The 57,273-nt window shown below is 71.3% G+C and carries 54 protein-coding genes (1 of these 54 only partly in view); 29 read left to right on the top strand and 25 right to left on the bottom strand.

From position 1 onward, the window contains the following. The 3 genes from AB0M46_RS26340 to AB0M46_RS26330 all read right to left on the bottom strand — a co-directional run. On the bottom strand, positions 1 to 359 hold the 5' portion of the coding sequence (locus tag AB0M46_RS26340) for a hypothetical protein (RefSeq protein WP_363339995.1). 154 nt of this gene lie to the left of the window's left edge; only the first 359 of its 513 coding nucleotides appear in the window; it begins with the start codon at positions 357 to 359; its stop codon lies beyond the left edge, outside the window. A 99-nt stretch (positions 360 to 458) separates the two neighbouring features. Next, positions 459 to 1,097 (bottom strand): HAD family phosphatase, encoded by a 639-nt coding sequence (locus tag AB0M46_RS26335; RefSeq protein ID WP_363340042.1) that lies wholly within the window; start codon positions 1,095 to 1,097, stop codon positions 459 to 461. A 78-nt stretch (positions 1,098 to 1,175) separates the two neighbouring features. Continuing rightward, a complete protein-coding gene (locus tag AB0M46_RS26330; protein ID WP_363339993.1) occupies positions 1,176 to 2,135 on the bottom strand; it encodes a 2-dehydropantoate 2-reductase N-terminal domain-containing protein in 960 nt (319 codons plus the stop codon). A 97-nt stretch (positions 2,136 to 2,232) separates the two neighbouring features. On the opposite strand from AB0M46_RS26330, the gene AB0M46_RS26325 reads away from it, so the two are divergent. Further along, positions 2,233 to 3,447 carry a pyridoxal phosphate-dependent aminotransferase gene (locus AB0M46_RS26325; RefSeq protein ID WP_363339991.1) on the top strand — a complete coding sequence of 405 codons (1,215 nt, stop codon included), beginning with the start codon at positions 2,233 to 2,235 and terminating at the stop codon, positions 3,445 to 3,447. Positions 3,448 to 3,532: 85 nt separating this feature from the next. On the opposite strand, the gene AB0M46_RS26320 is transcribed toward AB0M46_RS26325, so the two are convergent. Continuing rightward, a complete protein-coding gene (locus AB0M46_RS26320; protein WP_363339989.1) occupies positions 3,533 to 4,414 on the bottom strand; it encodes a PAC2 family protein in 882 nt (293 codons plus the stop codon). 149 nt (positions 4,415 to 4,563) lie between these two features. Between AB0M46_RS26320 and AB0M46_RS26315 the strand changes: the two genes are divergently transcribed. The 5 genes from AB0M46_RS26315 (at position 4,564) to AB0M46_RS26295 (ending at position 12,782) form a co-directional block, all read left to right on the top strand. After that, positions 4,564 to 6,276 (top strand): hypothetical protein, encoded by a 1,713-nt coding sequence (locus AB0M46_RS26315; protein WP_363339987.1) that lies wholly within the window; start codon positions 4,564 to 4,566, stop codon positions 6,274 to 6,276. A gap of 10 nt (positions 6,277 to 6,286) precedes the next feature. After that, positions 6,287 to 9,799: a methionine synthase gene (gene metH, locus AB0M46_RS26310; protein ID WP_363339985.1), complete on the top strand. Its 3,513-nt coding sequence runs from the start codon at positions 6,287 to 6,289 to the stop codon at positions 9,797 to 9,799. A 306-nt stretch (positions 9,800 to 10,105) separates the two neighbouring features. After that, a complete protein-coding gene (locus tag AB0M46_RS26305) occupies positions 10,106 to 11,278 on the top strand; it encodes a toll/interleukin-1 receptor domain-containing protein (protein ID WP_363339982.1) in 1,173 nt (390 codons plus the stop codon). Further along, the gene (locus AB0M46_RS26300; RefSeq protein WP_363339980.1) at positions 11,275 to 11,727 is read left to right on the top strand and encodes a recombinase family protein; all 453 of its coding nucleotides are present in this window, start codon (positions 11,275 to 11,277) and stop codon (positions 11,725 to 11,727) included. The genes AB0M46_RS26305 and AB0M46_RS26300 overlap by 4 nt, the downstream gene beginning before the upstream one ends. Continuing rightward, on the top strand, positions 11,715 to 12,782 hold the full coding sequence (locus AB0M46_RS26295) for a MerR family transcriptional regulator (RefSeq protein WP_363339978.1): 1,068 nt from the start codon (positions 11,715 to 11,717) through the stop codon (positions 12,780 to 12,782). The genes AB0M46_RS26300 and AB0M46_RS26295 overlap by 13 nt, the downstream gene beginning before the upstream one ends. Before the next feature lie 375 nt (positions 12,783 to 13,157). Here the strand turns inward: AB0M46_RS26295 and AB0M46_RS26290 are convergent, their stop codons facing one another. From AB0M46_RS26290 to AB0M46_RS26245, 10 genes are all read right to left on the bottom strand, one after another. Then, the gene (locus AB0M46_RS26290) at positions 13,158 to 13,625 is read right to left on the bottom strand and encodes a hypothetical protein (RefSeq protein WP_363339976.1); all 468 of its coding nucleotides are present in this window, start codon (positions 13,623 to 13,625) and stop codon (positions 13,158 to 13,160) included. After that, positions 13,622 to 14,119 (bottom strand): RNA polymerase sigma factor, encoded by a 498-nt coding sequence (locus tag AB0M46_RS26285; RefSeq protein WP_363339974.1) that lies wholly within the window; start codon positions 14,117 to 14,119, stop codon positions 13,622 to 13,624. The genes AB0M46_RS26290 and AB0M46_RS26285 overlap by 4 nt, the downstream gene beginning before the upstream one ends. Continuing rightward, the gene (locus tag AB0M46_RS26280) at positions 14,116 to 14,970 is read right to left on the bottom strand and encodes an alpha/beta hydrolase (protein ID WP_363339972.1); all 855 of its coding nucleotides are present in this window, start codon (positions 14,968 to 14,970) and stop codon (positions 14,116 to 14,118) included. Before AB0M46_RS26280 ends, AB0M46_RS26285 begins: the two co-directional genes overlap by 4 nt. A 161-nt stretch (positions 14,971 to 15,131) precedes the next feature. Further along, positions 15,132 to 17,681 carry an ABC transporter permease gene (locus tag AB0M46_RS26275; RefSeq protein WP_363339970.1) on the bottom strand — a complete coding sequence of 850 codons (2,550 nt, stop codon included), beginning with the start codon at positions 17,679 to 17,681 and terminating at the stop codon, positions 15,132 to 15,134. A 5-nt stretch (positions 17,682 to 17,686) separates the two neighbouring features. Continuing rightward, positions 17,687 to 18,442 (bottom strand): ABC transporter ATP-binding protein, encoded by a 756-nt coding sequence (locus tag AB0M46_RS26270; protein WP_363339968.1) that lies wholly within the window; start codon positions 18,440 to 18,442, stop codon positions 17,687 to 17,689. Positions 18,443 to 18,668: 226 nt separating this feature from the next. Beyond that, entirely contained in the window at positions 18,669 to 21,218 is a 2,550-nt protein-coding gene (locus tag AB0M46_RS26265) for an FtsX-like permease family protein (protein ID WP_363339966.1), read from the bottom strand. A gap of 5 nt (positions 21,219 to 21,223) precedes the next feature. Beyond that, a complete protein-coding gene (locus AB0M46_RS26260) occupies positions 21,224 to 22,030 on the bottom strand; it encodes an ABC transporter ATP-binding protein (protein WP_363339964.1) in 807 nt (268 codons plus the stop codon). A 90-nt stretch (positions 22,031 to 22,120) separates the two neighbouring features. Then, complete coding sequence (locus AB0M46_RS26255) at positions 22,121 to 22,795, bottom strand: response regulator transcription factor (RefSeq protein WP_363339961.1); 675 nt, start codon at positions 22,793 to 22,795, stop codon at positions 22,121 to 22,123. Further along, a complete protein-coding gene (locus AB0M46_RS26250) occupies positions 22,792 to 24,000 on the bottom strand; it encodes a sensor histidine kinase (RefSeq protein WP_363339959.1) in 1,209 nt (402 codons plus the stop codon). Before AB0M46_RS26250 ends, AB0M46_RS26255 begins: the two co-directional genes overlap by 4 nt. A gap of 166 nt (positions 24,001 to 24,166) precedes the next feature. Further along, positions 24,167 to 24,775: a dihydrofolate reductase family protein gene (locus AB0M46_RS26245; RefSeq protein ID WP_363339957.1), complete on the bottom strand. Its 609-nt coding sequence runs from the start codon at positions 24,773 to 24,775 to the stop codon at positions 24,167 to 24,169. A 90-nt stretch (positions 24,776 to 24,865) separates the two neighbouring features. Between AB0M46_RS26245 and AB0M46_RS26240 the strand changes: the two genes are divergently transcribed. After that, positions 24,866 to 25,318, top strand: coding sequence for a helix-turn-helix domain-containing protein (locus tag AB0M46_RS26240; RefSeq protein WP_363339955.1), 453 nt, complete (start codon positions 24,866 to 24,868; stop codon positions 25,316 to 25,318). Positions 25,319 to 26,584: 1,266 nt separating this feature from the next. Here the strand turns inward: AB0M46_RS26240 and AB0M46_RS26235 are convergent. Next, positions 26,585 to 26,956: a hypothetical protein gene (locus AB0M46_RS26235; protein WP_363339953.1), complete on the bottom strand. Its 372-nt coding sequence runs from the start codon at positions 26,954 to 26,956 to the stop codon at positions 26,585 to 26,587. 286 nt (positions 26,957 to 27,242) lie between these two features. Continuing rightward, the gene (locus AB0M46_RS26230; RefSeq protein ID WP_363339951.1) at positions 27,243 to 28,088 is read right to left on the bottom strand and encodes a RecB family exonuclease; all 846 of its coding nucleotides are present in this window, start codon (positions 28,086 to 28,088) and stop codon (positions 27,243 to 27,245) included. 70 nt (positions 28,089 to 28,158) lie between these two features. Here AB0M46_RS26230 and AB0M46_RS26225 point away from each other — a divergent pair, with 70 nt between their 5' ends. From AB0M46_RS26225 to AB0M46_RS26215, 3 genes are read left to right on the top strand one after another with little or no spacing between them, the layout of a single operon-like run. Next, positions 28,159 to 29,364 (top strand): site-2 protease family protein, encoded by a 1,206-nt coding sequence (locus AB0M46_RS26225; RefSeq protein ID WP_363339949.1) that lies wholly within the window; start codon positions 28,159 to 28,161, stop codon positions 29,362 to 29,364. Beyond that, positions 29,361 to 30,308 (top strand): tRNA (adenine-N1)-methyltransferase, encoded by a 948-nt coding sequence (locus AB0M46_RS26220; protein ID WP_363339947.1) that lies wholly within the window; start codon positions 29,361 to 29,363, stop codon positions 30,306 to 30,308. Before AB0M46_RS26225 ends, AB0M46_RS26220 begins: the two co-directional genes overlap by 4 nt. Continuing rightward, a complete protein-coding gene (locus AB0M46_RS26215) occupies positions 30,286 to 30,855 on the top strand; it encodes a hypothetical protein (RefSeq protein WP_344616915.1) in 570 nt (189 codons plus the stop codon). The genes AB0M46_RS26220 and AB0M46_RS26215 overlap by 23 nt, the downstream gene beginning before the upstream one ends. 1 nt (position 30,856) lies before the next feature. Here AB0M46_RS26215 and AB0M46_RS26210 read toward each other — a convergent pair whose 3' ends face one another. After that, on the bottom strand, positions 30,857 to 31,144 hold the full coding sequence (locus AB0M46_RS26210; RefSeq protein WP_363340040.1) for a ferredoxin: 288 nt from the start codon (positions 31,142 to 31,144) through the stop codon (positions 30,857 to 30,859). 210 nt (positions 31,145 to 31,354) lie between these two features. Here AB0M46_RS26210 and arc point away from each other — a divergent pair, with 210 nt between their 5' ends. The 5 genes from arc (at position 31,355) to prcA (ending at position 36,888) form a co-directional block, all read left to right on the top strand. Continuing rightward, positions 31,355 to 33,121, top strand: a complete 1,767-nt coding sequence (arc, locus tag AB0M46_RS26205; protein WP_363339945.1) for a proteasome ATPase — start codon at positions 31,355 to 31,357, stop codon at positions 33,119 to 33,121. 145 nt (positions 33,122 to 33,266) lie between these two features. Next, on the top strand, positions 33,267 to 34,784 hold the full coding sequence (gene dop, locus AB0M46_RS26200) for a depupylase/deamidase Dop (RefSeq protein ID WP_363339943.1): 1,518 nt from the start codon (positions 33,267 to 33,269) through the stop codon (positions 34,782 to 34,784). 47 nt (positions 34,785 to 34,831) lie between these two features. Further along, positions 34,832 to 35,047, top strand: a complete 216-nt coding sequence (locus tag AB0M46_RS26195; RefSeq protein WP_363339941.1) for a ubiquitin-like protein Pup — start codon at positions 34,832 to 34,834, stop codon at positions 35,045 to 35,047. Positions 35,048 to 35,198: 151 nt separating this feature from the next. Then, positions 35,199 to 36,038, top strand: a complete 840-nt coding sequence (gene prcB, locus AB0M46_RS26190; protein ID WP_363339938.1) for a proteasome subunit beta — start codon at positions 35,199 to 35,201, stop codon at positions 36,036 to 36,038. 43 nt (positions 36,039 to 36,081) lie between these two features. Further along, positions 36,082 to 36,888 (top strand): proteasome subunit alpha, encoded by an 807-nt coding sequence (prcA, locus tag AB0M46_RS26185; RefSeq protein ID WP_363339936.1) that lies wholly within the window; start codon positions 36,082 to 36,084, stop codon positions 36,886 to 36,888. Positions 36,889 to 36,937: 49 nt separating this feature from the next. On the opposite strand, the gene AB0M46_RS26180 is transcribed toward prcA, so the two are convergent. From AB0M46_RS26180 to rfbB, 4 genes are read right to left on the bottom strand one after another with little or no spacing between them, the layout of a single operon-like run. Then, positions 36,938 to 37,639: a glycosyltransferase family 2 protein gene (locus AB0M46_RS26180; protein WP_363339934.1), complete on the bottom strand. Its 702-nt coding sequence runs from the start codon at positions 37,637 to 37,639 to the stop codon at positions 36,938 to 36,940. Then, complete coding sequence (locus AB0M46_RS26175; protein ID WP_363339932.1) at positions 37,626 to 38,036, bottom strand: DUF2304 domain-containing protein; 411 nt, start codon at positions 38,034 to 38,036, stop codon at positions 37,626 to 37,628. Before AB0M46_RS26175 ends, AB0M46_RS26180 begins: the two co-directional genes overlap by 14 nt. Further along, positions 38,033 to 38,905 carry a dTDP-4-dehydrorhamnose reductase gene (rfbD, locus tag AB0M46_RS26170; RefSeq protein ID WP_363339930.1) on the bottom strand — a complete coding sequence of 291 codons (873 nt, stop codon included), beginning with the start codon at positions 38,903 to 38,905 and terminating at the stop codon, positions 38,033 to 38,035. Before rfbD ends, AB0M46_RS26175 begins: the two co-directional genes overlap by 4 nt. 2 nt (positions 38,906 to 38,907) lie before the next feature. Further along, the gene (gene rfbB, locus AB0M46_RS26165) at positions 38,908 to 39,900 is read right to left on the bottom strand and encodes a dTDP-glucose 4,6-dehydratase (protein ID WP_363339928.1); all 993 of its coding nucleotides are present in this window, start codon (positions 39,898 to 39,900) and stop codon (positions 38,908 to 38,910) included. A gap of 73 nt (positions 39,901 to 39,973) precedes the next feature. Here rfbB and rfbA point away from each other — a divergent pair, with 73 nt between their 5' ends. The 5 genes from rfbA (at position 39,974) to AB0M46_RS26140 (ending at position 43,894) form a co-directional block, all read left to right on the top strand. Beyond that, complete coding sequence (gene rfbA / locus AB0M46_RS26160) at positions 39,974 to 40,843, top strand: glucose-1-phosphate thymidylyltransferase RfbA (RefSeq protein WP_363339926.1); 870 nt, start codon at positions 39,974 to 39,976, stop codon at positions 40,841 to 40,843. Between the two features lie 221 nt (positions 40,844 to 41,064). Further along, positions 41,065 to 41,664: a dTDP-4-dehydrorhamnose 3,5-epimerase gene (gene rfbC, locus AB0M46_RS26155; protein WP_363339924.1), complete on the top strand. Its 600-nt coding sequence runs from the start codon at positions 41,065 to 41,067 to the stop codon at positions 41,662 to 41,664. A gap of 35 nt (positions 41,665 to 41,699) precedes the next feature. Continuing rightward, positions 41,700 to 43,058 (top strand): Pup--protein ligase, encoded by a 1,359-nt coding sequence (pafA, locus tag AB0M46_RS26150; RefSeq protein WP_363339922.1) that lies wholly within the window; start codon positions 41,700 to 41,702, stop codon positions 43,056 to 43,058. A gap of 36 nt (positions 43,059 to 43,094) precedes the next feature. Continuing rightward, positions 43,095 to 43,316 (top strand): hypothetical protein, encoded by a 222-nt coding sequence (locus AB0M46_RS26145; protein ID WP_363339920.1) that lies wholly within the window; start codon positions 43,095 to 43,097, stop codon positions 43,314 to 43,316. After that, positions 43,313 to 43,894, top strand: coding sequence for a hypothetical protein (locus AB0M46_RS26140; RefSeq protein ID WP_363339918.1), 582 nt, complete (start codon positions 43,313 to 43,315; stop codon positions 43,892 to 43,894). The genes AB0M46_RS26145 and AB0M46_RS26140 overlap by 4 nt, the downstream gene beginning before the upstream one ends. Before the next feature lie 261 nt (positions 43,895 to 44,155). Here AB0M46_RS26140 and AB0M46_RS26135 read toward each other — a convergent pair whose 3' ends face one another. After that, positions 44,156 to 45,238, bottom strand: a complete 1,083-nt coding sequence (locus AB0M46_RS26135) for a DUF3866 family protein (protein WP_363339916.1) — start codon at positions 45,236 to 45,238, stop codon at positions 44,156 to 44,158. Between the two features lie 104 nt (positions 45,239 to 45,342). On the opposite strand from AB0M46_RS26135, the gene AB0M46_RS26130 reads away from it, so the two are divergent. The 6 genes from AB0M46_RS26130 (at position 45,343) to AB0M46_RS26105 (ending at position 50,123) form a co-directional block, all read left to right on the top strand. Beyond that, the gene (locus AB0M46_RS26130; RefSeq protein ID WP_363339914.1) at positions 45,343 to 46,332 is read left to right on the top strand and encodes a WYL domain-containing protein; all 990 of its coding nucleotides are present in this window, start codon (positions 45,343 to 45,345) and stop codon (positions 46,330 to 46,332) included. Positions 46,333 to 46,453: 121 nt separating this feature from the next. Beyond that, complete coding sequence (locus AB0M46_RS26125; RefSeq protein ID WP_363339912.1) at positions 46,454 to 47,401, top strand: WYL domain-containing protein; 948 nt, start codon at positions 46,454 to 46,456, stop codon at positions 47,399 to 47,401. A 10-nt stretch (positions 47,402 to 47,411) separates the two neighbouring features. Beyond that, complete coding sequence (locus AB0M46_RS26120) at positions 47,412 to 47,687, top strand: hypothetical protein (protein WP_363339910.1); 276 nt, start codon at positions 47,412 to 47,414, stop codon at positions 47,685 to 47,687. A 191-nt stretch (positions 47,688 to 47,878) separates the two neighbouring features. Next, positions 47,879 to 48,145 (top strand): Sec-independent protein translocase subunit TatA, encoded by a 267-nt coding sequence (gene tatA / locus AB0M46_RS26115; RefSeq protein WP_344616934.1) that lies wholly within the window; start codon positions 47,879 to 47,881, stop codon positions 48,143 to 48,145. Positions 48,146 to 48,225: 80 nt separating this feature from the next. Next, on the top strand, positions 48,226 to 49,164 hold the full coding sequence (gene tatC / locus AB0M46_RS26110; RefSeq protein ID WP_363339908.1) for a twin-arginine translocase subunit TatC: 939 nt from the start codon (positions 48,226 to 48,228) through the stop codon (positions 49,162 to 49,164). A 68-nt stretch (positions 49,165 to 49,232) separates the two neighbouring features. Then, positions 49,233 to 50,123, top strand: coding sequence for a diacylglycerol kinase (locus tag AB0M46_RS26105; protein ID WP_363339905.1), 891 nt, complete (start codon positions 49,233 to 49,235; stop codon positions 50,121 to 50,123). On the opposite strand, the gene AB0M46_RS26100 is transcribed toward AB0M46_RS26105, so the two are convergent. Then, the gene (locus AB0M46_RS26100) at positions 50,086 to 51,276 is read right to left on the bottom strand and encodes an MFS transporter (RefSeq protein WP_363339903.1); all 1,191 of its coding nucleotides are present in this window, start codon (positions 51,274 to 51,276) and stop codon (positions 50,086 to 50,088) included. The genes AB0M46_RS26105 and AB0M46_RS26100 overlap by 38 nt on opposite strands. Positions 51,277 to 51,354: 78 nt before the next feature. Here AB0M46_RS26100 and AB0M46_RS26095 point away from each other — a divergent pair, with 78 nt between their 5' ends. Then, a complete protein-coding gene (locus AB0M46_RS26095; RefSeq protein WP_363339901.1) occupies positions 51,355 to 52,074 on the top strand; it encodes a helix-turn-helix transcriptional regulator in 720 nt (239 codons plus the stop codon). A 59-nt stretch (positions 52,075 to 52,133) separates the two neighbouring features. Here the strand turns inward: AB0M46_RS26095 and AB0M46_RS26090 are convergent, their stop codons facing one another. Beyond that, positions 52,134 to 52,508, bottom strand: coding sequence for an Hsp20 family protein (locus AB0M46_RS26090; protein WP_363339899.1), 375 nt, complete (start codon positions 52,506 to 52,508; stop codon positions 52,134 to 52,136). Positions 52,509 to 52,638: 130 nt separating this feature from the next. Then, complete coding sequence (locus AB0M46_RS26085) at positions 52,639 to 53,346, bottom strand: HAD-IA family hydrolase (protein WP_363339897.1); 708 nt, start codon at positions 53,344 to 53,346, stop codon at positions 52,639 to 52,641. A gap of 54 nt (positions 53,347 to 53,400) precedes the next feature. Between AB0M46_RS26085 and AB0M46_RS26080 the strand changes: the two genes are divergently transcribed. After that, positions 53,401 to 56,169 carry a DEAD/DEAH box helicase gene (locus AB0M46_RS26080; RefSeq protein WP_363339894.1) on the top strand — a complete coding sequence of 923 codons (2,769 nt, stop codon included), beginning with the start codon at positions 53,401 to 53,403 and terminating at the stop codon, positions 56,167 to 56,169. Between the two features lie 100 nt (positions 56,170 to 56,269). Further along, a complete protein-coding gene (locus AB0M46_RS26075; RefSeq protein WP_363339892.1) occupies positions 56,270 to 57,193 on the top strand; it encodes an MHYT domain-containing protein in 924 nt (307 codons plus the stop codon). Positions 57,194 to 57,273 lie beyond the last annotated feature (80 nt).

The raw sequence follows: 57,273 nt of genomic DNA, 5'->3' as shown, positions 1-57,273 counted from the left end.
GCGACGAGCTCCGCATTGATGCGCAGGGTCCAAGGGCCGTCGTACTCCTGGTCTGCCGGATCGAAGTTGATCGGTTCATCGCGGCCGAACTCGCTCGGATCCCGGCCGTCGATCTCACCGGCGAACTCCTCGACCTCCAGTATCCAGCCCTTGCAATCCACGTATGGCCATTGGCTGCCGTCGGGCCCTTCGTCAAGATCCATCGCTTCCAGCTCCTGCTGGGTCGCCGCGAAGTAATGCATCCAGATGCCCACGCGGGGCAACCTATCGCGTGGCGCGTGCGGACGCTCGCCGGCTTCGCGCCGCTCGATCAGTGCGGTCGCGCCGGCAGGGCTCACCGTCCGACGGGTGCCCTTCACCGTCCGCAGTACCGGCACCGGGTCGGGCGCGGGTGACGCCGGCGACGGGCTGGGAGAGGGTCGAGCGGCGCTACTGCGCTGTGCTCCCGGCCGCTGTCCCTAGCCGACGAGTTTGCGCAGGTAGTCGACGTCGACGTCGAGCAGGGAGCCGATCAGGGTCACGCCCTCGGGGTCGAGCTCGATCTCGCAGGGCACGGCCAGGACCGCGCAGCCGGCGGCGCGGGCGCTGCGGATGCCGTTGGGGGAGTCCTCGACCGCCACGCAGCGCGTCGCGTCGGCGCCGAGCAGGCGGGCCGCGGTCAGGTACGGCATCGGGTGCGGCTTGGTCTCGTCCACCTCGTCGCCGGCCACGACGGCGTCGAAGTTGGCGGCGCCGATGGTCAGCAGGGCCACGTCGACGAGGTGCCGGTGGGTGGCGGTGACGAGGGCCAGCGGTACCCCCTCGGCGCGCAGGGCGGCGAGCAGCTCCTTGGCCCCGGGCCGCCACGGCACGCCGCCGCGCAGCAGCTCCTTGACCCGCTCCTCCAGCCACACGACGCTCTCGTCCATCGCCGCGGGGGTCAGCGGCAGGCCGAGGTCGCCGTGCAGGATGCGCATGGAGTCGGACATGTTGGTGCCGATCATCGCCCGGCGGGCCTGGGCCGACAGCGTGCGGTCGTAGTGGGCGGAGAGCTCGTTCAGCCCGACCTCCCAGACCTTCTCGCTGTCCACGAGGGTCCCGTCCATGTCGAAGAGCACCGCCTGCATCGCCACGGCACCGATCCTGCCAAGCGCGGGTTCCGGATCGGGTGCACCGAGGGTGGACCGTGCGCTAACTCACGCCGAGCCGACCCGGGCCAGGAACTCGGCCGGGGTCATGGAGCCGGGGCCGGTGCCCGCGTGCGCGGCCGCCACGACCAGCCGGCGGGCCGTCTCGTTGGCCGGGGTCGGCACCCCGTGCAGGCGGCCGAGCAGCACGATCTCGCCGTTGAGGTAGTCGGCCTCGACGCTGCCGGTGCGGCGGGCCAGGCTCTGCCAGGTCGAGCCGCCGCCGCGCTCCTCGCCGGCCACGGGGCGCAGCTGCAGGATGTCGCCGCGGCGTTCGGCGTCCTCCTCGGCGGAGGCGAAGGCGATGCCGGCGGCGCGCAGGACCGCCTCGCCCTCGGCGCGCACCGGGGCCACCGCCTCGTCGAGGCCGTCGGCCCGGCCGCACAGGGCCTCGACGGCGTTGGCGAGGTTCATGAGCAGCTTGGTGTACTTGCGGCGCATGATGTCGGGCCGGGGCTCGCTGTGGAAGCCGGCCTTCACGAGCCGGGCCGAGATCTCGGTGGCGAGGGCGTCGGTGCCGGTCGGGTACCGGCCGATGTCGAGGATGCCGGGGACCGGGGCGCACTGGGCGACGACGACGCCGGGGGACAGGTGCGTCGCGGGGAGCATGACGCACACGCCGTACACCTCGGCGTTGTACCGCAGCGCGGACCGCTCGTTGGCGACGCCGTTCTGCAGGCAGACCACGGGCAGGTCGCGCGGTAGCTGTTCGAGGACGCCGACGGTGTCGTAGCTCTTCACGGCGAGGACCGCGACGTCGCCGGGCCGCCAGCCGGCCTCGGCCGGGGTGGCGAACGCCGGAATGCGGTGCACGGAGTCGCCGGACGCCTCGCGCAGCAGCAGGCCGTCGCGGCGGATCGCCGCCAGGTGCGGGCCGCGGGCCACGACCGCCACGTCGGTGCCGGAGCCGGCGAGCCGCCCCGCGACGACCCCGCCGACCGCACCCGCCCCAATGATCACGAATCGCACGCCGTCGACCGTACCGCCCGGGCCCGGCCGGCGTCGGGAGCCACATGGTGGGAAGTGGTTACCGCAGACAGGGATACCGGCCCGTAATGTGCCTGGCATGCAGGTGACTCAGTCCGCGAAGCTGGCCAACGTCTGTTACGACATCCGCGGACCGGTGATGGCCGCCGCCAAGCGCATGGAGGCCGACGGCCACCACATCCTGAAGCTCAACATCGGCAACCCGGCGCCGTTCGGCTTCGAGGCGCCGGAGGAGATCCTGCAGGACGTCATCCTCAACCTGCCGGCCGCGCACGGCTACGGCGACTCGAAGGGCCTGCTGTCCGCCCGGCGGGCCGTGGTGCAGTACTACCAGCAGAAGAACGTGCACGGCGTCGACATCGAGGACGTGTACCTCGGCAACGGCGTCTCCGAGCTCATCGTCATGTCGCTGCAGGCGCTGCTGGACAACGGCGACGAGGTGCTGATCCCCTCGCCGGACTACCCGCTGTGGACGGCGTCGGTGTCGCTGTGCGGCGGGCGGCCCGTGCACTACCTGTGCGACGAGAGCAACGAGTGGATGCCCGACGTCGAGGACATCGCCGCGAAGGTGACGCCGCGGACGAAGGCCATCGTCGTGATCAACCCGAACAACCCGACCGGCGCCGTGTACTCCACCGAGCTGCTCGAGCGCATCGCCGAGGTGGCCCGCCGGCACAACCTGCTGATCTTCTCCGACGAGATCTACGACAAGATCCTCTACGACGGCGCCGAGCACACCTCGACCGCCGCGCTCGCCCCCGACCTGCTCACGATCACGTTCAACGGCCTGTCCAAGGCCTACCGGGTGGCCGGGTTCCGCACCGGCTGGATGGTCCTGGCCGGCCCGAAGGGGCACGCCACCAGCTACATCGAGGGCCTGGACATCCTGGCGAACATGCGGCTGTGCCCGAACGTGCCGACGCAGCACGCGGTGCAGACGGCCCTGGGCGGCTACCAGAGCATCGACGACCTGATCCTGCCCGGCGGGCGGCTGCTGGAGCAGCGGGACGTGGCCTGGAAGATGCTCAACGAGATCCCGGGCGTGTCGTGCGTGAAGCCGCAGGGGGCGCTGTACATGTTCCCGCGCCTCGACCCGGACGTGCACCCGATCAAGGACGACCTGCGCTTCGCCCTCGACCTGCTCAAGGCGGAGAAGGTGCTGATCGTGCAGGGTACGGGCTTCAACTGGCACCAGCCGGACCACTTCCGGATCGTGACGCTGCCGAGGGTCGCCGACCTGGAGGACGCGGTGACCCGCCTGGGCCGGTTCCTGTCCACCTACGTTCAGGACTAAATGTCCCTTTTAGTGCATGATGGCCCCGGTCCGTGCAACTTGCGGACCGGGGCCATCAGCGACAAGGGGCCCTGGGGCCGCCCTGCTACCAGGCGCCCGTCGCCGAGGGGCCGGCCTGGCCGCCGCGCCGCCGCAGGTACTTCTCGAACTCCTGCGCGATCTCGTCCCCCGACAGCGGCTGCAGCCCCGCGTCGCCGGCGCGTTCCTCCAGCTCACGCACGTATTCGGCCAGCTCCGCGTCCTGCTCGGCGGCTTGCTTGAGCCGCTCCTCCCACTCCGCCGACTGCTTGGCCAGGTCGCCGGTCGGCACCGGGATGTCGAGGATCTCCTCGACCCGGTGCAGCAGCGCCAGGGTCGCCTTCGGGCAGGGCGGGTTGTTCGCGTAGTGCGGCACGTGCACCCAGAACGACGCGGCCTCCAGGTCGGCCCGCACGCAGGCGTCCTGCAGGACGCCGACGATGCCGGTCGGGCCCTCGTAGCGGGTCGGGATCAGGCCCAGCCGCTCCGCTGCCTCCGCCGACGCGCTGGCCGGGGCCGAGCCGCTGACCGGCAGCGCCCGGGTGTACGGCACGTCGGCGAGCAGCGCCCCCAGCAGCACGATCCGGTTCACCTCGAGGCTGTGGCACACCTCGAGGACCTCGTCGCAGAAGGTGCGCCAGCGCATGCTGGGCTCGATGCCACGGATGAGCACGATGTCGCGCCCCGAGTCCGGCGGGCTGGCCACCGCGAAGCGGGTCGTCGGCCACTCGATGCGCCGGGTCTCGCCGTCCGACATCGTCACGGTCGGGCGGTTGACCTGGAAGTCGTAGAAGTCCTCCGGGTCGAGCGAGGCGATCGTCTCCGCGCCCCACTCCTGCTCGAGATGCTCGACGACAGCGGTCGACGCGTCGGCAGCGTCGTTCCACCCTTCGAACGCGGCAATCGCGACAGGGGAGCGCAACACGGGCAGGCCGTCGAACTCGGTCACGGGACCCAGCCTACGTTGAGCGCCGCGAGATGGCTTGTCGGCCGCGCGGGTAACCGACCAGACGGGGGTGAATACTCTAGGCGGCGAATGCCGGGTGATGTGCCACGCCCCATTACGGCACGCTCATGATCTCTCGGTAGCATCCTGGAATGCGAAACGGACGCAGGTCCTGGCTCGTGGCCTTCACGGCTTTCTTCCTGGTCTTCGGGGCGTGGTGTTTCGCCGCTCCGTTCGATGGCCCGGCGGACGAGGTCCAGCACACCATCCGGGCAGCGGGGGTCGCCTCGTTCGATCCGGGGCAGATCTTCGCCCGGCCGGCCGTGGTCCCCGACGCGTTCGGGCGCCCGGGCATGGGGGCCTACCAGCAGGTGCCGGTCGGCATGGACGTCCACGCGTTCTCGTTCTGCTTCGGTAACGAACCGCGGCAGTCCGCCGACTGCGCCGAGGGCCTGAGCGGCGGGCCGATCGGCGAGGTCAGCACCAGCGCCGGCCGCTACAACCCGCTGTACTACTTCTTCGTCGGTCCGCCGCTGCGCTGGTTCCCGAACTGGGGCGGCCTGATCGCGGCCCGGCTGATCAGCTCGGCGCTGTGCGCGGCCCTGCTCGCCTCGGCGTTCGTCTCGCTGCTGCGCTGGTCGCGCTACGGGCTCACCGCCGCGGCACTACTGTGCGTAGCCACCCCGATGCTGGCGCATCTGGCCGGTGGCGTGAACCCGAACTCGGTCGAGATCGCCGCCGGCATCGCGTTCTTCTCCGCCGGCATACCGCTGCTGCTGGAGCCGCCCGACCCGGTGCGCAAGCGCAACCTCGTCACGCTGCTGGGCATCAGCGCGGTGCTGCTGCTGACCCTGCGCTCGGCCGGCCCGGCCTGGTTCGCGTTCGCCTTCTTCGCCCTCGTGGTGCCGGTGCGCTGGAAGTGGCTGAAGGAGTACTGGACGGCGCTGCGGCGGGTGCGGTACTGGACCGGCGGTGTGATCCTCGCCGCGGTGCTGTCCGCCGCCTGGATCGTCGGCATGAAGACCGGCGAGCTGGTGCCGCCGATCCCCGGGATGTGGCACTGGCGCTTCGGCGAGGCGGTCGCGCTCTACATCAACAGCTGGTCGATCTACCTCGAGGGCATGATCGGCGTCGCCGGCTGGTTCGACGTGAGCATGTGGAAGCCGTTCTACATGGTCTGGACCATGCTCGTGGGCGGGCTCGTGTTCTTCGGCGCCATCTTCGGCAACTGGACCCTGCGGTGGCGGTATCTCGTCATCCTGCTCGGCGGCATCGTGCTGCCCGGCTTCCTGCAGGTCAGCCAGGCCAACCAGACCGGCTTCATCACCGCCGGCCGCTACATGCTGCCGCTGCTGGCCGGCCTGCCGCTGCTGGGCGCCTGGACCCTGGAGCAGCGGCTGCTCGACGCCGACAAGGTCCGCTCGCTGGCCCGCACGTTCGTGGTCACGTTGCTGCCGATCCACATGGTGCTGCTGGTGTGGGCGATGGTGCGCTGGCAGCGCGGCCTGCCGGGCAGCGCCGGGGTGGGCTATTTCAACCCCCTCGCCGGCAACTGGCACCCGCCGACCACCTCCTTCCCGCCGCTGGTGCTCATGACGATCGGCCTGCTCTACACCGGCTGGGTGTTCTGGCGGGTGCCGCACGCGGGCGTGCCCGTGGCCCCGGTCCTCGTCGCCGAGGAGGCGCCGGCCGCCGCGCCGGCCGGCAAAAGCGCCGAGCTGACGGAAGAGGTCGCGCCGGAGGCATCGCACGACGTCGAGGTACCGGTGGCGGCGGGCGACGTTCCCATCCAGCGGGAGATCCGTTCCGATACGTGGCGGGAATCGCGTGTGCCGGGTGCTGAAGCCGCACCCGGCTCCCGTTAACCTTCGGGGTATGGCGGAACTGCTGAAGACGCTCGCGGATCGGGTGCTCCTCGCCGACGGCGCGATGGGCACCATGCTCCAGGCGGCCGAGCTCACCCTCGACGACTTCGAGGGGCACGAGGGCTGTAACGAGGTGCTCAACGTGACCCGCCCGGACGTGGTCCGGGGCGTGCACGAGGAGTACTTCGCGGCAGGTTCCGACGCCGTGGAGACCAACACCTTCGGTGCGAACCTGGCCAACCTGGGCGAGTATGGCATCGAGTCCCGCATCCGCGAGCTGTCGCAGGCGGGCGCCCGGCTGGCCCGGGAGGCCGCCGACGCGCACAGCACCCCGGACCGGCCGCGGTTCGTGCTCGGCTCCATCGGGCCGGGCACGAAGCTGCCGACGCTGGGCCACGCGCCGTTCGCGGTCCTGCGCGACGCCTACTTCGACAACGCCGCCGGCCTGCTCGACGGCGGCGCCGACGCGCTGATCATCGAGACCTGCCAGGACCTGCTGCAGACGAAGTCGGCCATCATCGGCTCCCAGCGCGCGATGTCCGCCACCGGCCGGACCGTCCCGATCATCACGCACGTCACGGTCGAGACCACGGGCACCATGCTGCTCGGCTCGGAGATCGGGGCCGCGCTCACCGCGCTGGAGCCCCTCGGGATCGACCTCATCGGCCTCAACTGCGCCACCGGGCCGGCGGAGATGAGCGAGCACCTGCGGTATCTCGCCCAGCACGCCAAGGTGCCGGTGTCGGTCATGCCCAACGCGGGCCTGCCCCAGCTGACGGCGAACGGCGCCTACTATCCGCTGACCCCGGACGAGCTGGCCGAGGCGCTGCAGCGCTTCGTGCTCGAGTACGGCGCGGGGCTCGTCGGGGGCTGTTGCGGTACGACTCCGGCCCATATCCGCGCCGTCGCGCAGAAGCTCGGCAGCCAGCCCCCGGTGTCCCGCCGGCCGCAGGTCGAGCCCGGCGTGGCCAGCATCTACCACCACGTGCCGTTCCACCAGGACGCCAGCGTGCTCATGGTCGGCGAGCGGACCAACGCCAACGGCTCGAAGGCCTTCCGCGAGGCGATGCTCGCCGCCGACTACCAGACCTGCCTGGAGATCGCCCGGCAGCAGGCCCGCGACGGCTCCCACATGCTCGACCTCAACGTCGACTACGTCGGCCGCGACGGCGCCCAGGACATGCGCGAGCTGGCCGGCCGCTTCGCCACCGCCTCGACCCTGCCGATCATGCTCGACTCGACCGAGCCCGAGGTCATCGCGGCCGGCCTGGAGATGCTCGGCGGGCGCTGCATCGTCAACTCGGTCAACTTCGAGGACGGCGACGGCCCCACCTCCCGCTACGCGCGGATGATGCCGCTGGTCAAGGAGCACGGCGCGGCCGTCGTGGCGCTGACCATCGACGAGGAGGGGCAGGCCCGCACCGCCGAGTGGAAGGCGCGCATCGCCGCCCGCCTCATCGAGGACCTGACCACGCGGTGGGGCATGGCCGTCGAGGACATCCTGGTCGACTGCCTGACCTTCCCGATCACGACCGGGCAGGAGGAGGTCCGCCGGGACGGCATCGAGACGATCGAGGCGATCCGGGAGATCTCCCGGCGCTACCCCGGGATCAACTTCACCCTGGGCATCTCCAACGTCTCGTTCGGCATCAACCCGGCCGCCCGGCAGGTGCTCAACTCGGTCTTCCTGCACGAGTGCCAGCAGGCCGGCCTGACCAGCGCGATCGTGCACGCCTCGAAGATCCTGCCGATGAGCCGCATCCCGGACGAGCAGCGCGAGGTGGCCCTCGACCTGGTGTACGACCGCCGCCGCGAGGGCTACGACCCGCTGCAGAAGTTCATCGAGCTGTTCGAGGGGGTCGACGTCGCCTCGGCCAAGGCGTCGCGGGCCGAGGAGCTGGCCGCGCTGCCCCTGGAGGAGCGGCTCAAGCGGCGCATCATCGACGGCGAGCGCAACGGCCTCGAGGCCGACCTCGACGAGGCGCTGGCCGCCCGGCCCGCCCTGGAGATCATCAACGACGTGCTGCTCGACGGCATGAAGACCGTCGGCGACCTCTTCGGCTCCGGCCAGATGCAGCTGCCTTTCGTGCTGCAGTCCGCCGAGGTGATGAAGTCCGCCGTCGCCTACCTCGAGCCGCACATGGAGAAGTCCGAGGACGACGCCGGCAAGGGCCGCATCGTGCTGGCCACGGTCAAGGGCGACGTGCACGACATCGGCAAGAACCTCGTCGACATCATCCTGTCCAACAACGGCTACGAGGTCGTGAACATCGGCATCAAGCAGCCGATCTCCGCGATCATCGAGGCCGCCGAGACCCGCCAGGCCGACGCGATCGGCATGTCCGGCCTGCTCGTCAAGTCCACGGTGATCATGAAGGAGAACCTGGAGGAGATGAACGCCCGCGGCGTGGCCGAGCGCTGGCCGGTGCTGCTCGGCGGGGCCGCCCTGACCCGCGCCTACGTCGAGGACGACCTGCGGGCCCTCTACCACGGCGACGTGCACTACGCCCGCGACGCCTTCGAGGGCCTCGCCCTCATGGACCGCGTCATGACCGCCAAGCGCGGCGGCGCCCCCGTCATCGACGCGGAGCGCGAGGCCGCCCTGGCCGCCCGCCGCGAGCGCCGGGCCCGCACGGTCGAGATCCGCGAGGACCTGCCGTCGCTGGACGACGCCTCGGTCCGCTCGGACATCGACTACGCCGCCCCCGTGCCCGCCGCGCCGTTCTTCGGCACCCGGGTCGTCAAGGGCATCCCGCTGGCCGACTACGCCGCCCTGCTCGACGAGCGCGCCACCTTCCTCGGCCAGTGGGGCCTGCGCGGCGCCCGCGGCGGCACCGGCCCCACCTACGAGGAGCTGGTGGAGACCGAGGGCCGCCCGAGGCTGCGGTACTGGATGGACCGCCTCGCCTCCGACCGGGTCCTCGAGGCCGCCGTCGTCTACGGCTACTTCCCCTGCTACTCCGAGGGCAACGACCTCGTCGTGCTCGACGAAAACGGCCACAGCGAGCGGGCGAGGTTCTCCTTCCCGCGCCAGCGCCGCGACCGCCGCCTGTGCATCGCCGACTTCTTCAAGCCCCGCGACTCCGGCGAGCTCGACGTCATCGGCCTGCAGCTCGTCACCGTCGGCCAGCCCGTCTCCGACTACACCGCCAAGCTCTTCGCCGGCAACGCCTACCGCGACTACCTCGAGGTCCACGGCCTGTCGGTGCAGCTGACCGAGGCCCTGGCGGAGTACTGGCACAAGCGCGTCCGCGAGGAGTTCGTCCTGCCCGACGGCCGCCCCATGGCCGCCGACGACCCCGAGGACCTCGACGGCCTGCTGCGCACCGACTTCCGCGGCTGCCGCTACAGCTTCGGCTACCCGGCGTGCCCCGACCTGGAGGACCGCGCCAAGACCGTCGCCCTGCTGCGCCCGGACCGCATCGGCGTCACCCTGTCCGAGGAGTTCCAGCTCGTCCCCGAGCAGGCCACCGACGCCATCATCGTCCACCACCCCGACGCCTCGTACTTCAACGCCAAGTAGCTGCTGATACGTCCCCGGAGACGGCCTGACATCGTCATCAGGCCGTCACCCGGGTAGCAACTGGCGGGCGTCGCACGGCCCACGAGCAGCCGGCGGCGGAAACGACCAGCACCGCACTGACCGAACTCGTCACGTCGTGAGCGCCATCCGTAATGCCCCCAGTGGCGACGTGGGCGCCTGCGGCCGGACGGCCGCGGGCGCCCGTCCCCGACGTTCGGCCGAACGGCCAGATGATTCCGGCTGCGTACCGTCCTACCGTCGCCGCATGATCGCGCGGACGGTGGGGACCGCAGCCGGCGGCGGACGATGACCCTGAACGAACACGATCGGGCCGAGCTCTGGCGCCTTGCCGGCAGCCGGTGCTCGATCTGCAAGCATCCGGTGGTGGCGACGGCGGACGGGCCCGGCCGGCCCGCGCACGAGCACCCCATTCGGGGCGCTATCGGTAGCCTCATCGTCACCGGCGGCTACCTCGACAGTCACCACAACCACATCCTGTTGTGCGCCGAGGACGCCCGGACGGTCCGCGAGCGGCAAGCCATGTTCCCCGCGGAGGTGCTGTCGCGGCTCAAGCGCGAACACGAGCAGTGGACCGACCGGGTCTTCCGCGGCGGGCCCGTGGCCGGCGACGACGTCCGCGTCACGGTGCTCGTCCACACGGCGATGTTCGCGCCCACCTCGCCGCCGTACTACTTCATCAAGATCACGAACGAGCACCCGGCGGTGCCGGTGCGCATCGACCGCGTCTGGTTCGACACCGAGCCGCCCGCGCCCGTCGACAACGACGCCCGGCCGCTCCCGGCCGAGATCCAGCCCGGCGAGCTCTTCGAGACCTGGATCCTCAAGCGGGACGTGCCCGATACCCCCGGTGCCGAGTTCCTCGCCCGCGCCCAGGTGCACGACGGGCCGGTGCTGACGTCGCGGCCGAACGGCGCCGTGTCCCCGGCCGGCCAGGTCGGCGGCGGCGGGCGGCCGCTGTCCGCCCTGCGCGACGCGGTCGCCGAGGCCAACCGGGTCGGCGGACGGATCGTGGAGAAGGACTGGCACGTCTTCATCTCGCACGCCACCGAGGACAAGGACCGCGTGGTGCGCCCGCTCGCCGAGGCGCTGCGCCGCCGGGGCCTGCGGGTCTGGTACGACGAGTTCGAGATGCGCCTGGGCGACAGCCTCCGCGAGCGGATCGACGAGGGCATCGCCAGGAGCACCTTCGGCGTGGTCGTGCTCTCGCCCGCGTTCATCGCCAAGCATTGGACGAAGTACGAGCTGAACGGTCTGGTGAGCCGCTTCGTGTACGGCCAGCAGACCATCCTGCCGGTGTGGCACGACATGACCGTCGAGGACGTCATGGCGTTCAGCCCTTCGCTGGCCGATCGCGTCGCCCGCAGCACCGGCACGCACAGCGTCGAAGCCATCGCAGTGGAGATCGCCGGCCTGGTCACGTCGGTGGTCGGACCGCTGGAGCCGCACGACGGGCCGTGACGGCCCCCTGCTGCCGGCGGCCGGATAGTCGGCGGCTGCCCCGCCCAGGCACCGCCCCACGCCCGCTGCGGGAACAACCGACGCATGCCCGGGTGTTGCAGGCGTTGAAGAATCCGGCGTATGCCGGCGCGTACACGTTCGGCAAGACCCGCGACGTGCGCCGGGTGCAGCCCGACGGCAGCGTGCGTTCAGCGCGCCGGAAACGGGCCCGCGAGGAGTGGACGGTGGTGATCAAGGACCACCACGAGGGCTCCTTGACCTGGCCACCCAGGAGATCTACCGGCAGAAGGTCGCCAACGCTTTCCGACTCACACCGATCGCACCCGCTCATAGACCCGCTACCGGGCAGGTTATGCCCGGCACTTGACCTTGACCCTTGGGCAAGCCCGACCGTGGTCCGTGCCGGCCGACCGGCCGGCACGAGGAGGATGACACCGTGGAGCTGCTGACGATCGGCGCGTTCGCCCGAGCGGCGCGGCTGACACCGAAGGCGTTGCGCCTGTACGACGAGGTGGGGCTGCTGCCGCCCGCGGCGGTCGATCCCGAGTCGGGCTACCGGTTCTACGACCCGGATCAGCTGGCTCACGCCCGGCTGATCGCCCAGCTGCGCCTCATCGGCATGCCGCTGGCCGACATCCGCACCGTGTGCGACCTGGAGCCCGACGCGGCGGCCAAAGCGGTCACCGCCTACTGGCAGCAGGTCACCGCCGATACCGCGACCCGCGCGCACCACGTCGCCCGCCTCGTCGAGCACCTGTCCCAGGAGGGCGGCCCCATGTCCGACACCAACCCCACCCTGACCATCCGCTACGCCGTGCGCTGCGACCTCGGCCACGGACGCGACACCAACGAGGACGTCGCCTACGCCAGCGACCGGCTGCTCGCCGTCGCCGACGGCACCCGCGGGGCCGGCGCCGCCGCCAGCACTGCGGCCGTCAACGCGCTCAAGGCGCTCGAACTGGCCGACAAGCCGGCCGCCGACCTGCTCGCCATGCTGGCCGCGACCGTCAACGACGTCGATCGCGCGGTGCGGGCCACCAGCACCGATGACAACCAGCCGGCCACCACCTTGACCGCGCTGCTGCGTCGCGGCTCGCAACTGGCCCTGGTGCACATCGGCGACACCCGTGTCTACCTGCTGCGCGGCGGTGAACTCTCGCAACTCACCCATGACCACACCTGGGTCCAGAGCCAGGTCGAGCACGGCAAGCTCAGCCCGGATCAGGCCGCCGCCCACCCGCAACGCGCTCTGCTCACCCGCGCGCTCGGCGCCGGCGGCCAGCCCGTCGAGGCCGACCTGGCGCTGCGCACCGCGCTGGCCGGTGACCGCTACCTGCTGTGCTCCGACGGCCTGTCCGCCGTCGTCAGCCGCAGCGACCTGCACACCACCCTCGCCGAGACCGGCGAGCCCGAAACGACAGCGCAACGGCTGATCGACCTCGCCTACGCCGCAGGCGCGCCGGACAACATCGCCTGCATCGTCGCCGACATCATCGCCGCGTAGCGGCGTCCTCAGCACGGCAGCCGACCGCAGCGCGGCCTGCACGACATCCGCGACGCCAATGCCTGCCCCATCGACCGAGCCGGTCGAAGCGCCGAAGATCGCGCCGACCGAGCCACGCCATCTACACGGCTACAACCAGTAGGCGGAGCCACCGCCGCCTCGCATGAGGCCGCGCCGGAACGAACCGGTAACCTCCGATACCGCGACCAGACAGACCGGATCTCGGGCAGCATGTGCAGCCCGTCCCCGGAACACACCTCACACGAATCCGAACAACAACGGCAGAGAAGGCAGTATGCGACGCCCGTCGGGGCGTCGCTGGAGTCGGGTTCGGCGCCAGGGGCCGACCTTCGGGCGGCCCCTGGCAGTTGTGGCTCACTCCGCCCTGGCGCGGACCCTGATCGTCAGGCGGTGCAGGGCCTTTGCCGACTCGCGGCGGACGCCCCACGGGAGGATCGCCGCCCGCCCCGGGACCCGCACGCCGCCGGTCATCGCGATCAGCGTTCCGCCGTCCGCCGGGGCGGCCGCCACGCCGATCAGCAACAGGCGGCTCTGCATCCAGCACCAGCCGGGGCGGGACACCACGTCGAAGCGTGCGCGCAGGCCGAAACGGCTTCGGGCCACCGCCTCCAGCCTGTCGCCGTTCGTCCGGGTGATGCGCACGTGGCGCATGTCGGGCTGGTAGTTGCCGAACTCGCCCTCCAGGTCGCCGGCCACCGGCCAGACCTCGTCGAATGGGGCGTCGATCAGCCGTTCCGTGACGTGTGCGCCGGGGATTCCGGCCGCCAGGGCGCGCAGGCGGTGCACCGGATTCAGGTCGGCGCGCGGCCAGGTGTCTGTCATGGTGACCATGCCTTTCGGAAGCTCTGCCTCGCTCGGTGCAGGCGCGATTTCACCGTGCCCTCCGCCACGTTCAGGATTTCGGCCGCCTCCTGTTCGCTCAGGCCCTCCACGTCGCGCAGGACGAGAATGGCGCGATGCTCCGGGGACAGGCGGGCCAGGACGTCCAGGACGTCCGTCGCCAGCTCCGGGTCGTCGCGGGCCGGGAGTGCAGCCATATCCATCGGTACTCCCCGATGCGCCCGGCGGGCCGCCCGCACCGCCTCGCGGACCGCGATCGCCCGTGCCCAGCCCCACAGCGCCGCCGGATCGCGCAGCGAGCGCAGGCCGCGGAAGATGGCGATCAGCGCCTCCTGGGCCGCATCCGGCGCGGCCTCGTACGCGATCGGGCCGCAGATCCGGCCCACGTACGGGCTCAGGGCGTCCAGCAGGTCGTGCATCGCCATCGTGTCGCCGGCCTGGGCCGCGCGGACCGCCGCCGCCAGGTCGGCCGTCATCGGGCCGGCGGCGCCGCGGCCGACTCGAACGCCGGCAGCGCCGCGGACGACTCGACATGGGCGCGAATGCGCATCGCCACCTCCTCGGGGGCCTCGTGCGGCAGCTGGTGGCCGGCGTGGTCGATGACCTCGATGCGGACGTTGGCGGCCGCCGAGAGCATCCCCGGAGCGATGATCCGGTCCCTTCCGCCGGCCAGCAGCAGCGTCGGCACCGTCAGGCGCTGCCGACGATAGCGGCCGCGGACCAGGTCCGGAATGTCGTCCGTCACGAAGCTCCAATGCAGCTGCTGGCCCGCGCGGGCGGCCACCGGTGTCCGGCTCGCCGCCACGAACTCCTCCGCGTCCGGCACGCCACGCAGCAGCCGGCGGGCGACGGCCGGGTAGTGCTGCAGCACCCGGCGGCCGGCGAAGGGGTACTCGATGAGCGCCGTGTACCAGAAGCGCCAGGCGTGGGCGACCAGGCGCCGGTGCTGCGGCCAGGGGTGCATCATGTTCAGCGCGGCGAAGTGGGTCACCCGCTCGGGCGCCCGCAGGCACAGCGCGAAGCCGGTCCAGGCGCCCCAGTCGTGGCCGGCCAGGCGGACCCGGTCCAGGTCCAACGCGTCCAGCAGGGCCAGCAGTTGGTTCACCCGCTGCCGGGTGCTGACCCGCCCGTCCGGCGGCGCCGAACGCCCCGAGCCCGCGAAGTCGGGGCAGAGCACCCGGTAGCCGGGGGCGAGGTGCGGGATGACCCTGCTCCAGGCGTACCAATGCTGCGGAAATCCGTGGAGGAGCAGGATCGGGTCGCCGTCCCCCGCCTCCGCCACGTGGGTGCGGACCCCTCCCGCGTCGATGAACCTGTGGGTGATCATGGCACTCCGCTTCCCCGTCTCGTTGGTGGAACGTGTCGAGGGAAGGGAGGGCCGCCGTCGGCGAAAGGTTCCACGCCGTTCGGCTGCCGGGTGGAAATGGGCCGGGCGCCCGCGGCCGGATCGGCCGCGGGCGCCCGTTTCTTTCCCCCCAGGTGTAACGCTCAGTCGTGCGCGATGGCCTGCAGGACGTTGACCCGGGCCGCCCGGATCGAGGGCAGCACCGCGGCGACGACCCCGATGAGCGCCGCCAGCACCAGGTACGTCGCCATCTGCGCCCACGGGAACGCCAGCTTCGAGAAGCCCTCGCTCTTGAGCGCCTGGACCACCGACGCCCCCAGGCCGGTGCCCACGGCGAGGCCGAGCACCGCGCCGAAGACCGAGATGACGACCGCCTCCACGGTGACCATCCGCATCGCCTGGGCCCGGCGCATGCCGATCGCCCGCAGCAGGCCCAGCTCGCGGGTCCGCTCCAGCACCGACAGGGCCAGGGTGTTGACGATGCCGAGGACCGCGATGAGGATCGCCAGCGCCAGCAGGATCTGGATCATGTTCAGCAGCTGGTCGAACTGGGCCGACTGGGCCGCCACGAACTCGGCCCGGTTGGCCACCGAGACCTCGGGGTTGTCCTTGAGCAGGGTGTCGACCTGGTGCTGGACCGTGTCGACCGAGGTGCCGGCGGCAACCTTCACGAAGCCGAAGGACGGCTGCTGGGTGCGGAAGTCGGGGATCATGTCGGGGGAGACCATGAACCCGCCAACCACGTCGCTCTTGGTGTAGACGCCCACCAGCGTCACGTGGTGCACGTCGCCGCGGCTGAACTGCATGTCGATCGTCTGGCCCACGGTGTAGTGGTGCTCCTTGGCCGTGTCCGGGTCGACCACCGCCTGGTCCTTGCCCGTCCACTGCAGGGCGCCCTGCTCCGGCTTGACCTTGAACATGCCGGCCCAGAGGGCCAGGTCCGGGGTGGCGGAGACGCCGCGCTGGGTGTCGCCGATCCGGCCGAACTCCTGGTACTCGCTGGCCACCGAGGACACCCCGGTGATCTTCGCGGCGGAGGTCATCACGGCCGGGTCGAAGGTCGCCGGGCCGTTGCGGTCGCCGTCGCCGGAGATGATGAGGTCGACGGTGACGTCCTTCTCGGCCTGCTGGGACAGGCTCTGCTTGGCCGAGGCCAGGATGACGTTCACCCCGGTGATGAGGGCCAGGCCGACCATGAGGGCGGCCGCGGTGATCGCCGTGCGGCGCGGGTTGCGGCCCGAGTTGAGCCGGCCCAGCTTGCCCGGGACCGACCAGGAGAAGAGCCGTCCGAGCAGGTTCACCACCGGGCGGGCCAGCAGCGGGGTGAGCAGCGCGATGCCGATGAACGTCACGAGCACGCCGCTGAGGATCAGCCACAGCGGGGTGTTGCCGCTGCCCTTGCCGGCCAGGCCGAGGCCCAGCAGGGTGCCGCCGGCCGCGCCGACGAGCGCGCCGCTGACCGAGAGCTTGGTGAGCGGCCGGTCGGGGGTGGCCACCTCCTGCAGCGCGGCGATCGGCGGGATGCGGCTGGCCCGCAGGGCCGGCAGCACCGCGGCCACCACCGTCACCACCAGGCCGACCACGAACGCGCTGATCACGGCGGTCGCGGGCACCCCGATGGAGGCCAGGGCCACGCCGCTGATGTTGCCGAAGACCCAGGCCAGCAGCGCGCCGACGCCGATGCCCGCGGCCAGGCCGACGAACGAGGCGATGAGGCCGATGGCGACCGCCTCGATGAGTACCGAGCCGAGCGTCTGGCCGCGGCTGCCGCCCAGCGCCCGCATCAGGGCGAGCTCCCGGGTCCGCTGGGCCACGATGATCGAGAACGTGTTGAGGATGAGGAAGGTGCCGACGAACAGCGCCACGCCGGCGAAGCCGACGAGGATGTTGTTGAAGAAGCCGAGGCCCTTCTTGAACTCCGCGCTCGTCGCCGCCTGCATCTCGGCGTTGGTCTGCACCTTGTAGTCGGCCCCGAGGGCCGCGGCGATGCGGTCGCGGACCTGCTCGTGGGTGACGCCCGGCGCCGTCTTGACGTGGATGCTGCTGAACACGTCCTTCTCGCCCAGCATCAGTTCCTGGGCCACCGGCGTGGTGAACGCGACCTCGAGGGAGCCGCCCAGCGAGTCGCGGTTGCCGCTGTACCCGAAGATGCCCACCAGCTTGAAGGTCTTCTTCGGCTGCAGGGTGAGCACCCCGACCTCGTCGCCGACCGTGACCCCGGCGTTCTTGGCGGTGAGCGCGTTCATTGCGATCTCGTTGTCCGCGGCCGGTCCGCGGCCCTCGCGCAGCTGCAGGAAGTCGTTGGTGCCGGTCCAGTTCTCGCCGAGGCGGGGCGGGCCGAACGTGGTGAGGACCTTGCCGTTGCGGCCCACCACCCGGGCGCCGTCGGAGGCGGCCTGCGCGGTCACGCCGGCCACGCCGGGCACGGCCTTGACCTTGTCGACCAGCGAGGCCGGGATGTTCGCGGCCGGCGCCGGGCCGTCCACCTCGCCGCCGCCGACCTTCGGCCGCTGGGTCACCTGCACGTCGGTGCCGGCGTAGACGGAGGCGAACAGGCTGTCGAACGAGCGGCCGAGGGTGTCGGTGAGCACGAACGCGCCCGACACGAACATCACGCCGAGCACGACCGCCAGGCCGGACAGGACGAGCCGCAGCTTGCGCGACAGCAGGCTCTTCAGGGTTGCCTTCAGCATCGGGGTCAGGCCGCCTTGTCCAGGCGCTTGAGCCGGTCCAGCACGGCGTCGGCGGTCGGGGCGTAGAGCTCGTCGCGGATCTGGCCGTCGGCGAGGAAGATGACCCGGTCGGCGTAGGACGCGGCGCTCGGGTCGTGGGTGACCATGACGATCGTCTGGCCGAAGTCGCGGACCGAGTTGCGCAGGAACGACAGCACCTCGGCGCCGGAGCGCGAGTCGAGGTTGCCGGTGGGCTCGTCGGCGAAGATGACCTCGGGCCGCGACACCAGGGCGCGGGCGCAGGCGACGCGCTGCTGCTGGCCGCCGGAGAGCTGGCTGGGCCGGTGCCCGAGCCGGTCGCGCAGGCCGACCGTGTCGATGACGGTGTTGTACCAGGCCGGGTCCGCCTTGCGCCCGCCGATGGACAGCGGCAGCAGGATGTTCTCCTCCGCGGTCAGCGTGGGCAGCAGGTTGAACTGCTGGAAGATGAATCCGACCTTGGTCCGGCGCAGGTTGGTCAGCCCCCGGTCCGACAGATCCGTGATCTTGGTGCCCCCGACGTACACCTGCCCGCGGGTCACGGCGTCCAGCCCGGCGAGGCAGTGCATGAGCGTCGACTTGCCCGAGCCGGACGGGCCCATGATGGCCGTGAAGCGGCCCTTCTCCAGCTCCACCGACACGCCGGCGAGGGCGTTGACCTGCGCCTCGCCCGAGCCGTAGACCTTCCACACGTCGACCGCCCGCGCGGCCACCTCGGTGCGCGTCGCAACCGATGCAGTCATGTTGTTCCCCCTGGTGAATGATGTGCACTCATCGTCGCCGCGCCCGGGCGCCGAAACGTCCACCCGCGGGGGTAGCCGGCCACGGATATTGCGGTGGGGGAGGCCCCCCTACCCCGGCTCAGGGTCAACCCCGACCCGGGCGGCACAGCATTCTCAGACAGGCCCCATGAGCAGGGCCGCGGCCACCCGGAGGCGGCCGCGGCCCAATGTGCGCGTCTGCGTGGTGCTACTCGTAGGCGATGGCGCCGAGCACGTTGAGGCGCACGGCCCGCACCGAGGGGATGAGCCCGGCCACGCCACCGACGAAGACGGAGGCGACGAAGTACAGGACCATCAGCCCCCACGGCAGGGTGACCGCGCCGAAGCCCAGCACGTCCTTGAGCGCGGTGACGATCGCCGCGCCCAGGCCCACGCCGACCACGAGGCCGAGCAGGGTGCCGAACACCGTGATCACGATCGACTCCGTGGTCACCATGAGCCAGGTCTGGCCCCGGCGCAGCCCGACCGCCCGCAGCATGCCCAGCTCCCGGGTCCGCTCGATGACCGACAGCAGCAGGGTGTTGATGACGCCGAGGACCGAGATGGCCAGCGCGATCAGCAGCAGCACCTGCACGATCACCAGGGCGACGTTGAAGCCCTGCTGGTTGGTCTTGACGTACTCGTCCTTGGTGTACGCCTGGACCTGCGGGTTGTCCTTGAGGATGTCGTTGACCGCGGCCTTGGCCTGCTCGGGCGACGAGCCGTCCTTCAGCGACAGGAACACCTGCCACGGATCGGCGAAGGCGAAGCCCTCCTTGGCGTCGGCGTAGCTGAGCACGATGCCGTTGGCGATGGCCGAGTCGTTGGTGATCCCGGTGAGCTTGAGGGTCTTCTGCTGGCCCTTGGAGAACGTCACCTGGATGGTGTCGCCGAGCTTGAGCTTGCGGTTCTCGGCGGTCTTCTTGTCGACGATGAACTCGCCCGTGTCGAGCTTGTCGATGCGGCCCTGGCTGGCCGTGGCCTTGAGGGTCGCCGCGCCGGCGGCCGGGTCGAGGTAGGACAGGACGTACGCCTGCTCGCCGTTGATCTTCACGACGTCGACGGTGATCGCGGCGACAGTCTTGGCCTCCGGCAGCGCCTCGATCTTGGCCAGTTCCGGCAGGGTGACGACCGGCGGCACCTCGTTGGTCTGCTGGCCCAGCACCACGACGTCGGCCTGTAGGTCCTTGGCGACCGTGTCGCCCAGCGCCGTGGACAGCGAGGTGAAGATCGTGCTGATCGCCGTGACGATCGCGATGCCGATCATGACCGCGCCGGCCGTGATCGCGGTGCGGCGCGGGTTGCGCGAGGAGTTGCGCCGCCCGAGCTTGCCCGGCACCGACCACGACAGCGCCGCGCCGAGCGCCGCGACCAGCGGCTTGCTGATCACCGGGGTCAGCAGCGCGACGCCGATGAGCAGGCCGAGCACCCCGCCGAAGACCAGCGCCAGGGTGCCGCCGCCGGCCCCGGCCAGGCCCCAGGCCAGCGCGCCGGCCGACAGGGCGGTGACGATCGCCCCGCTGACGGTGAGCTTGGTGAGCGGCCGGTCCGGCGCGGCCGACTCGCGCATCGCCGCGATGGGGGCGACCCGGGAGGCCTTCACCGCCGGCATGAGCGCGGCGACGGTCGTGACGCCGATGCCGATCACGAACGACGCGATGATCGCCGAGATCGGGAACCCGAGGCCGGCGACCTGGGCCCCGTCGGCGAGGCCGACGAACGCGTAGGCGCCGAGCGCGCCGAGGCCGAGGCCGACGAGGAAGCCGAAGACCGAGCCGACGAAGCCGATGATGAGGGCTTCCAGCAGTACCGAACGCAGCACCTGCCCCCGGGCGGCGCCCATCGCCCGCAGCAGCGCCAGCTCCTGCGTGCGCTGGGCGACGATGATCGAGAACGTGTTGAGGATCAGGAACACGCCCACGAGCAGCGCCACGGCGCCGAAGCCGAGCAGGACGTAGTTGAAGTACTTGAGGATGTTCTTGATCGCCTTGGAGTTCTCCTCGGAGAGCTCCTTGCCGGTCTGCACCACGAACCCGTCGCCCAGTTCGGCCTTCACGGTGTCGCGCAGCTTCTCGTTGCTGACCCCGGAGGCGGCCTTGACCTCGATGACGTTGAACGCGCCCTTGGCGCCGAGCATCGCGGTCTGCGCCTTGGCCGTGGTGAAGAAGACCGTGCTCTCCCCGGCCATGGAGTTACGCCCGCCGGTGTACTGCATGAGGCCCACGATCTTGTAGGCCGCCCGCTCGTGGTCGCGGGTGATGACGTCCATCGAGTCGCCGACCTTGACGCTGGCCGCCTCGGCCAGCCCCTTGTTGACGACGATCTCGTTGTCCGTCTGCGGTCCCCGGCCCTCGGCGAGCTTCACCAGGTCGTCCTCGCCGGCCCAGTTGCCGCCGAACTGCTGGCCCGTCTGGTTGACCACGACCTTGTTGTTGTGCCCGATCGGCATGGCGCCGTTGAGGAACACCTGGCCGGTGGCCTTGGCCACGCCGTCGAGCTTGGCCACCCGGTCCACGGTCGAGGCCGGGAACGGCGTGCTGGTGTCGTTGTTGCCGCCCTCCTGGACGGCGGACTTCGCCGAGACCTGCACGTCGGTATACGTGTAGATGTTGGCGAACAGGTTGTCGAAGGTGCGCCCGAGCGTGTCGGTGAGCACGAGCGAGCCGGACACGAACATGACCGACAGCACGACCGCGAGGGTCGACAGCGTCAGCCGTAGCTTGCGCGCCAGCAGGCTCTTCAGGGTTGCCCTCAGCATGGCGCTCAGGCCACCTCGCCGGCTTTGCCGGGTGCGCTAGCCCCGGCGAAGCCGCTCCTGAGGGAGTCACTGTCCAGGCCCTTGAGCTTGTCCAGCACCGCCTCGGCGGTCGGCTCGCGCAGCTCGTCGACGATCTGGCCGTCGGCCAGGAAGATGACCCGGTCGGCGTAGGAGGCCGCGTTCGGGTCGTGGGTGACCATGACGATCGTCTGGCCGTACTCCCGCACCGAGTTGCGCAGGAACGACAGCACCTCGGCGCCGGAGCGCGAGTCGAGGTTGCCGGTGGGCTCGTCGGCGAAGATGACCTCGGGCCGCGACACCAGGGCGCGGGCGCAGGCGACGCGCTGCTGCTGGCCGCCGGAGAGCTGGCTGGGCCGGTGCCCGAGCCGGTCGGCGAGCCCGACCGTCTTGATCACCGTGTCGTACCACGCCGGGTCAGCCTTGCGCCCGGCAATCGACAGCGGCAGGAGGATGTTCTCCTCCGCGGTCAGGGTCGGCAGCAGGTTGAACTGCTGGAAGATGAATCCGACCTTGGTCCGGCGCAGGTTGGTCAGCTCGCCGTCGGACATCCCGGTCAGCCGGGTGTCGCCGATGAAGATCTCGCCGCGGTTGACGGAGTCCAAACCCGCGAGCGTGTGCATCAGTGTCGACTTGCCGGAGCCGGACGGCCCCATGATGGCGGTGAAGTGCCCGCGCTCGAGCTCGACGCTCACCCCGTGCAGGGCGATGACCTGAGCCTCGCCGCTGCCGTACACCTTCCACACGTCGACCGTGCGGGCGGCGACGCCCCCCGTCGTGACAGTCGTGGTCACGCTCAGCTCCCCCTAGAAGTGGTACCGCTTGCCATGTCCACTTCACGCTAAGGGCGCTCCGCACCCCGCCCCTCGTCCCCGAGTAGGAAGTCACGAACCGGGGCGGACCAGTCCCGTCTCGTACGCGAGGACGACAGCCTGCACCCGGTCGCGTAGCCCGAGCTTCGTCAGCACGTGCCCCACGTGGGTCTTGACGGTCGTCTCGCTCACGGAGAGTGCGCGGGCGATCTCAGCATTGGACAGTCCCTTGGCCAATTGGACCAGAACCTCGCGCTCCCGGTCGGTGAGAACGCGCAGATCGCGCGGCGGCGCGGCGTCGGGGTCGGGCAGCGTCCCGGCGAACTTGTCCAGCAGCCGCTTGAGGATCCGCGGCGCCACCACCGCCTCGCCGGCCGCCACCGTGCGGATCGCGATGACCAGGTCGTCGGCCGGCACGTCCTTGGCCAGGAACCCGCTGGCCCCGGCCCGCAGCGCGCCGACCACGTACTCGTCGAGGTCGAACGTGGTCAGGATGAGCACCCGCACGGGCAGCTTCGCCTCGACGATGGCCCGGGTCGCCGCCACCCCGTCCATCCGCGGCATCCGGATGTCCATGAGCACCACGTCGGGCAGCAGCCGCCGGGCCAGCTCGACCGCCTCGACGCCGTCGCCGGCCTCGGCCACGATGTCCAGGTCGGGCTCGCCGCCCAGCACCATCCGGAAGCCCGTGCGCAGCAGGGGCTGGTCGTCGACGAGCAACAACCGGATGGGACGCGCCTCGGTCAACTCGCCAACTGCCTCTCTGCGGGGGCCTCGATCGGAATTCTCGCGTGCACACGGTATCCGCCGCCGGGCCGCGGCCCGGTGCGCAGGGTCCCGCCATAGAGCATGACCCGCTCGCGCATGCCGAGCAGCCCGTGCCCGACCGCCGCGCTGCCCAGCTGCGGCCCCCGCCCGGTGTCACAGATCTCCACGGTCACGTCGGCCGGCCCGAACCCGAGCCGCACCTCGACGGTCGCCGCCCCCGCGTGCTTGAGCGCGTTGGTGAGCGCCTCCTGCACGATGCGGTACAGCGTGAGGCTCACGCCGGGCTCTAGCGGACCCGGTTCGCCATCGACCCGCAGTACCGCCGGAAGCCCCGCCTCCCGGATCTGCTCCACGAGCCCCTCGATCCCCGCCAGCCCCGGCTGCGGCGCCAGCTCTCCGGCGGGTTCGGCCTCGGTGCGCAGCACGCTGAGCAGGCGCCGCATCTCCCGCAGGGCCGTCCGCCCGGTCTCCTCGATGGTCGCCAGGGCCTCGTCGGCCGCGGCGGGGTCCCGCTTGAGCATCCGCCGCGACCCGGTGGCCAGCACCCCCATGACGCTCACGTGGTGGGCCACGACGTCGTGCAGCTCCCGCGCGATGCGCCGTCGCTCCTCGGCCACCGCCTTCTCGGTGAGCGCCCGCTGGCTGGTCTCCGCGGTGCGGGCCCGGTCCTCCAGCGCCGCGATGTACGCCCGCCGGGTCGCCACGGTCCGCCCGACGGTGAAGCAGACCAGGGCGCTCATCGCGTTGAAGGCCAGGAACAGCTTCGCGTCCGGGTAGAGAGCGCTGGCCCCGGTCCGCCCGAGCAGCGCCGGCAGCCCCATCCCCGGCACCCAGATCAGCGCCGCCGCCCCCAGCGCCGGGCGCACCGGCAGGTAGGCCGCCGCCGTGTACGTCATGACGAGGATCCCGATCCCGCCCTCGACGAGCTTCAGCCCTGTCGCGAACGGCAGCACGACGTGCAGCGACGTCAACGCGACGGCGATCCACAGCCGCTGCCGCCGCACGGCGATCACCGCCAGCCCGACAGTGTCGTACACCAGCTGCAGCGGCAGGTTCTGCACCCCGAACGCGTGGTGCGCGAGCAGCTCCAGCACGACGCTGGCCGCGATCAGCAGCAGCGCGAGCGCGCCGTCGTGGGCGGCGGGTGACCCGCACCGCCCGAACAGCTCCCGGATCCCGCGCACGCCCTCGACGGTATCGGCCGGCGCCGCCCCGCCGTTCATCGCCGCGCCCGACCCGCCCTCCTCCTCAGGGATGAGGCCCGCGCCCCGGGGGAGGAGCCCGTCATCGCCCGGTCCTCCGGTTTTCGCTCGACCGCGTCTTTTGTTTTCGCTCGACTGCGTCTTTTGGTTATCGCTCGACCGCGTAGCGCAGGTGGGTCACGCCGGGGGCGGCCACCGCCTCGATGAGGCGCAGCCGCACGTGCCCGGGCAGCTCCTGGAAGAACGGCCGCCCGCCCCCGAGCAGGATCGGCACCTGGTGGAGCACGATCTCGTCGACGAGCCCGGCCCGCAGCGCGGCGGCCAGCACGCCCCCGCCCATGAGACCGACGTCCCGCTGCCCGGCCTCTTTCTGGGCGGCCTCTTGCTTGGCGGCCGTGATCGCGTCCTCGATGCCGGTGGTGACGAGCGTCTGGCGCTCCCCGACCTCCGGCGCCCCGGGATGCCCGACCGCGAACAGCCGGGCGTTGGGGTGCGGGCTGCCCCCGCCGAACCTCTCGGAGTCCTCGTACGTGTTCCACCCGGCCACGACGGCCCCGATCCGCCCGGCCAGCTCGTCGAACACCCGGGCGCTCTGCGCGCTGAGCCGGAACCCGTCGAACACCCGGCTCGGCGTGTCGCCGGAGAAGTACCAGTCGAAGAGCATCCCGCCGTCCCCGAGCCCGTGCCCCGGACCGGCACCTCGTCCGGTGATGTACCCGTCGACCGACACCGCGTGCGAACTGATGACCTTGCCCATCTCAACCTCCCTTGGGGTTCCTTCAAGAGACTCCACGGCCGTATCAGTCTGAGTTCCGTAAGGGAACCCCGGGCCGCTAGGATGGCTCGCATGCAACGCACGAACTTCGGCGAGATGGCGTGCTCGATCGCCCGCACCCTGGACGTCATCGGCGAACCCTGGTCCCCGCTGATCCTGCGCGACATTTGGGTGGGCTTGACCCGGTTCGACCAGCTCCAGGAGGATCTGGGCATCTCCCGCAAGGTCCTGACCGAGCGCCTGGGCTACCTGGTCGACCGCGGCGTGCTGACCCGCCGCCCGTATGACCGCCGCCCGCGCTACGAGTACGTCCTGACCCCCAGGGGCGAGGAGTTAGTGGACCTGCTGATGGTCATGGTCGCGTGGGGCGACAAGTGGCTGGCCGGCGAGGCGGGCCCCCCGGTCCTGCTCCGCCACCACGCCTGCGGCGAGATCTCCCACGTAGAACTGCACTGCTCCAACTGCGACAAGCCCATGCGAGCCAACGACGTGGACCGCCTCCCGGGCCCCGGCGCCGCCAGTTGATCAAGCAAGCGGAGCCCGCCCAAGTGTCGCCACTTGGCCGGGCCCAGCGGCGGCGCCGGGCAGGCCGCGTGGTGCATCGTCGTGCCGATAGCGGCCGTTGCGATGGTTGCCGACGTTTCTCGATTGGCGCAGCGGCCGGACCGATGACGACCAGCACTCAGCCATTCCCGAGATCGGACGCGCCGCATCGGCAGTGCGGTGCGCCATCTGAATTGTGCGTTCCTGTTCGGGGCGGCGATTCCGGCCGGGCGCTGGGATACTTGGTACATGGGGCAGCTGCAATTGTTCACGAGGACCGAACTGGCTGCCATGCGCGACCCCACCAGGTCGCGTCGTTATTCTCCGATAAATGAGCAGTTCCGTCAGGAACATGCGCGGCATCGAGCCTGGGGTTTGGCCAAACGGCACGAGGAGAAGCTGCGCCGCGTGCGCGGTGACACCCCGCCACCAGCCAGCGACCAGCGGGACGGCTCGGTGCGCGAGCCGGCGCCGCCCTCGCCACCGCCGGTCGCACCGCCTGAGCAGGTCGGGAATCCCATCGGGCAGCACATGGGCGAGAGCCTGGCGCACGGCGGCGATCCCGCGCCGCACGAGACGAACGGCGCCGCAGAGCCCGGCCCTGCCCCGAAGTGTCGTGACACACCCGCACCATTGCCGCCCAAGCCCGCCGCCGCGGCAACACGCACAACGGAGACCGGTGATATCCAGCCACCGGCGCGTAAAAATCGTCGTCCGGTAATACCGCACACGCCATTTCCGCCAAGGCTCTCGAAAGACGGCGTCAGGCCATTACTGCCCCGATGGACCGTCGGCGCCGATTATCCGGACGTCCCGACGACAATGGCCCGCACCACGAACCACATCGGCAGTTCAGTAGTGCGCCAAACCGCTGCATGGCCAGTCAATTGCTGTCGCGATGGGCCTCGCACCTCATGCGGCTCACCAGGGACATCATCGCGCCGAGGCGGCGTCAGGCCCGGAGCCGGCCCCATGCGACGCCCGCGCGCCGGGGCGGTGGATTCGGCACAGGACAGGAACGGTATTCGTCGCGCGCCGCCGCGACGCAGATCCCCGCCCCTTGCCGGGCGCCAACGGCGTGCAACCGGCTGGGCCACGCCAGCCTCGGCCCAGGCTCCCAGCCGCTGGCGGGCCGCGGCGCCGCAACGCCGAGCCGAACCCGTCCGGGACGGGTAGCACGCGGCGAACTGCGGCCAGATCGCCTCCCGCAACCACAGTGGCATCACGGCGCGGGCAACCCCTCACCGGTCACGGATCGCAGAGCCTTCGCGTGATCGAACCGGGGCCGTACCGCTTCCAAGCGCGGCACTCCCAGGGCCGGCTCATCCGCGCGGCGCGGCCAGCCCAAGGTGTGGCCAACCGCAAGCGGCGCTCCCGAAGCCACTCGTCCTTGTGCCCCGCCGACCCGTACCGGCTCCGTACCGGCGACGGCGGCACCACGAACACGTCCAACCCCGCCGCCGGCAACGCCGCGACGACAGGGCCGTCGTGCCGCTCGATCCCCACCCCGGCCACGCCATACCGGCGCAGCAGCGTCACCACCCGGCCGATCCCGGCCTTCGTATGCGCCACGACCAGTCGTTCGACCGGCTCACCAACCGCGTCGATGACATACACCACATGGGATCCTCGGCCCAGTCCACACCCGCGAACCGCTCATCCGTCCACTCGGCACTGCTCCAACCGCTGCTCAACCCAGCGGAAGGCGCACCTGGACGTTCGGGATGTCCGCAGACCGCCAGACCCCGCAAATACTCCAACGGGGCAACAGGGCAGGCAGCGACCTGACGGCCCAGGCGCCACCCGACCGCACCAAGGCCGGGCACCACCAGCCTCCCCAATGACCAACGGTCGTCACATGCACGAGCCGGAGCCATGCTCTTCCGGCGCCCCCCGTCAGAAGCGGTCAGTCCCGCTCCACCACCACCTCGGTGGCCGGCGCCGCTGTCACCGGGAACGGCGGCGGCGTTCCACCGTAAGCCGGGCACAACGCCTGGTGTGAGCACCACCCGCACAACCGCGAGGGCTGCGCACGGAAGTCCTGGGTTCGGGTGGCCAGCTCGATCGCCTGCCACAGTGCCAGCAGGGTCCGCTCGAAGCGGGCCAGGTCGTCGGCGTCCGGTGCGAAGTCGCAGACCTCCTGGTCGCGCAGGTACATCAGCCGCAGCACCCGGGGGACCACGCCCCGCGTGCGCCACAGGACCAGGGCGTAGAACTTCAGCTGGAACATGGCCCGGGCCTCGAAGGCCTCCCGCGGCGCGCCGCCGGTCTTGTAGTCGACGACGCGCAGGTCTCCGGCCGGGGAGATGTCCAGGCGGTCGATGATGCCGCGGATGACCAGCCGGCCGTCGACCTCGGCCTCGACGTAGGACTCGCGGTCGGCCGGGTCCAGGCGGTTGGGGTCCTCGACGGCGAAGTAGCCGTTGAGCAGGTCGCTCGCGCTCGTCAGGAACTCCTCCGGGGTGAGCGGGGTGCCGGTGAAGATGCCGGCCAGCTCCGGCTCCTGCTCGACCAGGCGCTGCCACTGGGGTGCGACCAGGGACGCGGCCTGCTCCGGGGTGCGGGCGCCGGCGGGGGAGTCGAAGAGGGCCTCCAGGACGGCGTGGACCAGGGTGCCGCGGGCCTGGTCCGGGGTGGGGCGCTCGGGTAGCCGGTCGATGCTGCGGAACCGGTACAACAGCGGGCACGTCTTGAAGTCAGCGGCGCGCGACGGCGACAGGGTGGGTAGGGCGGAGGTAACGGGCACCGTCATGGTGAAGAGGTTAAGCGGGGGGTACGACAAAAACGCGTTTCGAACCCCCGAGCCCGTAGCATCGGGGGCGATGAACGAACACCGCACGGCATCGGCGCCGGCCGCTCGCGCGCGGCCGGAGGAGCGCGGATCGGGCATTCCGCTGGGCCGGCTGGCCGGCGTCCCGATCTACCTGGCGCCCTCGTGGCTGCTGCTCGCGGCCCTGATCACGCTCACGTACGGCACCATCGTGCAGACCCGTGCCCAGCCGCTGCCGTTCAGCACCGGGCTGCTGGTCGGGTTCGGGTTTGTGGTGTGCCTGCTGGTCTCGGTGCTGCTGCACGAGCTCGGGCACGCGGTGACGAGCCGGCGCAGCGGCATCGGCGTGCGCGGGATCACGCTGGAGATGCTCGGCGGGTACACCGAGATGGAGCGGGAGGCCCCGCGCCCGGGCGTGGAAATGCTGGTGTCGCTGGCCGGGCCGGCGGTGTCGCTGGTGCTGGGGATGCTCGCGGCGGGGGCGGCCGTGGTGCTGCCGTCCGGCGGGATCGCCGCCATGTTCGCCTTCCAGCTGGCGCTGTCCAACATCGTGGTCGGGGTGTTCAACGCGCTGCCGGGGCTGCCGCTGGACGGCGGGCGGGCGCTGCAGGCGCTGGTGTGGAAGATCACCGGCGACGCCAACGTCGGGCGCCGGGTGGCCGGCTGGTTCGGGCGGCTGCTCGCGGTGGCCACGGCCGGCTCGGCGCTGCTGCTGCTGGAGCTCAAGCCCTTCCACAAGGCGTACTTCGGGGTGGCGTTCACCCTGCTGGTCGCGATCACCATGTGGGTCGGGGCGGGGCAGGCCATCCGCCACGCCAAGGCGGCCGCCCAGCTGCCCCCGTTCAGCGCGCGGGAGCTGGCCCGGCCGCTCGTCGCCGTGCGCTCGGACACGCCGCTGGCCGAGGCCGACCGCATCGCCGAGCTCAGCGACGACCGCGGGCCGGTGGTGGCGGTGGTGGACAGCGCCGGGAGCCTGGTCGGGTTCGTGCACCGGGCGAAGGCGCGGGCGGTGCCGGCCGAGCGGCGGCCGTGGGTGCCGATCGTGGACGTGGCCGCGCGCATCGACCGCCATCACGTGCTCGTCGGGGATCTTCGCGGCGCCGACCTGCTGATGGCGATCCGGGACGACCCGGGCGGCGACTACCTGGTGGTCACCGGGGAGGATGTGCACGGCGTCCTGCGTGGCGCCGAGCTCGTCTCCCTCGTGGCCCCGATCCGGCGGCCGCGCAGGCCGACCGTCCGGAGGAACAGCGCGTGAGTGTGGAAAGCCCCGTCGAGACCCCGTCCGCCGTCCGGAGGGGGCCCTTCCGCCCCGGCGACCGGGTGCAGCTCACCGACCCGAAGGGGCGGATGCACACGATCGTGCTGGAGCCGGGCAAGGAGTTCCACACCCACCGCGGGCGACTGGCCCACGACGAGCTCATCGGCGCGCCCGACGGCAGCGTGGTGAGCATCGGCGGCACCGGCTACCTGGCGCTGCGGCCGCTGCTGAGCGACTACGTGCTGTCCATGCCGCGCGGCGCCCAGGTGATCTACCCGAAGGACTCGGCCCAGATCGTGGCCATGGGCGACATCTTCCCGGGCGCCCGGGTCCTGGAGGCCGGGGCCGGCTCGGGCGCGCTGACGTGTTCACTGCTGCGGGCCGTGGGGCCAGATGGCACCCTGGTGTCGTACGAGCAGCGGGAGGACTTCGCCGTGATCGCCCGGCGCAACGTCGAGGCGTTCTTCGGCGGGCCGGTTCCGGGCTGGTCGCTGCGGGTGGGGGACGTGGCAGGCTGCGACGAGGGCGGGTTCGACCGGATAATCCTCGACATGCTCACCCCGTGGGAGATCCTGCCGCTCGTCTCGCGGGCGCTGATCCCCGGCGGGGTGTTCATCGGCTATGTGGCGACAACGCCGCAGTTGTCGGAGTTGGTGGAGGCCTTGCGCGAGGATGGTGGATACACCGAACCTCGAGCCTGGGAGAGTCTCGTGCGTGACTGGCACGCGGAGGGTCTGGCCGTGCGGCCCGACCACCGCATGATCGCCCACACGGCGTTCCTGGTCAGCGCGCGCAAGCTCGCCCCCGGGGTGACGGCCCCGCCGCGCCGGCGCAAGCCGAGCAAGGGGGCCGAGGCGTATGCGGCACGGCGGTTGGCGGCCGCCGCGGCCGCTCGGGCAGACGAGGAGGCGGAAGGACATGAGCCGACCGAGCTTCAGTGACCTTCCCGCAGTCTTCCCCGACTGGTCGCCGTACCCGGATCTCGAGTCGGCGGCTCGGGCATACCTGCGGGACCCGGACATCGCGCTGGATGCCATGGCGGGTGTACTGCGAGGTCAGAGCGTTCTGGGCTTCACCCTCGAACGGTTCGTGAACGACGTCAACGGCGTGTGGCAGGAGGTCGTGGTCTGCGACGGCAACCGGCTCATCCTGTGGCACGGCGAGGACATCCCACCCGAGGAGGCGCCGCCGGGCTCGATGACGTCGTCGCTGCGGGTGGTCGCCCTGTCGGCGGTGACCGAGGTGGGCTGCCGGCGGCGCATCTCGCGCAACCCCAACGGCACCCACCGGGTGGACAGCGTGGACGTGTATCTGCTGCTCACGTCGCTGGACGAGGCGAACGTCGCGGCGGAGGAGGCCGGGTCGGTGATCCGGCACGACGCGCTGCGTTTCGGCAAGACCCTCGACGACGGCGGCGCCGGTCAGATCGCCCGGCTGGAGGAATTCGCCCGCCTGGTCAGCGGCCTGGTGGGCAAGCCGATGCTGTGAGCTACTCCGCGTCGGGTCCGGCGACCGGGGTGTCGTCGGACTCGCGGTGCACGTGGATGCAGTCGCCGGGGCACTCCTTGGCCGCGTCGATGACCTCCAGCCGCAGGTGGGCGGGGACGCCGACCCTGCTGCCCGGTGCCAGCTGCAGCTCGCCGTCGGGGCCCTTGACGTAGGCCAGGCCGTCGACGTCGAACTCGAAGACCTCCGGCGCATACTGCACGCACAGCCCGTCGCCGGTGCACAGATCCTGGTCGACCCAGACCTGCAGAGTGTCCTCGGAAGTCTCCACGCTCACGTTCACGACGCTACCCGACGCGCCCGCAACCGTGCAGGGGGCCGTGACGGACGCCGCAGCGGCGGCAGAAAGGGTGCTGGATGGGGGCCTGCGACCATCCCGGATTTGTAAACACCCTACGGCGCACGTGTTCGAGGGGGCCTGAACCGCCGATCAGCAGTTAGTGTTAGAGCACAACGTTCGAAGCCCCCGGGGAGGTGGGACGTGGCACGCAGCGACGACGCGGAGACGCGCGCCGCACGATGGGAGAAGGACGCCCACGATCTCTCCACGCAGGTCGCGTTTCTTCAGGAGGAACTCGCCCTGGTGCGGCGCAAGCTGACGGAAACACCGCGACACGTGCGACAGCTCGAGGAGCGGCTTGCCGCAGCACAGGCGCAGATTGCCCGGCTGACCGAAAACAATGAGCGGCTCGTGGCCACCCTCAAGGAGGCCCGCGCCCAGATCGTGACGCTGAAGGAGGAGGTTGACCGCCTGGCGCAGCCGCCGAGCGGTTACGGCGTCTTCCTCGCCCGCCATGACGACGGCACTGTCGACGTCTTCACCGGCGGGCGCAAGCTGCGCGTGGCAGTATCCCCGGCGATCGAGACCGAGGAGCTGCGCCGAGGGCAGGAGGTCCTGCTCAATGACGCCCTCAACATCGTCGACGCGCTCGGGTTCGAGCGGGCCGGTGAGGTCGTCATGCTGAAGGAGGTCCTCGAGGGCGGCGACCGCGCCCTCGTCGTCTCGCACGCCGACGAGGAACGGATCGTCCACCTGGCCCACACGCTCGCCGACCAGCCACTGCGGGCCGGCGACTCGCTCATGATCGAGCCGCGTTCGGCGTACGCGTACGAGCGCATCCCGAAGAGCGAGGTCGAGGAGCTGGTGCTGGAGGAGGTGCCCGACGTCGACTACGCCGACATCGGTGGCCTGTCTCCGCAGATCGAGCAGATCCGCGACGCGGTGGAGCTGCCGTTCCTGCACGCCGAGCTGTTCCGTGAGCACAAGCTGCGCCCGCCCAAGGGCGTGCTGCTCTACGGCCCGCCCGGCTGCGGCAAGACCCTCATCGCCAAGGCGGTGGCCAACTCGCTGGCCAAGAAGATCGCCGAGCGGCGCGGGGAGGAGCGGCAGACCAGCTACTTCCTGAACATCAAGGGTCCTGAGCTGCTCAACAAGTACGTCGGCGAGACCGAGCGGCACATCCGGCTGATCTTCCAGCGGGCCCGTGAGAAGGCCGGCGAGGGCACGCCGGTCATCGTGTTCTTCGACGAGATGGACTCCGTGTTCCGCACCCGCGGCTCCGGCGTCTCCTCCGACGTGGAGAACACGATCGTCCCCCAGCTGCTCAGCGAGATCGACGGCGTGGAGGGGCTGGAGAACGTCATCGTCATCGGCGCGTCCAACCGGGAAGACATGATCGACCCGGCGATCCTGCGCCCCGGCCGGCTCGACGTGAAGATCAAGATCGAGCGGCCGGACGCCGAGGCGGCCAAGGACATCTTCTCGAAGTACATCCTGACCGACGTACCGCTGCACAAGGACGACGTCACCGAGCACGGCGGGTCGCCCGATGCCACGGTCGCGGCCATGATCGACGCGGTCGTGCTGCGGATGTACTCCGAGACAGAGGAGAACCGCTTCCTCGAGGTGACCTACGCCAACGGCGACAAGGAGGTCCTGTACTTCAAGGACTTCAACTCCGGTGCCATGATCCAGAACATCGTCGACCGGGCGAAGAAGATGGCCATCAAGGACTTCCTGTCCAGTGGCCAGAAGGGCGTGCGCCTCCAGCACCTGCTGGACTCGTGCGTCGACGAGTTCCGGGAGAACGAGGACCTGCCCAACACCACCAACCCGGACGACTGGGCCCGCATCTCCGGCAAGAAGGGCGAGCGCATCGTCTACATCCGCACCCTCGTCTCCGGAGGCAAGGGCGCGGAGGCCGGCCGGTCGATCGAGACCGCCACGAACACCGGCCAGTATCTCTAACCGCTCAAACGAACAAACCTGGTAAATCCGGAACAAAAGCGACGAGCGGGCGGACGGCCGGACGGTCACCGCCCGCTCACGCTTTCTCGCAAAGTGGCCCGTCCGGTGTGGGCAGGCTGGCTCGGCAAACGGTTAGGGTTGTGGCATGAGTGTGCGGCGCGTGATGGGCACCGAGGTCGAGTACGGCGTGTCCGTGCCCGGCCAGCCGGGTGCGAACCCGATGGTCACGTCCTCCCAGGTGGTCAACGCCTACGGGGCGCGGCCCGAGCTCACCAAGGGCGGGCGGGCCCGTTGGGACTACGAGGAGGAGTCGCCCCTGCGCGACGCCCGGGGGTTCACCTACTCCGGCGCGCTCTACGACCCCGCCGAGGCGCTGGCCGACGAGGATCTCGGGCTGGCCAACGTGATACTGACCAATGGCGCGCGCCTCTACGTCGACCACGCCCACCCGGAGTACTCCACGCCCGAGGTGACCAACCCGCGGGACGTGGTGCTGTGGGACAAGGCCGGCGAGCGGGTGATGGCCGAGGCCTCCCGGCGCGCCGCGACCATCCCGGGCACGCTGCCGATCCACCTGTACAAGAACAATACCGACAACAAGGGCGCCAGCTACGGCACCCACGAGAACTACCTGATGCGCCGGCAGACGCCGTTCGCCGACATCGTCATGCACCTCACGCCGTTCTTCGTCAGCCGGCAGATCGTCTGCGGTGCGGGCCGGGTCGGCCTCGGGCAGGACGGCTCCGCGCCGGGCTTCCAGATCTCCCAGCGGGCCGACTTCTTCGAGGTCGAGGTCGGGCTGGAGACCACGCTGAAGCGGCCCATCATCAACACCCGCGACGAGCCGCACGCCGACGCCGACAAGTACCGGCGGCTGCACGTCATCATCGGCGACGCGAACCTGTCGGAGATCTCGACGTACCTCAAGGTCGGCACGACGTCGCTGGTCCTGGCCATGATCGAGGAGAAGGCGCTGTCCGCGGACCTGGGCATCGCCGACCCGGTCACCGAGCTCAAGTCGGTCAGCCACGACCCGTCGCTCAAGCACCTCATCCGGATGCGCGACGGGCGGCGGCTGTCCGCCCTGGACATCCAGTGGGCGTTCTACGAGCGGTGCCGGGCCTTTGTCGAGGACCGGCAGGGCGGCGACGCCGACGAGATCACCCTCGACGTGCTGGAGCGCTGGGAGGACGCGCTGGACAAGCTCGGCCGCGACCCGATGCTGTGCGCGGGGGAGCTCGACTGGGTGGCCAAGCTGCGGCTGCTGGAGGGCTACCGGGAGCGCGAGTCGCTCGGCTGGTCCTCGCACAAGCTGCAGCTCGTCGACCTGCAGTACTCCGACGTCCGCCCGGAGAAGGGCCTGTACCAGCGGCTCGTCGCCCGCGGCTCGATGGCCACCCTGTTCACCGAGGAGGAGGTCCAGCGGGCCATCGTCGAGCCGCCGGACGACACCCGGGCCTACTTTCGCGGCCGTTGCCTGGCCAAGTACCCCGACGAGGTGGTGGCGGCCAGCTGGGACTCGGTCATCTTCGACGTTGGCCGCGAGTCGCTCGTGCGGGTGCCGATGATGGAACCCGAGCGAGGGACCAAGAAGCACGTCGGCGCGCTGTTCGACAAGTGCCCGAGTGCGAAGGATCTGCTCGAAGCGATCACTTCCGGGTAAGTTCGATGCAGCGGTACGTATGGTGGTCCCCCCGAGGAGGATGAGTCATGGCTACGAGGGATACGGGCGGGCAGTCCCAGTCCGGGAAGTCCCGGCGCGACGAGGAAGAAGAGGTCGTCGCGCCCGAGGTCAATCCGGAGACCGCCGAACGGGTCGAGCAGCTGGGCGAGGACGTCGACGACCTCCTCGACGAGATCGACTCCGTGCTCGAGGAGAACGCCGAAGAGTTCGTCCGCGGATACGTGCAGAAGGGCGGCCAGTAGCCGCCGTCGCGACAGGCCGCCCGTCCGGGTTCCGGGCGGGCGGCCTGTTCGCCCACAGCGTTGTGGCGCGCCGCTTTCCGGCCGCGCCAGCGCGTATTGTGGGGCCATCTCAGTCGATCACTGCAGACGTCAGTTTTCAGGAGGAGTTGCGTTGCCGACGGGTCTTGAACACTCAGGGCGCCTGCCCGCCGCGTTTCACGCCGCCGGGACCTCGTCGTTCAGCGAGTTCCTCTCCGAGGTGGCACCGCAGATGCTGCCCGGCCGGCGGCCGCTCCCGCCCGGCATGGCCGCCGACGTGAGCGCGCACGCCACGACCATCGTCGCGATCAGCTGCGCCGACGGCGTCCTCATGGGCGGCGACCGGCGCGCCACGATGGGCAACCTCATCGCCCAGCGCGACATCGAGAAGGTCTTCGCCGCCGACGCCTACTCGCTCGTCGGCATGGCCGGCACCGCCGGCTTCGGCCTGGAGATGATGCGGCTGTTCCAGGTCGAGCTGGAGCACTACGAGAAGATCGAGAGCAGCATGCTCTCGCTGGAGGGCAAGGCCAACCGCCTGGCCAGCATGGTGCGCAACAACCTCGGGGCCGCCATGCAGGGCCTCGCCGTGGTGCCGCTGTTCGCGGGCTTCGACCTCGACGCCAAGAGCGTCGAGGAGGCCGGGCGCATCTTCAGCTTCGACGTGGCCGGCGGCGTCTACGAGGAGCGTGGCTACGACTCGATCGGCTCCGGCTCGCTGTTCGCCAAGTCGTCGCTCAAGAAGCGCTACCGCCCGGGCGTGACCACCGAGGAGGCGGTCAAGCTGGCGATCGAGGCGCTCTACGACGCGGCCGACGACGACACCGCGACCGGCGGCCCCGACCTGCTGCGCGGCATCTTCCCGGTGGTCATGATCGCCACGGTGGAGGGCACCCGCCGGCTCAGCGACGACGAGACCCGCGCCGTCGCCGAGCAGATCATCCGCGAGCGGTCCGACAACCCCGGCGTCTGAGTCCCAGCCGTCCCGACTACCAGCAGAAGGAGAACTCGCCACCGTGGCCATGCAGTTCTACGCCTCGCCCGAGCAGATCATGCGGGACCGCTCGGAATACGCGCGCAAGGGCATCGCCCGTGGTCGCAGTGTCGTGGTGCTCAGCTACGAGGGCGGCGTGCTGTTCGTCGCCGAGAACCTGTCGACCGCGCTGCACAAGGTCAGCGAGATTTACGACCGGATCGGTTTCGCCGCCGTCGGCCGCTACCCCGAGTTCGAGAACCTCCGCTCGGCCGGGGTCCGCCTGGCCGACCTGCACGGATACTCCTACGGCCGCCGCGACGTGACCGGCCGGCAGATCGCCAACGCCTACGCCCGCACCCTGGGCGCGATCTTCACCCAGGAGCAGAAGCCCTACGAGGTGGAGATCTGCGTCGCCGAGGCGGGGGCCACCGCGGCCGACGACGAGCTCTACCGGATCACCTACGACGGCTCCGTCCAGGACGAGCCGGGCCTGGTCACCATGGGCGGGCAGTCCGACACCATCTCCGGCGCCGTGAAGAGCCGCCTGCGGCCCGACCAGACGCTCGCTGAGGCCCTGAAGCTGGCCGTCGAGGGTCTGGGCAGCGTCGGCGGGGAGGGCGGGCAGCCGCGCAAGCTGCAGGCCAACCAGCTGGAGGTCGCGGTCCTGGACCGCAACCGGCCCGGGCGCACGTTCCGCCGGCTCACCGGGCTGGCCCTGACCGCGATCCTGGAGGACGCCTCGGCGGTCAAGTCCGCCGACGTGGAGGGCGGCCTCGAGGACAAGCCGCAGCCGCCGGCCTCGCCGAGCCCCGCCGACAACGCCTCGGGCGGCGCCGAAGACGAATAATCTTCACAAAAAAGGGCCGGGTCGCTCGACCCGGCCCTTTGCTGTGTGCTCAGGCGCGGATGATCGCCAGGAGCAGCACGATGAACGCGCGGCCCAGGTAGATCGACGCCTTGATGGGGGAGTTGCTCGGGGTGCCGGCCATCCGCGGGCGCATCGCCACCGGGATCTGGGTGATCTTGTACTTGTTGCGGGCCAGCCGGACCAGCACCTCGATGGTGTCGCCAAGGTACTCCGCCGGGTACCAGTTGGCGAAGAACTCGATCACCCGCCGGTTGCAGGCCCGGTGCCCCGACGTCGTGTCGGTGAGCCGGGTGCCGGCCATCGCGGACAGGACCGCCGAGAGCATCTTCATCGCCCACTTGCGCGGGCCGGTGACCGAGTAGCCACCCTCGCCGGCGAACCGGGCGCCGATGACCAGGTCGTTCTCGTCCAGGGCGTCGACGAGCTTCGGGATGTACCGCGGGTCGTGCTGCCCGTCCGCGTCGACCTGGATGGCCACGTCGTAGCCGTGGTCGCGGGCGTAGCGGTAGCCGGTGCGCATCGCGCCGCCCACGCCGAGGTTGAACGGCAGCCGGGCGACGATCGCCCCGGCCGCGGCGGCCTTGGCGGCGGTGTCGTCGGTGGAGCCGTCGTCGACGACGATGATGTCCACGCCGGGCAGCTCGCCGTGCACCTCGCGCACGACGTCGGCGATCGACCCGGACTCGTTCCAGGCCGGGATGATGATGAGGACCCGCTTACCGTTGATCATCCGGGCCCACCTCCTGGGGCGCGAGGGATTCGTGGGACTCGTAAGGGGCGAGCTCCTGCGGCCGGGGGCGACCCAGTTCGCTGCGCAGCAACGCCAGGTCCTCGGCCAGCGTCCGGGTCTCTTCCTCGAGCCGGCTGACCTCCCAGCTGAGGTGTACGGTCACCAGCAGCAGGAACACGATGCCGAAGAACATCACCAGGCTCACGCCGGAGGCGATGCCGACGAGCTTCGCGATCTTGTCGATGATGACCGGGAAGATCGCCAGCGGCACCATGAGGATGCCGACCGCGAGCCACAGAATGGCGTACTTCTCCTGGAGCTGCCGCCTCCGCAGCAGTTCGATCATGAAGGCCAGGACGGCTATCGCCGTGATGACCGTGACGATGGTGAGCTTCAACGCGGGGCCTCGTCTGCTCGGGTAGCGAACGCCGGGTCGGCGAGCGCTGCGGTCAGCATGTCATGCCACGGGCGCATCGGTGCCAGCCCGGCCGCCGCCCAGCGCGCGTGCCCGAGCACGCTGTAGGAGGGGCGGGGCGCAGGCCGCTTGAACGCCTCGCTGCTGGTGCGGCGGACCCGGGCCGGGTCGTGGCCGGCGCCGGCGAAGACCGCCTCGGCCAGCCCGTGCCACGAGGTCTGGCCCGAGGCCGTGCCGTGGTAGACGCCGGCCGGCGCGCCGCCGTCGGCCAGGGCGATCAGCCGCTCGGCCAGGTCCCGCGACCACGTCGGCTGGCCGACCTGGTCGTCGACCACGTCGACGAACTCGCGCTCGCCGGCCAGGCGCAGCATCGTGGCCACGAAGCTCTTGCCGTGCGCGCCGTAGAGCCAGGCGGTACGCACCACGTAGCCGGTCGCGGGCAGCGTGTCGAGCACCGCCCGCTCGCCGGCCAGCTTGCTGCGCCCGTAGGCGTTGATCGGCGCCGTCGGCGCGTCCTCCGCGTACGGCGCGTCGGCGTCGCCGGGGAAGACGTAGTCGGTGGAGACGTGCAGCAGGCGGGCGCCGGCGGCCGCGCAGGCGGTGGCGAGCGTGGCCACGCCGGTGCCGTTCACCGCGGTCGCGCCGGCCTCGTCCGACTCGGCGCGGTCGACGTCGGTCCAGGCGGCCGCGTTGAGGACCACGTCGTGCCCCTCGACCAGGTCGCGGACCTTCGCCGTGTCCGTGATGTCCAGTTCGGCGCGGGTGGCGGCGGTGACGTCCCGGCCGGCCAGCACGTCGAGCAGGTCGTGGCCGAGCATGCCGCCGGCCCCGGTCACCAGGTAGCGGGTCACGGTCAGTGGCCCAGCGCCGCGCGGGCCTTGAGCGGCTCCCACCAGGCCCGGTTCTCGTTGTACCAGGCCACCGTCTCGGCGATGCCCTGTTCGAAGGTGACCTGGGGGGTGTAGCCGAGCTCGTTGCGGATCTTCTCGATCGACAGCGAGTACCGCCGGTCGTGGCCCTTGCGGTCCTCGACGTAACGCACCGAGGAGTCCCAGTCCCGCCCGGTCGCGTCCAGCAGCACCTCGGTCAGCTCGCGGTTGGTGAGCTCCCGGCCGCCGCCGATGTTGTAGACCTCGCCGGAGCGGCCCTTCTCCAGGGCCAGCTGAATCCCGGCGCAGTGGTCGGACACGTGCAGCCAGTCGCGGATGTTGCCGCCGTCGCCGTACAGCGGCACGGTCGCCCCATCGATGAGATTGGTCACGAACAGCGGGATGACCTTCTCGGGGAACTGGTAGTGGCCGTAGTTGTTCGAGCAGCGGGTCACCACCACCTCCATGCCGTGGGTGCGGTGGTAGGCCAGGGCGAGCAGGTCGGAGCCGGCCTTGGAGGCCGAGTACGGCGAGTTCGGCGCCAGCGGCCACTCCTCCGTCCAGGACCCCTCCTGGATCGAGCCGTACACCTCATCGGTCGACACGTGCAGGAAGCGCCCGACCCCGGCCGCCCGGGCCGCGTCGAGCAACACCTGGGTGCCGAGCACGTTGGTCGTCACGAACGGGCCCGCGCCCAGGATGGAGCGGTCGACGTGCGACTCCGCGGCGAAGTGCACGACCGCGTCGTGGCCCGGCATCAGCTCGCCGACGAGGCCGGCGTCGCAGATGTCGCCCTCCACGAACGTGAGCGCAGGGTCACCGTCGACGGGGGCGAGGTTCTCCCGGTTGCCCGAATAGGTGAGTTTGTCGAGGACGGTCACGGCAGCACCGGCATATGCGGGATAGCCGCCGCTCAGCAGGGTGCGCACGTAATGCGAGCCGATGAAACCGGCACCGCCGGTGACGAGAATTCTCACGGGTTCGGGAGTCTAGTGCAACCGAGTCACGGCCGGGTCGACCCCGGTTGGCCACAGCCCGTAAGGTGACCGGGTGCGTGGCATCATCCTCGCCGGTGGGACCGGCTCGCGTCTGTGGCCCTTGACGAAGGCCGTGTCGAAGCAACTGATGCCGGTCTTCGACAAGCCGATGATCTACTACCCGCTCACCACGCTGGTGATGGCGGGCATCACCGAGATCCTGGTGATCACCACTCCCGAGGACTCCGACCAGTTCCAGCGGCTGCTCGGCGACGGCTCCCAGTGGGGGCTGCAGATCAGTTACGCGACCCAGCCCCGCCCCGAGGGCCTGGCCCAGGCGTTCATCATCGGCGCCGAGTTCATCGGCGACGACAGCGTGGCGCTGGTGCTCGGCGACAACATCTTCCACGGCGCCGCGCTCGGCCAGCGTCTCTCCGACAACGCCGACGTCAAGGGCGGCCGGGTCTTCGCCTACCCGGTGGCCAACCCGCAGGACTACGGCGTCGTCGATTTCGCCCCAGACGGCCGCGTGCTCTCGATCGAGGAGAAGCCGGCCCGGCCCAAGTCGCGCTATGCGGTCCCCGGGTTGTACTTCTACGACAACCGCGTCGTGCAGATCGCCCGCGAGCTCAAGCCGAGCGACCGGGGCGAGCTGGAGATCACCGCGGTGAACGCCGCGTACCTGGAGCTCGACGAGCTGCACGTGGTCGTGCTGGACCGCGGCACCGCGTGGCTGGACACCGGTACGTTCAACACGATGGTGCAGGCGGCCGAGTTCGTGCGCGTGATCGAGGAGCGGCAGGGCCTCAAGATCGGGTGCGTGGAAGAGGAGAGCTGGCGGGCCGGGCTGATCAGCGACGATGAGCTGCGGGCGCTGGCCGAGCCGCTGCGCAAGAGTGGTTACGGGGACTACCTGCTGCACCTGCTGGACTGGAAGAACTAGGGCCTGTTTCATGACTGGGGTGGGAGCGAGGCGGAGTCCAGATTTCGTCTGGTGGTGGCCCGCGGGAGCCAGGCTACCGGTGTTGTAACCGGGCTTCCGCGGGACGCCGCCAGGCGGAATCTGGGCCCGCCGCAGCCCCGCCTCAGTCATGAAACAGGCCCTGTCCCACCGGGTGGCTTTGCGCACCCGCTACCACGACCGACACGCTACGGAGTCAGCACGTGAAGATCCGACAGCTCTCGATCGGCGGCGCCTGGGAGATCACCCCCGTGCTGCACGGGGACCCCCGCGGCCTGTTCGCCGAGTTCTACCGCTTCGACCACCTGGCCGCCGAGGTGGGCCACCCGCTGCGGCTGGCGCAGGGCAACCTGTCCGTCTCGGCGCGCGGGGTGGTGCGCGGCATCCACTTCGCCGACGTGCCGCCGGGGCAGGCGAAGTACGTCATGTGCACCCGCGGGGCCGTGCTCGACGTGATCGTGGACATCCGGGTCGGATCCCCGACATTCGGCCGCTGGGAGGGCGTGCAGCTCGACGACGTCGACCGGCGCGCGGTGTACGTCTCCGAGGGCCTCGGGCACGGGTTCTGCGCCCTGAGCGACGATGCCACCCTGACGTACCTGGTCTCCGAGTCCTACAACCCGACGGGTGAGCACGGCATTCACCCGCTCGACCCGGAACTGGCCATCGCCTGGCCCGCCGAGGACCCGACGCTGTCGGCCCGCGACGCCGCCGCGCCTACCCTGGCCCAACTGCGCGAAGAGGGGCGGCTGCCGGACTACGCCACCTGCCAGGGGTATACGGAAAGTCTCCGGTCCCAATAGGTTCGAATCCGGCCTCAGGCGGCTAATGTCTGTACATGGACCGGCGAATTTTCGGCCTTGAGACCGAATACGGGGTCACGTGCACCTACCGGGGGCAGCGTCGCCTGTCCCCGGACGAGGTCGCCCGCTATCTCTTCCGGCGCGTCGTGTCGTGGGGCCGTTCCAGCAACGTCTTCCTGCGCAACGGCGCGCGCCTCTACCTGGATGTGGGCTCCCACCCGGAATACGCCACTCCCGAATGCGACTCGGTGCCCGATCTGGTCGTCCACGACCGGGCCGGCGAGCGCATCCTCGAGGGCCTGCTCGTCGATGCCGAGCGGCGCCTGCACGACGAGGGCATCGCGGGCGAGATCTACCTGTTCAAGAACAACACCGACTCCGCCGGGAACTCGTACGGCTGCCACGAGAACTACCTCGTCAGCCGGCACGGCGAGTTCGGCCGCCTGGCCGACATCCTCATCCCGTTCCTGGTCACCCGCCAGCTGATCTGCGGCGCCGGCAAGGTGCTGCAGACCCCGCGCGGCGCCGTCTACTGCCTCTCGCAGCGCGCCGAGCACATCTGGGAGGGCGTGTCGTCGGCGACCACCCGGTCCCGCCCGATCATCAACACCCGCGACGAGCCGCACGCCGACGCCGAGCGCTACCGGCGCCTGCACGTCATCGTCGGCGACTCCAACATGAACGAGGTCACCACGCTGCTCAAGGTCGGCACCGCCGACATCGTGCTGCGCATGATCGAGGCCGGGGTGGCCATGCGGGACCTCTCGCTGGAGAACCCGATCCGCGCCATCCGCGAGGTGTCCCACGACATCACCGGCCGCCGCCGGGTCCGCCTGGCCAGCGGCAAGGAGATCTCGGCGCTGGAGATCCAGCAGGAGTACTTCGACAAGGCCACCGAGTTCCTGGACCGCCGCGGCGCCGACGCCGCCACCAAGCGGGTCATGGACCTGTGGGGCCGGGTCCTGAACGCCGTCGACACGGGCAACCACAAGGACGTCGAGCGCGAGGTCGACTGGGTGACCAAGCTCGGCCTGATCGAGCGCTACCAGGCCAAGCACGACCTGCCGCTGTCCCACCCGCGGGTGGCCCAGATGGACCTGGCCTACCACGACCTGCGCCGCGGCCGGGGCCTCTACGGCCTGCTGGAGAAGCGTGGCCAGGTCGACCGGGTCGCCACCGACCTGGAGATCTTCGAAGCCAAGGAGACCCCGCCGCAGACCACCCGGGCCCGCCTGCGGGGCGAGTTCATCCGCCACGCCCAGGAGCGCCGCCGCGACTTCACCGTCGACTGGGTGCACCTGAAGCTCAACGACCAGGCCCAGCGCACCGTCCTGTGCAAGGACCCGTTCCGCGCCTACGACGAGCGCGTCGACCGCCTGATCGCGAGCATGTGACGCACGAGGCTGACGGGGGTTAGGCTGGCCGGCGCTATGTATGACGCACCGGACCAGCCGCCCCCGAAGCCGAAGAAGCTCGACGCCGACTTCAACCCGGACCGCCCCGCGAAGAGCCGTCAGGGCCGGCGGCTGCAGCGCATCCGCGAGGAGATCGAGCGCAACCGGACCGAGGGGCCGAAGTACCCGACGTGGCTGCTGGCCTCGCTGCTGATCGTCATCGTCGCCGCCTTCGTCCTGATCGTGGTCTACGCGTGAGACCCGCGGCCGGGCTCCTCGCGGGGGCGGTCCTGCTCCTGCTCGCCGCCTGCACCGGCGACGGCGCCCAGCACCGGCCGCTGCCGGCCGCCCCGGCCGCCGACGAGGTCTCCCACCGGCCGCTGGCCTCACCCACCCTCCCGCCGGTGGTCAACTCCGACGGCTGCCAGGGCCTGATCTCCGCCGCCCAGGTCCAGCAGGCCACCGGCCTGCCGGTCGGCGCCAGCCAGGGCGACGGCGCCGCGGCGGCCGCCCAGTACGGCCAGGCCGCCCAGACCCTCGGCCTGACCGCCCAAGCCCGGATGTGCCCCTTCGGCAGCGCCGCCGGCGATCAGGTCACGGTCGTCGCCCTGACCTTCGCCGACGCGGGCCAGGCCCAGAAGCTGTGGACGACGATCGTGTCCCTGGAGGCCGTTGGCGGGGTCGGCGAGGCGGCGCTGAGCGACAAGTCCAAGACGCTGCTGACCCGCCGGGGCAAGGCCATCGTCGCCGTGTACCTGGTGGCCGCCGCCGATCCCGGCGCCGACCACCTGCCGCAGCTCCGCTCGGTCGCCGGCACCGCCCTGGCGAAGGCCTGACGCCGGTCGCCGCGGTGCCGGCCCGCGGTGGCGGATCTGTCGCGGCTCCGCTGGGTCGCCAGCGCCGGAACGGCATCATCGAGCGTGCCGGCGGCGAGGCCCTGATCGGCGGCGGGCTCGCTCTGGCGAAGGCTTGACGCCGGCTCAGCCCGCGACGGTCGCCGCGTGCCGGCCCGCGGCGGCGGACCTGTCGCGGCTCCGCTCGGTCGCCAGCGCCGGAACGGCACTATCGAGCGGGCCGGCGGCGAGGCCCTGATCGGCTCAGCCGGCGACGGTTGCCGCGTGCCGGCCCGCGGCGGCGGCGGACAGGAAGTAGGCCTCGTCCTCGGCCAGGCCGCGGCCCATCGTCGAGAGCTTCGCCGGCAGGGCGGTCAGGGCCGGCAGCAGGTCGCGGGACGGCACCTCGACCAGGGTGTGCGGCGGGCACAGGGCGGCCAGCGCCTCCCGGACCTCGCCGGCCAGCGGCTCGGGCAGGTCGGAGGGCATGACCAGGTCGGCGGAGGCCAGGGCGACGCGGCCGAAGGCGGTCAGGCTGTGGTGGGACACGCCGCGGTGGCGCGGGCGCGGGTCGGCGTCGGAGATGCGCGGGGCGGCGATCGGGTGCCCGCCCAGCGCGGCCACCGCGTTGACCGCCTCGCCCGCCGCGACGCCCGAGAAGCCCCAGCTTGTGCCGGTGCCGAGGTTGCCCGGGCCCTGGGTGACGATCGCCAGGTCGGCGCCGAGGCCGTGGCGGGCGGCGAGCAGGCCGCTGTGCACGTTCGTGGACTCCAGGTCACCGCCGAAGGCCTGGCCGGTGGTGACCGTGCCGGCCAGCAGGGGGCGCAGGGCGTCCAGGGTGCGCGAGAACCAGGCCGGCAGGGCGCCGCCGTCGGTCATCACGTAGGCGATGCGGGTGTCCGGGCGGACGGTCAGGGCGCCGGCGACCACGGCCGGGAGGGCGGAGTGCAGGTCGGCCACGACCACCGGCAGGGCCTCGAGGTCGGTGGCGCCGGCCAGGGCGTGACGCAGGCCGGAGGCCTCCTCGTCGGCGGCCAGGACGATGGCCTGCAGCGGGGTGTACCGCGCCTTGACGACGTGGCCCGGGACGTCGGCGTCCTCGGGGAGCCGGTCCGGGACCGCCACGACGAGGGCGTAGCCGCCGGTGCCGAGCCCCAGCGCGAGGGCGTTGAGGTTGAGCAGCACGCGGTCGCCCGGCTCGGGGGTGCCGACGAGCCGGGGGTAGGCAAGGGCCCGTACCGTCGCCGGGTCTTCTGCTCTTCTCGACTCGACCGTCACCTCGAGCTCCAGGCTGCCGCGCCACTCGCGGCGGGCCTCGACGACGGTTCCCCAACGCCAGCGGATCACGGCGCATACCGTAACGCAGCGACACTGCGCGCTTTCGTGGTGACCGTAGGTTGCAGTCCGTGTGGGCGGCGCAGAACAGGCGTTCGGGCTGGTAGGTTCGCTGCGTGTCGCGGACCCGAACCGAGCGCCTGGTCAATCTGGTGATCTGCCTGCTCGCTACGCGCCGCTTCCTGACCGCCGAACAGATCGCCGCGATCGTGCCCGGATACGAGCACGATCCGAACGACGAGCGCGACCACGAGGCCTTCCAGCGGAAGTTCGAGCGGGACAAGTCAGAGCTGCGCGAGCTCGGGGTGCCGCTGGAGATGGGCACCGCCAGCATCTTCGACAACGAGCAGGGTTACCGCATCGCGCGCCGCGAGTATGCGCTGCCCGACATCCCGCTCGCGCCCGACGAGGCGGCGGCGGTCGGCATCGCGGCCCGCCTGTGGCAGCAGACCGGGCTGGCCGCGGCGGCGTCCTCGGGGCTGGCCAAGCTGCGGGCCGGCGGGATCGACGTCGACCCGCACGCCACGCTCGGCGTGGAGGCCGTGGTCACCGTCGACTCCGCGTTCGAGCCGCTGACCGCGGCGGTGCGGGACCGGCAGGCGGTCACGTTCTCCTACGAGGTGCCCGAGCGCGACTCCGCCGGCGTGCGGCGGCTGCAGCCGTGGGGCGTGGTGTGCTGGCGGGGCCGGTGGTATGTCGTCGGCCACGACCTCGACCGCGACGCCGAGCGGTGCTTCCGGCTGTCCCGGATCGTCAGCGGGGTGCGCCGGATCGGCCGGCGCGGCGCCTACGAGCCGCCGAAGGTGGACCTGATCGCCCGGGTGGCCCGGTCCAGCGGGCCGGTCGAGCGCACCGGGCGGGCGACGGTGCTGGTCCGCCCCGGCAAGGCCGCGGGGGTACGGCGCTGGGCCGAACGCTGCGTCAGCGGCCCGGACGGCGACCGGCTCACCCTGAGCTACGCCGACGCCGACCAGTTCGCCGCCTGGCTGGTGGGCTACGGCGCGGACCTCGTCGTGCTGGACCCGCCCGAGGTGCGCGAGCACATGGTGCGCCGCCTGCGCGCGGTCGCCGCCGCCTACGAGCCGGTGGAGAAGGTGCCCGCGTGACCGCTCCGGAGCGAAGCGGAGGGGCGTCGTCGCCGGAGCGCAGCGGAGGTGGCGGCGTGACCGGTCCGGAGCGAAGCGGAGGTGGCGGCGTGAGCCGTCCGCAGCGATGCGAGGAGGGGGCGTGACGACGTCGGCGGACCGGCTGGGCCGGATGCTCAACCTGGTGCCCTACCTGCAGGCCCGCCCGGGGATCACGCTCGCCGAGGCCGCCGCCGACCAGGGCATCACCGAGCGGCAGCTGCGCGAGGACCTCGAGCTGCTGTGGATGTGCGGGCTGCCGGGGTACGGCCCAGGGGATCTCATCGACATGGCGTTCGTCGGCGACAGCGTCACCCTGACGTACGACGCGGGAATCGACCGCCCGCTGCGCCTCACCCCCGACGAGGCGCTCGCCCTCATCGTCGCGCTGCGGATGCTCGCCGAGACGCCGGGAGTCACCGGGGGCGACGGCGTGCACCGGGCGCTGGCGAAGATCGAGCACGCGGCCGGTGACCTTGCCGATGCGCCGGTGGCGGTGCGGCTGCCCGGCAACACCGACCGCCTGGAGGAGCTGCGCGGGGCGGTGGACCGGCGTCGGGCGCTGCGGATCACGTACTACACGGCGACCCGGGACGAGACCAGCGATCGGGTGGTCGACCCGATGCGGGTGCTCGTCGTCGGCCGGTGGGCCTACCTGGAGGCCTGGTGCCGGCGCGCCGAGGCGGTCCGGCTGTTCCGCATCGACCGCATCGACGCCAGCACCGAGCTCGACGAGCCGGCCCGGGTGCCGCAGCAGGCCCGGCCGACCGACACCCGCGGCGGGAGCCTGTTCACGCCGACCCCGGACCTGCCCCTCGTCACGCTGCGGGTGGGCCGGGGCGCGCGGTGGATCACCGAGCAGTACCCCTGCGAAGAGATCGTCCGCGGGCCCGGCGAGCACTGGACGGTGTCGCTGCGCGCCTCCGACCTCGACTGGGCCCGCCGGTTGGTGCTCGGGCTCGGCGCCGAGGTCACCGTCGTGGCCCCCGCGCAGCTCGCCGCGGCCGTCGCTGCCGAGGCGCACGCGGCGCTGGACGCCTACGTGCATTAAGGTCGGTCACGTGTTGTGGTGGATCTCGGGCGGCATCGTCCTGCTCGCGCTCATCGTCCTGGTTGGGGTGGTCCTGAGTGTCATGGGCCGAATGCGCGCGTTCGACAACGCCGCCCGGGCCCTGCAGGCCCGCCTCGTCGACGGGCAGCGGCGGGTCGAGCCGCGGGTCGCCGCGCTCCAGCAGACGGTCGAGACCATGTTGCCGCAGCTGGAGGCCATGCAGGCCCAGGCCGCCGAGCGGGCCGGGGGCCGGGGCAGTGCATTGGCCGAGTTAGAGAACAGTTAACAAGCCTGCCGGATCAACCGGGGCAAAGTACACCTTTGTCCGGACGGATGGTTGACGATCGGGCAGGACCCGGCAACACTCGTCAGGACTTCAGCGGCCGGACCCCATTCCGCAATCCCCGGCCACTGCCCTCACCCACCCGTGGTCAGTACGATGGGTACGGCAGCTCGAATACAGTGAGGTGGCTTCACATGGGTGCAGTTAGGCCGTGGCACATCATCGTCTTGGTGGTGGTGCTGATCCTGCTGTTCGGCGCGAAGCGCCTGCCTGACGCGGCACGGTCGCTCGGCCGCTCGATGCGGATCATCAAGGCCGAGACCAAGGGCCTGGCGGACGACGACGTGGACGCCAAGGCCGAGGCGCAGTCGGGCCGGGCGCCCCTCAGCGGCACGATCGCCGACAACCAGCCGTCGCCGAAGCCGCAGGTCGACCCGGTCGATCACGCTCGCGAGCGCTGAGGCGCGCTCGGGTCGTGAGCATCCTCGCACGGCGGCGGGACAAGCAGCCGTCGAACTTTGAGCGTGCAGCAGATGGCTCCATGACCCTCTTGGAGCATCTGCGGGAACTCCGCACGAGGCTCTTCCGGGCATCCATCGCGATCGTGCTCGGCCTCATCGTCGGGTACCTGCTGCACACCTACGTCCTGCACATCCTGCAGGACCCTTACTGCACGCTGTCCGAGAAGCTGGTGCGTCAGGCCAACCACGGCAACCTCCCGGCGGGCTGGCAGTGCCAGTTCGTGGTGCTCAAGGTTACCGACCCGCTGCTGCTCACGCTGAAGATCTCGCTGTACGTCGGCCTGATCGCCTCGTCGCCGTTCTGGATGTATCAGCTGTGGGCCTTCGTCGCCCCCGGCCTGCACCGCAACGAGCGCAAGTGGGCCTACGTGTTCGCCGGCCTCGCCGCCCCGCTGTTCGCGGCCGGCGCGGTGCTCGCGTTCATCGTGGTGTCCAAGGGCCTGGAGTTCCTGGTGAACTTCATGCCACCGTCGACATCACTGCTGATCGAGGCAATGGCGTACGTCGACTTCGTCACCGGCATGATGCTGGTGTTCGGCGTGGCGTTCGAGTTCCCGCTGGGCATCATGCTGGCCAACATCGCCGGCATCGCCACCGGCAAGCGCCTGCTCGGCTGGTGGCGGATCGCGGTCTTCATCTTCTTCGTGTTCGCCGCCATCGCCACCCCGACGGCCGACCCGTTCGGCATGACGTTCCTGGCGCTGTGCATGTCGCTGCTGTACTTCGGCGCGGTGGTCTTCGCGCTGGTCAACGACAAGCGGCGGGGCCGCAACCGCCCGGCGTACGCGAACATCGGCGACGACGAGGTCTCCTCGCTGGACGGCTACGACGTCGAGCCGGTCGAGGCGGCCAGCCCGATCGACGGGTACGACCCGATCGACGCGCCCACCCCGGTGGCCGCGCCGACGGCGGTCGAGCGCCCGAAGCCGCTGGACCGCGGCTACGACGACATCACGTAATCAACGGTTCAAGCGCAGCGCCCCGGCGGCCATAGGCCCCGGGGCGCTGAACGTTTACAGTCTGCGCCGTGAACATCGCGTTACTCGCCAACCCCACCGCCGGCAAGGGCCGGCGCGCCTCGCTGCTGCCCGTGGTCGTGGAGCGGCTCGGGGCGGGCGGGGCGGCGGTGACCGTGCTGGCCGGCGGCAGCGCCGCGCAGGTGCGGGCCGAGGCGCACCGGGCCGTCGAGGACGGGTGCGACGCGCTGGTGGCGATGGGCGGCGACGGCACCGTGCACCTCGGGCTGCAGGCCGTGGCCGGGCGCCCGGTGCCCTTCGGGATCGTGCCGGCCGGCACCGGCAACGACTTCGCGGTGCGGCTCGGCCTGCCCGCCTCGCCGGTGGCCGCGGCCGGGGTGGTCGCCGACGCGCTGCGGGACGGCACCCGCCGGTCGATCGACCTGGCCCGGCTGGAGGGGGCCGACGGGACCCGCGTGTGGTTCGGCGCGGTGCTCGCCGCCGGGTTCGACGCCTTCGTCAACGAGCGGGCCAACCGCATCCGGTGGCCGCGCGGGCCGCAGCGCTACAACCGCGCGATCGTGGAGGAACTGCTGGCGTTGCGGCCGCGGCGGTACCGCATGAGCCTTGACGGCATCCCGGCCGAGTTCGACTCCGTGCTCGTGGCGGTGGGCAACACGGAGAGCTACGGCGGGGGCTTCCGCATCCTGCCGGGGGCCGACCCGGCCGACGGGCTGCTCGACGTCGTGGTGGCCGAGCCGCTCGGCCGCCTGACCCTGATGCGGCTGCGCCCGAAGGTCCTGAAGGGCACCCACGTCCACGACCGCCGCGTCCGCACGATGCGCGCGAGGACGGTCGAACTGGCGGCGGACGGCGTGACGGCCTACGCGGACGGCGAGCGGATCTGCCCCCTGCCCGTGACGATCACCTGCGTGCCGGGCGCCCTGACCCTGCTGGGCTGATCGACGCGGGCAGCGCGGGGGCCTGCGGATCGCGCAGGGTACGGAACAACAGCAGGCTCAGGGCCGGCATGGCGATCAGCGGCGTGAGGGCGGTCCTGAGCGACGTCGCGTCGGCCACCGCGCCGATGACCGGGCTGGCGAGGCCGCCGATGCTCACGGTCAGGCCCAGGGTGATGCCACTGGCGGTGCCGACCCTGGTGGGCAGGTAGTCCTGCCCGAGCGTGACCTGCAGCGAGAACGGCACGTACAGGCCGGCCGACGTCAGCGCCACGAAGAGGTAGACGGCGGGCCCGGGGACCCACACCACGCCCGCGATCGCGGCGACGGTGACCGCGTAGGACCAGCGGGAAACGGCCACCCTGCCCCAGCGGGCGGCCGCGGAGCCACCCAGCACCGAGCCGACCACCCCGCCGAGGTAGAGCACGAACAGGGCGGCGGTACCCGCGGCCGGGCTTCCACCCGTTCGTTGCTGGACGTACAGGGAGATGAACGTGCTGAGGCCAACGAACGCGATCGACCGGAACACCACCGCCAGCGTCAGCCGCACGAACGACGCAACGTCGTTGCGCCCGACCGGTGCCGGGGCACCGCTGTCAGCCCTCTTGCGCTTCGACAGCGCGCGCAGCACGGGCAAGGACATCGCGGTGCCGGCGAGGGCCGGCACGAGCAGCAGCGGTGTCCACCTCAGGCCCCCGGCGGCCGCGACCGCGGCGACCATCAGCGGCGCCAGCGCGAAGCCGGCGTTGCCGCCGGTGGCGAAGTACGCCATGGCGGTGTGACTGCCTTCGCTGGCCTCGCGAGCGATGCGCGCGGACTCGGGATGGTAGGCGGCCACACCGATGCCGGAGATCGCCACGAACACCAGGGTGAGGGCGTAGTTGCCGCTCAGCCCGCTCAGCGCGATGCCCACTCCGCCCAGCAGCGTGCTGACCGGCAGCAGCCACGGCATCGCCCAGCGGTCGGTGAGCGCGCCGAACGCCGGCTGCGCGACCGAGGACAGCAGCGACGCGGCGAGCACGATGCCGGACGCCGCCGCGTACGTGTAGGCACGCTCGGCGACGAACAAGGGCACCAGGGCCGCGACGGTGCCCTGGTAGACGTCCACGCAGGCGTGCCCGACGGACAGCAGCGTGATGGAGGTGTTTCTGCGCACCGACCGATGGTTCCAACGCACCACCGTGTCTGGCTTCCGATATTCTGCCAAACAATGGAGGAGATCCGCCATGATCCGGTGGCGCCCACGCGTGCCCAATGGCTCGCGGCGGGCGGTGAGATCGAGGCCCACCGCCACGACGATCACCAGATCATCTATGCCGCCCGCGGGGTGCTGGCCGTGACGACCAGCGAGGGGTCCTGGGTCGCCCCGGGCACTCGCGCGATCTGGGTGCCGGCCGGCACCGCGCACGCCCACCGCGCCTACGGCGACCTCGAGCTGCACCTGGTGGGGCTGCCCGCCGGCAACAACCCGCTCGGCCTGGAAACCCCGGCCGTCCTGTCGGTCGGCCCGCTGTTACGCGAGCTGATCATCGAGTACACCCGCACGGCCGGCGAGCAGAGCCCGCAACGCCACCGGCTGTGCGCCGTGCTGCTCGACCAGTTGCGCGCCTCACCCCAGCAGCCCCAGCACGTGCCGGCCCCCACCGAGCCGCTGCTGCGTGCCGTGTGCGCGCTCCTGCAGGCCGACCCGGGCGACAACCGTACCCTCGCCGATCTCGGCCGCGAGGTCGGCGCCAGCGACCGCACCCTGTCCCGGCTGTTCCGCCGCGACCTCGGCATGACCTTCCCGCAGTGGCGGACCCAGCTGCGCCTGCACCACGCGCTGATCCTGCTCGCCGACAAGACGCCGGTGACCTCGGTGGCCCACCAGTGCGGCTGGTCGTCGGCCAGCGTGTTCATCGACGTGTTCCGCCGCACCTTCGGCCACACCCCGGGCACGCACCCCACGAGCTAATGCCCCCGCAGACGGAAAGCCGGGCGCGCAGCGCCCGGCTTTCCGGCAGAACGGCCGATTCAGGCGGCGTTGTGGATGCGGACCTTGACGCCGCTGCCGGCGCGCTCGGTCGACACGTCGGACTGGTCGACCCCGGCCGGCAGCGAGAAGCTCTTGCTGAACGAGCTCGAGCTGGACGACGAGGAGGAGAAGTGGCCGCCCCCGAAGTCCTGGCTCTGCGAGGTACTGCTGCCGCTCTGGCCCTTGATCGTCAAGCGGCCGCCGGAGACCTCGACGTGGACGTCGGACGGGTTCACGCCCTCGACCGTGATGACGAGGTCGTCGCCGTCGCGGGTGGTCGTGACCGACGGGCCGTGGGCGTGGGACGCGGCGTTGCCGAGGTCCTGCTCCAGGCGGGCCAGGGCGTTGTGGGGATCCCATCGGTTCAGGGGCATGACGTACCTCCGCAGCAAGGAAAAAAATCTCGTCGTCTGGTTGCACTGTCGTCGCGGGGGAACGGCGCGACAAGCGCAGAGCCGATGTTGCGACACTGATTCCCGCGATCGCGCCGTGTGACACATGCCGTCAGATGAGCCGGAGCACGGCGCCGAGGCCGTGGATTTTGCCCGGTTCACTCTCCGGGAGGACGAGGACGCTGCAGCCGGCCGCCGTGGCTCCGGCGTCGGCGGGGGTGTCCCCGACCATGAGCGCGCGCTCCGGGTCGACCTTCAGGGCTGCGCAGGCCCGCCAGAAGATGGCCGGGTCGGGCTTGGTCCGGCCGACCTCGTAGGAGAGCACGAACTCGTCGACGAGGTCGGCGATGCCGAGCTCGCCGGCCAGCGCCCGCAGGTCGAAGCCGATGTTGCTGACCACCGCCACGGGCACGCCGGCCGCGCGCAGGGCCCGCAGGGTGGGCACGGTGTCGGTGTAGAGCCCCCACCCGTCGGCGATCAGGAGCCGGTCGTACAGCGCCGTGGCCAGCGCCTCGTCGACGGTCGCGGCCAGCCCGGTGAAGCAGGCCCGGTGCGCGGCGACGGAGAGGTCCCGGTCGGCCCACACCTCGGCCAGGTGCGGCGGCACGCGGTTGGGCTTCGGCCCGCCGGCCCGCCCGGCGGTGGTGAGCCGGTCGGCCAGGACGGTCGCCTTGCCGCGGTCCAGGGTCGTGCCGACGCTCTGCGCGGCGAGGGTGACCCAGCGCACGGGGTCCTCCACCTGCGCGAGCGTGCCGTGGAAGTCCAGGAGCACCGCCTCAATCGGTCGTCGGGACGTGAGTGCGTCATCGCTTTCCGGCACGCCAGCACGATACCTATGAGCGGATCCGTGCCTGCTTCGCCTAGCCTTGGGGGCGTGAGCGGCACCGAGGACCCCCAGCTGAGCCCCGCAGACCGATACCAGGCGGCCCGAGAGCGCGCCCAGGACGTCGCCCGGCACCCGGCCCTGGCAGGGTTCGCCGACGAGCTCGAATTCGAGCTGGACCCGTTCCAGGCCGAGGCCTGCGAGGCGCTGGAGCGCGGCTCCGGCGTGCTCGTGTGCGCGCCCACCGGCGCCGGCAAGACCGTCGTCGGCGAGTTCGCCGTGCACCTCGCGCTGCGGCAGGGGCGCAAGTGCTTCTACACGACGCCGATCAAGGCGCTGTCCAACCAGAAGTACAACGACCTGGTGCAGCGCCACGGCGCGGAGAAGGTCGGGCTGCTCACCGGCGACAACGCGATCAACGGCGAGGCGCCCGTGGTGGTGATGACCACCGAGGTGCTGCGCAACATGCTGTACGCCGGATCCTCCTCCCTGCACGGCCTGTCCTACGTGGTCATGGACGAGGTGCACTACCTCGCCGACCGGTTCCGTGGCGCGGTGTGGGAGGAGGTGATCATCCACCTGCCCGAGTCGGTGACCCTGGTGTCGCTGTCGGCGACCGTCTCCAACGCCGAGGAGTTCGCCGACTGGCTCGTCACCGTGCGGGGCGAGACGTCGGTCGTGGTGAGCGAGCACCGGCCGGTGCCGCTGTGGCAGCACATGCTCGTGGGCAAGCGGATGTTCGACCTGTTCCACGACGCCGAGGCCGCGCAGAAGCACGACGTGCACCCCGAGCTGCTGCGCTACCACCGCGAGATGCTCCGCCGGGTGGAGCTGGCCGGCGGCGACGTGCGCCGGGGCAAGCGGGGCCGCTGGACCGGGCCGCACCGCCCGGAGATCGTCGAGCGGCTCGACCGCGAGGGCCTGCTGCCGGCGATCCTGTTCATCTTCAGCCGGGCCGGCTGCGACGCCGCCGTGCAGCAGTGCCTGGCCGCCGGGCTGCGCCTCACCGGGCCGGACGAGCGGGCCGAGATCCGCACCATCGTCGAGGCGCGCACCAAGCACATCCCGAGCGAGGACCTGCAGGTGCTCGGATACTGGGAGTGGCTCGACGGCCTCGAGCGCGGCCTCGCCGCCCACCACGCCGGCATGCTGCCCGCGTTCAAGGAGGTCGTCGAGGAGCTGTTCGTGCGCGGCCTGGTCAAGGCCGTGTTCGCCACGGAGACCCTCGCGCTGGGCATCAACATGCCGGCCCGGTGCGTGGTGCTGGAGCGGCTGGTCAAGTACAATGGCGAGGCTCACGTCGACCTGACGCCGGGGGAGTACACCCAGCTGACCGGCCGGGCGGGGCGCCGCGGCATCGACGTCGAGGGGCACGCGGTCGTGGTCTGGGCGCCCGAGGTCGACCCCCGCCACGTCACCGGGCTCGCCTCCACCCGCACCTACCCGCTCAAGTCCAGCTTCCGCCCGTCGTACAACATGGCGGTCAACCTCGTCGGCAGCGTCGGCTTCACGGAGGCCCGCGAACTGCTGGAGAGCTCGTTCGCGCAGTTCCAGGCCGACCGGTCGGTGGTGGGGCTGGCCCGCCAGGTGCAGCGCAACACCGAGACCATGGCGACGTACGCCGGCGAGATGGCCTGCCACCTCGGGGACTTCGAGGAGTACTTCGGCATCCGCGTCGCCATCGCCGAGCGCGAGAAGGCGATCGCCCGCCAGGGCGTGCAGCAGCGCCGCGCGGCCGCCCTGGAGTCGCTCGAGCGGCTGCGCTCCGGCGACGTGATCCGGGTGCCCGCCGGGCGCCGTTCCGGCCTGGCCATCGTTATCGACCCGGGCACCGGCGGCTTCGGCGAGCCCCGCCCGCTCGTGCTGACCGAGGACCGCTGGGCCGGGCGGATCTCCGGCGCCGACTTCACCGCCCCGGTCGAGCCGATCGGCCGGGTCCGGGTGCCGCGGCAGTTCAACTACCGCTCGGCCCAGGACCGCCGCGACCTCGCCGCCCAGCTGCGCCGCATGGAGGCGGCCCCGCCGGCCGAGCGCGGCAAGGGGGGCCGGGCCCGCAACAGCGCCGCCGCCGACGACCACGAGCTCGACACGCTGCGCGCCTCGCTGCGCCGCCACCCCTGCCACCGCTGCCCGGAGCGCGAGGAGCACGCCCGCTGGGCCGAGCGGCGCTGGCGCCTGGAGCGCGACACGGAGGGCCTGCGCGGCAAGGTGGCCAGCCGGACCGGCTCGCTGGCGCGCACCTTCGACCGGATCTGCGGCCTGCTCACCGACCGCGGCTACCTGACCGACGCGGGCGGGGTCAGCGACGCCGGCCGGATGCTCGCCCGGATCTGGTCGGAGACCGACCTGCTCGTGGCGGAGTGCCTGCGCCGCGGGGTGTGGGACAAGCTCGGCCCGGCCGAGCTGGCCGCCGCCGTCAGCGTGCTGGTCTACGAGGCCCGCCGGGAAGCCGAGGACCGGGCATCGGTACCGCGGGGAGAAGTCACCGACGCCATCGACGCCACGCTGAAGCTCTGGGCCGACCTCCGCGAGGACGAGGACTCCCGCGGGCTGCAGATGACCCGCGAGCTCGACCTGGGGTTCGCCTGGCCGATGTACCGCTGGGCCCGCGGCGAGTCGCTCACCAAGGTCCTCGGCAGCGTCCACGGCCTCGAGGGCGACATGCCGGCCGGCGACTTCGTGCGCTGGTCGCGCCAGGTGCTCGACCTGCTCGGTCAGCTCGCCGACGCCGCCGGGGCGCCCGAGCCGATCCGGCGCACCGCGCGCCTGGCGATGGCCGCCATCACCCGCGGCGTGCTGGCATACAGCGTCATGGCCTGATCACTCACCGATTTTTCCGTTCCTGCGGCTTACGCGGATTAGAAAAAATCGTTCGGATCCGCAATGATGCTCACGCCGGTGCATTGGTTGGAGGAGCCTCGTGGATCAGCTGCACCATTTCACGTACGGAGCGATCACCCCGATCTTCGCCTACGCCATGTCGTTCCTGGGTTCCCTGCTCGGTCTCGTGAGCACCGCCCGGGCCCGCGCTGCCCAGGACACCCGCCGCCGGGCCTGGCTGCTCGTGCTCGCCGCCTGGGCGATCGGCGGCACCGGCATCTGGGTCATGCACTTCATGGCCATGGTCGGCTTCAGCGTGCAGGACAGCCCGCTGCGATACGACGTGCCGACCACCGTGGCGAGCTTCTTCATCGCCGTCGTGACCGTCGGCGTCGGCCTGTTCATCGTGGGCCTGGGCAAGCCGAAGATCTGGAAGGTCCTCGTCGGCGGGCCGATCACCGGCGTGTCCGTCGCCTTCATGCATTACACCGGCATGGCGGCGATGAACATCAACGGCAAGTTCGAGTACATGCCGTCGCTGTACATCGCCTCCTACGCGATCGCCGTCGTCGCCGCCACCGTCGCCCTCTGGTTCACGCTGGTCGTGCGCGGCATCGCCGCCACCATCGCCGCCGCGGCGGTCATGGGCGTCGCGGTCTGCGGCATGCACTACACCGGTATGTACGCGATGCAGGTCCACCTCGACCACGACTTCAAGACCGTTCCCGGCGTCGACGTCAACTGGTTCCTCGCCCCGATCGTCCTCTTCGTCCTGGTCGTGGTCATCGCCCTGGCCAGCGCCGTGATGGCCGTGCCGTCGGAGCGCGAGCAGGCCGAGGCGGAGGCCGTGCGCGAGAAGCTCGCCGCCGGCCAGGCCCTGCGCGCCACGGGCGGCCCGGTCTTCGGCGGCGGCTCCAACAGCGGCGTCACCCCGCCGCCGGCCGCCCCCGGCAAGACCGGCCAGGCGTTCGCGGCCCGGGCGGCCAACGGCATCGCCGACGCCCGCCGCCAGCGCGGCCGGTAACGCTCACGAACCTTGTAAGGCCGCGGTGCGCCTGATCGACTTCACCGGCGCCCGGTACTTCCGTGCGGAGGAGATCACCC

This window comes from Dactylosporangium sp. NPDC051485 (genome assembly GCF_040682015.1).
Taxonomy (GTDB): Bacteria; Actinomycetota; Actinomycetes; order Mycobacteriales; family Micromonosporaceae; genus Dactylosporangium.
This window is presented reverse-complemented; position numbering and strand designations above follow the sequence as displayed.

Bases quoted from the DNA above. Each gene is read 5' to 3' on its own strand.
- AB0M46_RS26225 (WP_363339949.1), top strand. From the start codon at position 28,159: ATGAACGAACACCGCACGGCATCGGCGCCGGCCGCTCGCGCGCGGCCG.
- tatA (WP_344616934.1), top strand. From the start codon at position 47,879: ATGGGTGCAGTTAGGCCGTGGCACATCATCGTCTTGGTGGTGGTGCTG.
- AB0M46_RS26240 (WP_363339955.1), top strand. From the start codon at position 24,866: ATGCAACGCACGAACTTCGGCGAGATGGCGTGCTCGATCGCCCGCACC.
- AB0M46_RS26275 (WP_363339970.1), bottom strand. From the start codon at position 17,681: ATGCTGAAGGCAACCCTGAAGAGCCTGCTGTCGCGCAAGCTGCGGCTC.
- tatC (WP_363339908.1), top strand. From the start codon at position 48,226: ATGACCCTCTTGGAGCATCTGCGGGAACTCCGCACGAGGCTCTTCCGG.
- AB0M46_RS26230 (WP_363339951.1), bottom strand. From the start codon at position 28,088: ATGACGGTGCCCGTTACCTCCGCCCTACCCACCCTGTCGCCGTCGCGC.
- AB0M46_RS26090 (WP_363339899.1), bottom strand. From the start codon at position 52,508: ATGCCCCTGAACCGATGGGATCCCCACAACGCCCTGGCCCGCCTGGAG.
- AB0M46_RS26315 (WP_363339987.1), top strand. From the start codon at position 4,564: ATGCGAAACGGACGCAGGTCCTGGCTCGTGGCCTTCACGGCTTTCTTC.
- AB0M46_RS26145 (WP_363339920.1), top strand. From the start codon at position 43,095: ATGTATGACGCACCGGACCAGCCGCCCCCGAAGCCGAAGAAGCTCGAC.
- AB0M46_RS26285 (WP_363339974.1), bottom strand. From the start codon at position 14,119: ATGACGGCCGACCTGGCGGCGGCGGTCCGCGCGGCCCAGGCCGGCGAC.
- AB0M46_RS26245 (WP_363339957.1), bottom strand. From the start codon at position 24,775: ATGGGCAAGGTCATCAGTTCGCACGCGGTGTCGGTCGACGGGTACATC.
- AB0M46_RS26305 (WP_363339982.1), top strand. From the start codon at position 10,106: ATGACCCTGAACGAACACGATCGGGCCGAGCTCTGGCGCCTTGCCGGC.
- metH (WP_363339985.1), top strand. From the start codon at position 6,287: ATGGCGGAACTGCTGAAGACGCTCGCGGATCGGGTGCTCCTCGCCGAC.
- AB0M46_RS26215 (WP_344616915.1), top strand. From the start codon at position 30,286: ATGAGCCGACCGAGCTTCAGTGACCTTCCCGCAGTCTTCCCCGACTGG.
- pafA (WP_363339922.1), top strand. From the start codon at position 41,700: ATGGACCGGCGAATTTTCGGCCTTGAGACCGAATACGGGGTCACGTGC.
- AB0M46_RS26195 (WP_363339941.1), top strand. From the start codon at position 34,832: ATGGCTACGAGGGATACGGGCGGGCAGTCCCAGTCCGGGAAGTCCCGG.
- AB0M46_RS26270 (WP_363339968.1), bottom strand. From the start codon at position 18,442: ATGACTGCATCGGTTGCGACGCGCACCGAGGTGGCCGCGCGGGCGGTC.
- AB0M46_RS26325 (WP_363339991.1), top strand. From the start codon at position 2,233: ATGCAGGTGACTCAGTCCGCGAAGCTGGCCAACGTCTGTTACGACATC.
- AB0M46_RS26180 (WP_363339934.1), bottom strand. From the start codon at position 37,639: ATGATCAACGGTAAGCGGGTCCTCATCATCATCCCGGCCTGGAACGAG.
- AB0M46_RS26290 (WP_363339976.1), bottom strand. From the start codon at position 13,625: ATGACAGACACCTGGCCGCGCGCCGACCTGAATCCGGTGCACCGCCTG.
- dop (WP_363339943.1), top strand. From the start codon at position 33,267: ATGAGTGTGCGGCGCGTGATGGGCACCGAGGTCGAGTACGGCGTGTCC.
- AB0M46_RS26280 (WP_363339972.1), bottom strand. From the start codon at position 14,970: ATGATCACCCACAGGTTCATCGACGCGGGAGGGGTCCGCACCCACGTG.
- AB0M46_RS26265 (WP_363339966.1), bottom strand. From the start codon at position 21,218: ATGCTGAGGGCAACCCTGAAGAGCCTGCTGGCGCGCAAGCTACGGCTG.